Origin of the sequence: Vibrio sp. S9_S30 (assembly GCF_014694455.1) — a bacterium.
Taxonomy (GTDB): Bacteria; Pseudomonadota; Gammaproteobacteria; order Enterobacterales; family Vibrionaceae; genus Vibrio.
Map to the genome: position 1 here is coordinate 173015 of NZ_JAAUWT010000004.1, position 57671 is coordinate 230685.

The 57671-nt window shown below is 44.2% G+C and carries 47 protein-coding genes (2 of these 47 running past the window's edge); 19 read left to right on the forward strand and 28 right to left on the reverse strand.

All coding sequences use genetic code 11. The features are described from left to right. The 5 genes from HC752_RS06390 to HC752_RS06410 all read left to right on the forward strand — a co-directional run. A protein-coding gene (locus HC752_RS06390) for an extracellular solute-binding protein (RefSeq protein WP_190334303.1) crosses the window boundary here: on the forward strand, positions 1-752 show its final stretch. Its footprint begins 1075 nt before the window's first position; the window shows 752 of its 1827 coding nt (coding positions 1076-1827); its start codon lies beyond the left edge, outside the window; the stop codon is at positions 750-752. 14 nt (positions 753-766) lie between these two features. Beyond that, positions 767-1633, forward strand: coding sequence for an ABC transporter ATP-binding protein (locus tag HC752_RS06395; protein ID WP_190334304.1), 867 nt, complete (start codon positions 767-769; stop codon positions 1631-1633). Positions 1634-1641: 8 nt separating this feature from the next. Then, positions 1642-2499 (forward strand): ABC transporter ATP-binding protein, encoded by an 858-nt coding sequence (locus tag HC752_RS06400; RefSeq protein WP_190334453.1) that lies wholly within the window; start codon positions 1642-1644, stop codon positions 2497-2499. Between the two features lie 556 nt (positions 2500-3055). After that, a complete protein-coding gene (locus HC752_RS06405; protein ID WP_190334305.1) occupies positions 3056-3913 on the forward strand; it encodes a hypothetical protein in 858 nt (285 codons plus the stop codon). A gap of 29 nt (positions 3914-3942) precedes the next feature. Continuing rightward, complete coding sequence (locus HC752_RS06410) at positions 3943-8049, forward strand: zinc-dependent metalloprotease (protein ID WP_190334306.1); 4107 nt, start codon at positions 3943-3945, stop codon at positions 8047-8049. A gap of 121 nt (positions 8050-8170) precedes the next feature. On the opposite strand, the gene HC752_RS06415 is transcribed toward HC752_RS06410, so the two are convergent. Further along, positions 8171-8713, reverse strand: coding sequence for a hypothetical protein (locus tag HC752_RS06415; protein ID WP_190334307.1), 543 nt, complete (start codon positions 8711-8713; stop codon positions 8171-8173). Between the two features lie 377 nt (positions 8714-9090). Between HC752_RS06415 and HC752_RS06420 the strand changes: the two genes are divergently transcribed. The 8 genes from HC752_RS06420 (at position 9091) to HC752_RS06455 (ending at position 19251) form a co-directional block, all read left to right on the forward strand. Continuing rightward, a complete protein-coding gene (locus HC752_RS06420) occupies positions 9091-10353 on the forward strand; it encodes a DUF945 family protein (protein ID WP_190334308.1) in 1263 nt (420 codons plus the stop codon). 154 nt (positions 10354-10507) lie between these two features. After that, on the forward strand, positions 10508-11590 hold the full coding sequence (serC, locus tag HC752_RS06425) for a 3-phosphoserine/phosphohydroxythreonine transaminase (protein WP_190334309.1): 1083 nt from the start codon (positions 10508-10510) through the stop codon (positions 11588-11590). A gap of 239 nt (positions 11591-11829) precedes the next feature. Next, the gene (locus HC752_RS06430; RefSeq protein WP_190334310.1) at positions 11830-12609 is read left to right on the forward strand and encodes a response regulator; all 780 of its coding nucleotides are present in this window, start codon (positions 11830-11832) and stop codon (positions 12607-12609) included. Positions 12610-12612: 3 nt separating this feature from the next. Next, positions 12613-15084 (forward strand): PAS-domain containing protein, encoded by a 2472-nt coding sequence (locus HC752_RS06435; RefSeq protein WP_190334311.1) that lies wholly within the window; start codon positions 12613-12615, stop codon positions 15082-15084. Positions 15085-15236: 152 nt separating this feature from the next. Next, entirely contained in the window at positions 15237-16256 is a 1020-nt protein-coding gene (locus HC752_RS06440) for a sugar ABC transporter substrate-binding protein (RefSeq protein WP_190334312.1), read from the forward strand. Between the two features lie 136 nt (positions 16257-16392). Continuing rightward, positions 16393-17466: an ABC transporter permease gene (locus HC752_RS06445; protein ID WP_190334313.1), complete on the forward strand. Its 1074-nt coding sequence runs from the start codon at positions 16393-16395 to the stop codon at positions 17464-17466. Continuing rightward, positions 17463-18233: an ATP-binding cassette domain-containing protein gene (locus HC752_RS06450; RefSeq protein WP_190334314.1), complete on the forward strand. Its 771-nt coding sequence runs from the start codon at positions 17463-17465 to the stop codon at positions 18231-18233. The genes HC752_RS06445 and HC752_RS06450 overlap by 4 nt, the downstream gene beginning before the upstream one ends. A gap of 100 nt (positions 18234-18333) precedes the next feature. Next, entirely contained in the window at positions 18334-19251 is a 918-nt protein-coding gene (locus tag HC752_RS06455) for an ABC transporter substrate-binding protein (protein WP_190334315.1), read from the forward strand. A 307-nt stretch (positions 19252-19558) separates the two neighbouring features. Here HC752_RS06455 and cydC read toward each other — a convergent pair whose 3' ends face one another. From cydC to HC752_RS06475, 4 genes are all read right to left on the reverse strand, one after another. Beyond that, on the reverse strand, positions 19559-21277 hold the full coding sequence (cydC, locus tag HC752_RS06460; protein ID WP_190334316.1) for a heme ABC transporter ATP-binding protein/permease CydC: 1719 nt from the start codon (positions 21275-21277) through the stop codon (positions 19559-19561). Further along, positions 21270-23051: a heme ABC transporter permease/ATP-binding protein CydD gene (gene cydD, locus HC752_RS06465; protein WP_190334317.1), complete on the reverse strand. Its 1782-nt coding sequence runs from the start codon at positions 23049-23051 to the stop codon at positions 21270-21272. Before cydD ends, cydC begins: the two co-directional genes overlap by 8 nt. A gap of 167 nt (positions 23052-23218) precedes the next feature. Continuing rightward, entirely contained in the window at positions 23219-24175 is a 957-nt protein-coding gene (trxB, locus tag HC752_RS06470) for a thioredoxin-disulfide reductase (protein WP_190334318.1), read from the reverse strand. Positions 24176-24405: 230 nt separating this feature from the next. After that, positions 24406-26124 (reverse strand): hypothetical protein, encoded by a 1719-nt coding sequence (locus HC752_RS06475; protein ID WP_190334319.1) that lies wholly within the window; start codon positions 26122-26124, stop codon positions 24406-24408. A 364-nt stretch (positions 26125-26488) separates the two neighbouring features. Here HC752_RS06475 and HC752_RS06480 point away from each other — a divergent pair, with 364 nt between their 5' ends. Beyond that, positions 26489-27145 (forward strand): 2OG-Fe dioxygenase family protein, encoded by a 657-nt coding sequence (locus HC752_RS06480; protein WP_190334320.1) that lies wholly within the window; start codon positions 26489-26491, stop codon positions 27143-27145. 106 nt (positions 27146-27251) lie between these two features. On the opposite strand, the gene HC752_RS06485 is transcribed toward HC752_RS06480, so the two are convergent. Then, positions 27252-28076 (reverse strand): DUF2797 domain-containing protein, encoded by an 825-nt coding sequence (locus HC752_RS06485; RefSeq protein ID WP_190334321.1) that lies wholly within the window; start codon positions 28074-28076, stop codon positions 27252-27254. Between the two features lie 317 nt (positions 28077-28393). Between HC752_RS06485 and HC752_RS06490 the strand changes: the two genes are divergently transcribed. Continuing rightward, positions 28394-29722: a GGDEF domain-containing protein gene (locus HC752_RS06490; RefSeq protein WP_446751425.1), complete on the forward strand. Its 1329-nt coding sequence runs from the start codon at positions 28394-28396 to the stop codon at positions 29720-29722. A gap of 67 nt (positions 29723-29789) precedes the next feature. On the opposite strand, the gene HC752_RS06495 is transcribed toward HC752_RS06490, so the two are convergent. The 3 genes from HC752_RS06495 to HC752_RS06505 form a co-directional block, all read right to left on the reverse strand. Beyond that, on the reverse strand, positions 29790-30587 hold the full coding sequence (locus HC752_RS06495; protein ID WP_190334323.1) for a SanA/YdcF family protein: 798 nt from the start codon (positions 30585-30587) through the stop codon (positions 29790-29792). Between the two features lie 13 nt (positions 30588-30600). Continuing rightward, entirely contained in the window at positions 30601-30924 is a 324-nt protein-coding gene (locus HC752_RS06500) for a DUF3392 domain-containing protein (RefSeq protein ID WP_190334324.1), read from the reverse strand. Between the two features lie 109 nt (positions 30925-31033). Further along, positions 31034-32722, reverse strand: coding sequence for an NAD-dependent malic enzyme (locus HC752_RS06505; protein WP_190334325.1), 1689 nt, complete (start codon positions 32720-32722; stop codon positions 31034-31036). 236 nt (positions 32723-32958) lie between these two features. On the opposite strand from HC752_RS06505, the gene HC752_RS06510 reads away from it, so the two are divergent. Together HC752_RS06510 and HC752_RS06515 are read left to right on the forward strand one after the other, a co-directional pair. Next, a complete protein-coding gene (locus HC752_RS06510; protein WP_190334326.1) occupies positions 32959-35289 on the forward strand; it encodes a helicase-related protein in 2331 nt (776 codons plus the stop codon). Positions 35290-35797: 508 nt separating this feature from the next. After that, a complete protein-coding gene (locus HC752_RS06515; RefSeq protein WP_190334327.1) occupies positions 35798-36184 on the forward strand; it encodes a transporter in 387 nt (128 codons plus the stop codon). Positions 36185-36358: 174 nt separating this feature from the next. Here the strand turns inward: HC752_RS06515 and HC752_RS06520 are convergent, their stop codons facing one another. The 19 genes from HC752_RS06520 to HC752_RS06610 all read right to left on the reverse strand — a co-directional run bounded on the left by HC752_RS06520 (position 36359) and on the right by HC752_RS06610 (position 53694). Further along, the gene (locus tag HC752_RS06520) at positions 36359-37090 is read right to left on the reverse strand and encodes an SDR family oxidoreductase (RefSeq protein ID WP_190334328.1); all 732 of its coding nucleotides are present in this window, start codon (positions 37088-37090) and stop codon (positions 36359-36361) included. Between the two features lie 9 nt (positions 37091-37099). Next, positions 37100-37588: a GNAT family N-acetyltransferase gene (locus tag HC752_RS06525; RefSeq protein ID WP_190334329.1), complete on the reverse strand. Its 489-nt coding sequence runs from the start codon at positions 37586-37588 to the stop codon at positions 37100-37102. Positions 37589-37718: 130 nt separating this feature from the next. Beyond that, the gene (locus HC752_RS06530) at positions 37719-38405 is read right to left on the reverse strand and encodes a 4'-phosphopantetheinyl transferase family protein (RefSeq protein ID WP_190334330.1); all 687 of its coding nucleotides are present in this window, start codon (positions 38403-38405) and stop codon (positions 37719-37721) included. A gap of 23 nt (positions 38406-38428) precedes the next feature. Next, the gene (locus HC752_RS06535) at positions 38429-39166 is read right to left on the reverse strand and encodes an SDR family NAD(P)-dependent oxidoreductase (protein ID WP_190334331.1); all 738 of its coding nucleotides are present in this window, start codon (positions 39164-39166) and stop codon (positions 38429-38431) included. Between the two features lie 110 nt (positions 39167-39276). Further along, a complete protein-coding gene (locus HC752_RS06540) occupies positions 39277-39735 on the reverse strand; it encodes a hypothetical protein (RefSeq protein ID WP_190334332.1) in 459 nt (152 codons plus the stop codon). Then, the gene (locus HC752_RS06545) at positions 39728-40534 is read right to left on the reverse strand and encodes an alpha/beta fold hydrolase (RefSeq protein WP_190334333.1); all 807 of its coding nucleotides are present in this window, start codon (positions 40532-40534) and stop codon (positions 39728-39730) included. Before HC752_RS06545 ends, HC752_RS06540 begins: the two co-directional genes overlap by 8 nt. After that, the gene (locus HC752_RS06550) at positions 40531-41505 is read right to left on the reverse strand and encodes a polyketide synthase dehydratase domain-containing protein (RefSeq protein WP_190334334.1); all 975 of its coding nucleotides are present in this window, start codon (positions 41503-41505) and stop codon (positions 40531-40533) included. The genes HC752_RS06545 and HC752_RS06550 overlap by 4 nt, the downstream gene beginning before the upstream one ends. Then, the gene (locus HC752_RS06555; protein ID WP_190334335.1) at positions 41505-42395 is read right to left on the reverse strand and encodes a hypothetical protein; all 891 of its coding nucleotides are present in this window, start codon (positions 42393-42395) and stop codon (positions 41505-41507) included. Before HC752_RS06555 ends, HC752_RS06550 begins: the two co-directional genes overlap by 1 nt. After that, positions 42392-43684, reverse strand: coding sequence for a beta-ketoacyl-[acyl-carrier-protein] synthase family protein (locus HC752_RS06560; protein ID WP_190334336.1), 1293 nt, complete (start codon positions 43682-43684; stop codon positions 42392-42394). The genes HC752_RS06555 and HC752_RS06560 overlap by 4 nt, the downstream gene beginning before the upstream one ends. Next, positions 43681-44916: a beta-ketoacyl-[acyl-carrier-protein] synthase family protein gene (locus HC752_RS06565; protein WP_190334337.1), complete on the reverse strand. Its 1236-nt coding sequence runs from the start codon at positions 44914-44916 to the stop codon at positions 43681-43683. Before HC752_RS06565 ends, HC752_RS06560 begins: the two co-directional genes overlap by 4 nt. Before the next feature lie 185 nt (positions 44917-45101). After that, complete coding sequence (locus HC752_RS06570) at positions 45102-46373, reverse strand: beta-ketoacyl-[acyl-carrier-protein] synthase family protein (RefSeq protein WP_190334338.1); 1272 nt, start codon at positions 46371-46373, stop codon at positions 45102-45104. Position 46374: 1 nt separating this feature from the next. Further along, positions 46375-46746 carry an acyl carrier protein gene (locus HC752_RS06575; RefSeq protein WP_190334339.1) on the reverse strand — a complete coding sequence of 124 codons (372 nt, stop codon included), beginning with the start codon at positions 46744-46746 and terminating at the stop codon, positions 46375-46377. A 1088-nt stretch (positions 46747-47834) separates the two neighbouring features. Further along, positions 47835-48941, reverse strand: coding sequence for a phosphoribosylaminoimidazolesuccinocarboxamide synthase (locus HC752_RS06580; protein WP_190334340.1), 1107 nt, complete (start codon positions 48939-48941; stop codon positions 47835-47837). A gap of 518 nt (positions 48942-49459) precedes the next feature. Continuing rightward, on the reverse strand, positions 49460-49894 hold the full coding sequence (locus HC752_RS06585; RefSeq protein WP_190334341.1) for a hypothetical protein: 435 nt from the start codon (positions 49892-49894) through the stop codon (positions 49460-49462). A gap of 344 nt (positions 49895-50238) precedes the next feature. Further along, complete coding sequence (locus tag HC752_RS06590) at positions 50239-50382, reverse strand: hypothetical protein (protein ID WP_190334469.1); 144 nt, start codon at positions 50380-50382, stop codon at positions 50239-50241. A gap of 250 nt (positions 50383-50632) precedes the next feature. Continuing rightward, positions 50633-51667 (reverse strand): J domain-containing protein, encoded by a 1035-nt coding sequence (locus tag HC752_RS06595; protein WP_190334342.1) that lies wholly within the window; start codon positions 51665-51667, stop codon positions 50633-50635. Beyond that, a complete protein-coding gene (locus HC752_RS06600; protein WP_190334343.1) occupies positions 51664-51858 on the reverse strand; it encodes a hypothetical protein in 195 nt (64 codons plus the stop codon). The genes HC752_RS06595 and HC752_RS06600 overlap by 4 nt, the downstream gene beginning before the upstream one ends. Positions 51859-52204: 346 nt before the next feature. Continuing rightward, positions 52205-52888, reverse strand: a complete 684-nt coding sequence (locus HC752_RS06605) for a DUF2786 domain-containing protein (protein ID WP_190334344.1) — start codon at positions 52886-52888, stop codon at positions 52205-52207. A gap of 125 nt (positions 52889-53013) precedes the next feature. Further along, complete coding sequence (locus HC752_RS06610) at positions 53014-53694, reverse strand: DUF3334 family protein (protein ID WP_190334345.1); 681 nt, start codon at positions 53692-53694, stop codon at positions 53014-53016. 220 nt (positions 53695-53914) lie between these two features. On the opposite strand from HC752_RS06610, the gene ydiJ reads away from it, so the two are divergent. Both ydiJ and HC752_RS25250 read left to right on the forward strand, forming a co-directional pair. Beyond that, on the forward strand, positions 53915-56953 hold the full coding sequence (ydiJ, locus tag HC752_RS06615; RefSeq protein WP_190334346.1) for a D-2-hydroxyglutarate dehydrogenase YdiJ: 3039 nt from the start codon (positions 53915-53917) through the stop codon (positions 56951-56953). Between the two features lie 241 nt (positions 56954-57194). Continuing rightward, positions 57195-57671, forward strand: the 5' portion of a protein-coding gene (locus HC752_RS25250; RefSeq protein ID WP_190334347.1) for a GNAT family N-acetyltransferase. 54 nt of this gene lie beyond the right edge of the window; the window shows 477 of its 531 coding nt (coding positions 1-477); its start codon is at positions 57195-57197; its stop codon lies beyond the right edge, outside the window.

Sequence of the window (57671 nt, forward strand, 5' to 3'; positions counted from 1 at the left end):
GCAAACCTCATGCGATGGGCTTTGGTCACGGAAAGTACGATATGCCAAATCCCATGCCGCCTAAATTTGACCCTGAGTTAGCAGGTGAATTCTTTGCTAAAGCAGGATTCGACAAAATAGGGGCTGACGGCATTCGCGTTAATGCACAAGGCGAACGATTGAGTTTTGCCATTACTTACGGCTTCAACTCTTGGACTCCTCGAATCGCTTTTCTTAAAGAGCAAGGCAAAAAAGCCGGTATTGACTTTACGTTAAATTTGGTTGACGGATCATCCGCATTTAAGTTCATTTTAGAGAAAAAGCATGAACTAGCGTTTATCAATATGGGAGGGGGAGAGGTTCCAGCTTACTGGGAATACTTCCATTCCGCTAATGCAAATAAACCTCAAACGAACAATCATACAAACTTTAGTTCGCCCGAGCTAGATACGCTGATCATGCAGTACAGAAAAGAGTTCGATGTTGTTAAGAAGCAGGAGCTCTCTCATCAAATTCAGCAAAAGATTACCGACGCTCACGTAATCGTACCGGGATACATGGTTCCTTATACTCGTGAGGCGTACTGGCGTTACCTGAAATACCCAGAGCAAGCGATGAATCGTTTTACCGATAGCATATTCCCAATCGATCGTGTGGTAGGTCTTCACACTTTCTGGATTGATGAAGAAGAAAAGAAAGCGACAAAGAAAGCCGCAAAAAGCGGAAAATCATTCGAGCCAGTAACGGTCATGGATACGCGCTACAAGCTTTAGTCAGGAGAAGTGGTATGTCCGCGGAAACAATATTAAGTGTCAGAGACCTAGAAACGGAATTTACGACCGACGATGGTGTTGTCAAGATTTTGCATGGGGTCAATTTTGATGTAAAAGCGGGTAGAACACTCGGTATCGTTGGTGAATCTGGGTGTGGCAAGAGTGTCACATCCATGTCCATCATGGGGCTTCTTCCGAAGCCTTATGGTCGAGTTACTAAAGGTAAGATATTGTACCGCGGAACTGATCTTGTGACGCTTCCCGCTGAAGAAATGCACAAAATGCGTGGGGATAATATTTCGATTATTTTCCAAGACCCAATGACCGCGCTAAACCCAGTTCATACGATTGGTAGGCAGTTGAATGAAGTTCTGGAGTTGCATCGTCCAGAACTTTCTAGAGCAGAAAGGAATGCTTACTCGCTTGAAATGCTTGAAAAAGTACGCATTCCCATGCCTGAAAAGAGGTTAAATGAATACCCACATAACCTGTCTGGTGGAATGAGGCAGCGTGTCATGATTGCAATGGCACTCGCTTGTAAACCCGACATTCTGATTTGCGATGAGCCAACTACAGCACTCGATGTAACGGTGCAAGCTTCGATACTTGAACTTATGCGCGAACTTCAAGAAGAAACGGGAATGGCGATGATATTCATTACCCATGACCTCGGTGTTGTTGCTGAAATATGCGATGACGTAGCCGTCATGTATGGTGGAAAAGTTGTCGAATATGCCGACGTGTTCGATCTATTCGACAATCCTCAGCACCCTTACACTGAAAGATTGATGGGTTTAATGCCAAGCTTAGATGATGAACCAAAGCAACCGATTGAAATAAAACCCATTGATATCAATGCGTTTCCTGAGTTTAGAGGCTGATGGCTGTGATGGATGAAGTACTAAGAATTGTAGATCTAAAGCAGCACTTTGTGTCTGGAAAAGGCATTTTGAAGAAGGGCTATACCGTTAAAGCGGTAGATGGTGTCTCGTTTTCTGTTGCTCGTGGTGAAACTTTGGGGCTAGTGGGAGAATCTGGTTGTGGGAAAAGTACGCTTGGTCGAACGATATTAAAGCTGTTTGAACCTACGGAAGGAAAAATCTTCTTTGAAGGGGAAGATATTACTAAGCTCAGTTCACGACAAATGCGTCCTTTGCGTAAAGACATGCAAATAGTCTTTCAAGATCCGATGGAATCTCTTAATCAGCGACATACTATCGGTATGATTTTGGAAGAACCTTATATTATTCATGGTGTGGGAACAAGCGAGGAACGTAAAAACTGGGTATTGGAATTACTTGAAAAAGTAGGATTGCCAGCGAACTCAATAGAACGTTATCCTCATGAATTCTCAGGCGGACAGCGACAGCGTATTGGTATTGCTAGAGCGATTGCGCTAAAGCCAAAGCTCCTCATTTGTGACGAGTCCGTATCTGCGCTGGATGTGTCTGTGCAAGCTCAGATCTTGAACTTATTGCTCCGATTACAGAAAGAAATGAATCTTGCCATGATTTTTATATCACACGATCTCTCTGTGGTTCGTCATGTATCGGACAGAGTAGCGGTCATGTATTTTGGCAAAATTGTTGAGTTAGGTAATGTAAAAGCGATATATGATAACCCTCAAGCGGACTATACTAAAACGCTTTTATCTGCCATACCAATTACACACCCTAAATATCGTGAGTACAAAAACAAAAAATCGTTTCTAAAGAGTGGAAATGAAAAATTATTAATAGATGGTTAAAAATGTTTACATTTAAAGGATGAAGTGACTCGAATATTAATAAATAGATACACTCTAAAAGATGAACTTTATCCCAATTTAAGAGATAGTAAGCATTAGGTTCAATACCTATCAAATTGAATGTAGTTTGTTCATACGGATAATCATCAAACTATATAGCATATCTATACTAACAAAGTCTTGGCTGGGCTTAACTGAGAATAAATACTCATTTATATTGTAAAAGGAATTACAGGACAGGCAGCATATGAATAAACATCAAATCTAATAATCGAATTATTTAGTTATATTTCATAAATTAAAGCTATGAAGATCTCATAGCTACCACGACCATTTATGATGGATATCTGAATAAAATATCAGTAGTTAATGTTGGTTATATTAATACTAACACCCTTCAATGGGTGTGGGATTTCTATGCCTTTTGATTACTGTTGATATTTTGAAGAGTAGCGGCTGAATTAACTTCAGTAAGCCTTTTTATCCCTTTCATTTATAGGGAAGGTCTCGTGCACTTCAAATTTAGGGAAACTAAACAGGAAAAACGGAAACGTTTATGCAGCACACAAATAAATTTGCGTTGCCAAAGCTTGTTTTAATGACTGGCGTTTTAGCCTCGTGTAATGCGTTGGCGGATGAACAAAAGGAAATGAAACAGGAAGAAGCAGCGAACAGTGCCGTTCAGGAAGAGGTGGTCGAAACGCAATATGGGGGTAGCCTTTCGTTTGCTTATCAAACCAATATTTATCATCCCGATGATTATCGTTCCTCACGAGCATTAAACTGGAGCGCTATATTTTCAGCAACAGAAGGAAAATTAACAGCGTTCATAACAACGGGGGCTTATCGAGCTCTTGAGGATAGAACAGGAGACTTCTTTACTGACACCGCAATGGGTCTGTCTTATTCAAGTCTTGGGAAGTTTTGGGAAACGGGCAACGTGGGTATTAGTGGTCAGTTGACCGTACCGACCTCCGAAACCTCTCGTAAACAGAGTCTGAATACCGCATTCAGATTGGCGCTGCCGATCAGTTTTAAGATCTCTGAAGTGGGCTTGTCATTCAGTCCTCGTATTCGGAAGAACTTTCACTCATATAAGACGGCTGGTGGCAGTTCTTTGAGTGAGTGGATCTACTCTATATCTGCTGGCGTCAATTACTCAGTAAATAAGTTCAATTTTGGAGCTTCTTTACTTGGGGGGAACAGTATTAGCTACCAAGGTACAAGACGTAGCAGCTTTACCTACGGCGGTAGCTTATACGGGAGCTATAAAGCCACAGATTACCTTTCTCTGTCACTAAGCGCATCTTCTAATGGTGTTTATGCGGATGCAGAGCGAGGCACTTTAGGCAATATCGACCTATTTAATAGCGAGAAAGCCATTTATGTTGCGACAGCAACATTCTCTTTTTAGGAAATAAAAACAACAACAGGTAGTTACTTATGAATTTTAAGAAACTGAGTTTGGTCACAGCAGTAGGTGCGGCACTAGTAGGCTGTGGTGCTGATGATCAGGCATATGATTATGTCGATAAAGACATAAACCAGTCAGCATTGTCTAGCTTAACAGGAAGTGCTCCAGTAAAAGTAGGCAGCTGTGCAGATTGTTATGAGATACCACTAGAAGGTATATGGATGTTCCAACAGACGTTTGGCGATGTAACCCGCACATCTGACGTTCATCCGTACATGTATGATTTTCTGAATTCGGAAAAATTAGTAAAACTTAAATTTACTGAAGACGGTCTAGTAGCGGAAAAACTAGAAGGTGACATTACGTTCGAAGGGGAAGTTACACGTTTTCCAGGAAGTCACAATGAACCGAGGCTCTTAACCCTAGAAGGCTCATACGAAGCTTATCAGTGTAAAGAAGATTCTTATGGCGACTGTACGAATAAAGAAGAAAAAGTTTCAGATCCAGCCATTCGTTGGTGGCAGAAAACACACTTTACCCCAGAATACGACAAATTAACTGTTCACGATGATCAAACAATATTTGAAGCTTATTTCGATAATCTGATCAATAAAAATGTAACGCATGTTGATTTTGATCCAAAAAATGGTGTTATAAATATTGAGTTTGAACATAACACAGTTGGTGATGGCTTTTATGGAGAGCCAGAGAAAAATACTGTGTTCTACTCTTTGGTGCGACTTGATACGGTAGCTTCACAAGACTACACTCCAGTGCACTATGATCTTCCTGAGCACGATAAGTTTGGGATGTTCAAAACACCTTACGAAAAGCTTGATCCTAATTACATCCAAAACCAAATTGGGTACGAAGGCTATTTCCTTAATCGATTCAACCCTGAAAAAGAGCAAATTGAATACTATTTAAGTGATGAGTTTTTTGTAAAAGATGAATCAGGGAATCTAGCTTATCAACAGTGGCTTGACGCAACAGTTCGAGGTTTTGAGCTAATCAATAAGAGCCTTGAAGATAAATTCTCTCCTAATGGAAGAATTGTCCCTAAGCTAGTATTAGTTAATGCGAACGATACAACCCCAAGTGGTGTGCATGTCGGTGACCTTCGTAAAAACGTTGTCCACATCGTTCCAGAAGCAAGTGATGGCGGTGGCGGTGGCTTAGGTCCAAGTTATGCAAACCCTCTAACTGGTGAGATACTTAATGCCTATACAATAATGTTTCCAGGTAACCTAATGATGTCGACTAATAGACATTGGGACACTTTGGTGAAACATTATAATAAAGGAACGCTAGAACCAGAAAATACTGATAGTTCAACTGACGATGCGGGTGTTGTGTCGGAAGGTGCTGGCTTTAAGGCTTCTACTCAATCGCTAGAACTAGCCGTTCAAGTTAATGATGGCGCAATATCTAGAGAAAAAGCATTTGATGAAGTTTCAAGTTCTGTTTTCACATACGAATATAGTGATGAAGAGAGTATTGATCTACAGCAGGTTAAAAGTGAAGAAGAGACTAAATTGGAGAAGATGATTGAGAATAACATCTACCCAATTGATCTTTATTCAGTTTCATCAGCGGTCAAAAAATCAAATATCACAGAGTTAGACTTTTTCAATCAAGGTTTCTATTTCGAGCAAACTGAAGATGAAATAAATTCAGGTGTTAAGCCAGTTCTAAAGTCTTGGGCTGATTTGAATGAAGCTCAGCGTAATGCAGTTACAGTCGAGATATCGACTCACTACTACATGAACGTATTAGTTCACGAGATTGGACATAACCTAGGGCTGCGACACAACTTTGCAGGTAGTTATGATGGTCATAACTTTTATACCAGCTCTGAGCTAGCCTCAATGGGGCTCGAAGGTACCAATGCAACTTCTTCTATAATGGACTACAACCCTTCAGCATTAAATACTCAACCAGCGTTTGGTCACTATGATAGAGCTGCATTGAGATTCGCATACCAACGTAAAGTTGAGTCGCATGACATTGTTGATGAAGAGGTACTGTCTGATACTGAAGTGGCTACAGCTCTTCGCACATACAGACAGCCAGATGCAGTAAGTTTTGTTGATCTAACTCACAACGATAGTGAAAAAAGAGAAAACCTTAAACTGCAATCAGGTCTATCTAAATTACTACATTCAACTGAGCTGGCTGATTCTGGTCAGGAATTACGTGACTACGCTTATTGTACGGACGGTAAAGGACGCAGACCTTCAGAAACTGGCTGTTTAATCTTTGACGAAGGCAGTAGCTTGACACAGGTTACGGATTACCATGCAGAGCAATTTGAAGATCGTTTTGATGTTTATTCTGAAAGACAAGAACGCGTTGAATTTAATGAAAACCGACGTTATATCTTTAAGTTTTTGAATCTACATCGTTCTTTTGCAAAGATGAACATGGTCCTAGACGATTATTATCAAGAGTTTAGAAGTAACCCTGTATTACCTTCTAGCGTTTGTCCTGACAACATAGCGAACCTTTCTGTTGTGGAGCAAAAGAAATGTGATGCTGCGCAGGCTGCCTATAAGCAAGCGTACTTTTATCTAGATGTTTTGAGAGCACCAGAGAAGTCTTGTCAAGTTGAGCTTGTTGAATATAAATGGAATGATACTGATTCTAAGTTCGAGCAAAGCTATGCTGGCGATACTTATTATGGTTTGTCTACAATGAACTATCTAGCTGGTGTCATTGGAGGTCAGTCTTACACAGGGCAAATGAAGTTGCCTACAAGTTGTTTTGACACAAACCTAGGTGAAGCACTAGCAAGCGGCGTTCAAAATTGGACAAATCCGTCTACAGGTGTACGTTATCAGATTTCTTATCGTATTAAAGGTGAATCTACTCACGGTGAATTCTTCAATAAAGTACGCTTAAGTCAGCGAGCTAGTTCAGAGCGCGCTTCTTCAATCGGATATGAAGTTGATCACTTAGGTTCTTGGATGGACAAACTGGTTGCACTTGAATATCTAGTTCAACCTTCAGGCCTTCGTGGTGTCGACTTTGCTCTGGTTGATTTACCTGGAGTTCGTGAAGAACTAACTGCCTTAGTTGATCATTGGAATCTAAACACGCCATTACCAACAAACAGCGCTTTGACTAATGAGTTCAGCAATGTGTTGAATCCTTATGAAATTGTTAATGCTTCGGGTAACCCAGTTGCAGCGCGCTGGTCCCCTAGATGGAAAACAAAAGAAATTTGGTCAACACCTAGTCGACTAGCGTGGGTATTGAATTACTTCTATGGAACCAACTTAAATGCTGGAACACCATTCCCTAAAGTGATGAATAGTGTTTTGGCGAAATATGACAGTTCTCGTACAGACTCATATAAGCCTGAAGCATATGCAATGAGAGCTAAGGTTGCGGTATATGATTACAATGGGCACATTCCTAATGGATTTGAAGGCATTGAAATATTAGGTAGAACCTATGCCGTCGATACAAGGGAAGACTCTATCTCGTTGGGTAAAACAATGCTTAACTCAGTCAATGATAGTGATGTGTTTAAGTTTGGACAGTTTACTAGTGCACAGCTCGCTGAGTACGTTGAACGTAAAGGTGGAATTGTTGATGTGGCAGTAGGTACATCTGCTAGAGGTGATGATCTTAGAGCTTCTACTAATGTTCAAACACTCCATAACTTAGGTTTAGGTATTGATAAGTTTGCTAATGCCATGCTTTCAAATTTGAACAATGAAAAGCTATTCCTTACTGTCGGTGAACTAAATGCAACAATTGATGCACTTGTAGTGAGCGGTGATGCGACTGATAATGGCGAATGTATCAATCTGGAAGGTTTTGGTTGTTTGAGAAACAGCCAAGGGCAGTTCCACAGACCAGCTATAAATGCGGGTGTTGCATTCAAGAGTATTTGGATTGCTGATGTAGAGCTAGCAAATGAAACTGTCCAATATCTAACACGCTATACCTCTGAACTTTCTCGCCTTTCCAGCACATATGGTTCACTTTTTGGAACGAGTGATAAAGAGTTACAGGAATACATTGCATCTCCTTTACAACGAGAGTCTATGCGTCTGAAGGCAATTGATAGTGCCGGACTTCGAAATCTAATTATCATTGATGAAAATGATAGAGTTTCTAATTTCTAGTACTTTCGCAGCATAATTAACTATGTGTAACCCCAGCCAATCGGTTGGGGTTTTTTATTACCCCAACAAAAAAGCCAGAGACTCACATCTCTGGCTTTCTATTTTAAAATTAGAGATAAGTTTAGAACTTAAATCTTGCCGTCATCATAAATTGATCGCCATAGAAGTCATTAATTAGAGCTTCTATCCCCATTGAGAATAGCTCGGTTGAATGGAAACGACCGTACACCGAACCTGCCCACTCGTCTTTTTGTTTAATGGATACGTAACCCACTTTACCGCCCACCTCAAATTGTGGACCAAGCCATTGGCGAACACCGAGATTAATTTGCATGCCAGTGTCGATATCTTGGCTATCGTTATCCACTGCGCGGAAAAGCATTTCACCTGTAAGGTCAGCCCAGTTGTTGACTGGAGCATGGAAACCAAAACCTGCCGCTAGGTTAAAGTCACCTTTAAATTGTGAGTCAATGGTGGCAACCATATGGGCATTTGGGTGAACGGATTTACTAAAACCACCACCAAACGTCATTGGGCTAGCGCCAATTCGCGCTTCCGCATAGTCGTAGTTAAAGTTGCTCATAGACGCGACTTCGTCTTTTTCGGCAGAAAATGAAGAAGCCGATACTGCCATCAAACCAATGGCTAACAGTGTCTTACGCATAATTTAGACAAACCTTATGTAGTTGGTACGGGCAATGCTAAATAAGCAAAACCGTTAAGTTTCTTAAGTGACTAGGGAATATGATAATGCATCCAACCTAGGATTCATTAAAAATTTGAAAGAAATTCCATTTTTGTGGAGACTTTTTAACCAATGTGCTGGGAATCACACTTTATTCGCCAAATTCGGTTGTGTTTAGGGCTGTCAGTTTGAAGGCGACTGTGTCGAACAGAATGCCTCTCTCAAAACAGTTCCGTATTGTTCCATATGTGTTCTTGATTGGAAGATATCGCCCTTAATCTTGCACCTTGAGGCAGTTTGAGTATCTAGGCGCAATTGATGTAGACTGCGTTTTTACCTTCATATTAAATACAAGCATGCATTCTCTAAAAAAAATGGGCGCGATCGGCGGTGCTATTCTATTGGCAGCGTGCTGGCCACTTGCGGTAGGTCAGATAGCGCAAAAAATCATCGAAGATGGTGTACGAAATTTAAATAGTCGCTCTGTAAAAGCAGAGATAGCCGAATACGACAGAGGCTACTTTTCTACTACCGCAATTACCCGCTATACAATCATCGATCCGCAGTTAGCCAAAAACCTTGAAGCCGACGGCTTACCGACTTCAATTGACGTTGTACATGACATTAGCCATGGCTTGCTTGAGATTGATGCGCGCTCTTATGTAAAAGACTCGTTACTTGTTCAATTTGAACTGGCAACGCAGACAAAATTGAATGGAGACACTTACTTTGAGTTGGTTGGACAAAAATTCAACTTTACTGATGCCAAAGGCGCAGAGTTGATTGTCGGTCAATACACAGCGCAAGGCGTTGCCTCTGTCACTGGTGAGGTAGAGGCGACCGTTACGGTGCCAGAAGCGGCGGTCAACTTTGTTAATGGCGACCAATTCGTGTTGGACAGCTTTATTGGGCAAGGTACAGGGCGACGTGAAGATGGTTTGTGGGTTGGTCAGCAAGACTTGAGCATTAAAGGTTTGCAGTTGTCATCAGTTTCAGGGGAAAGCGATTTCCAACTTGAAGACTTGCACTATGTACTGAAAGCCAACAAAGATGAGTCAGGTGAAAAATTTGATAGTGCGCAAACGCTCTCCATTAAAAGTGCGACCACCGGCGACAATCAAGCGAGAGATTTGGAGATCAACTTTGCTTTTAATGGCGTTAACAGTAAAGCATTAGACCAACTTATTTCGATTTATCGTACGAGTGGAAATCTCACACAAGAGCGAATAAACGAGAGTATGCCGCTGCTGGATCGACTGATCGAAACTGGCTTCTCAGTTCGGCTCAATAAGTTTGCATTCAATCTAAATGGGGGGGATGTCCAATCGGCGTTGCAGCTTACCGTGCCTTCTGGACAAAAAAATGTTTCTCAAAATGTGACGGTACTGTTGAATGTTGTTGAAGGAAGTCTAGACGCGTTTGTTTCTAACGAGCTCATTCAATCCTATCCATTTGTACGAGAAAACATTGATGAGCTATTAATCATGGAGTTGGCTAACGAAGACAACAAAGGGGTTGAGTTGAAGGCAGAACTTGTCGAAGGTCAGGTAACTTTCTCCAGTGGCAAACAGATACCACTTTTAGCATTATTTATGCCCTTCATGGCGGGTGGTAACTAGAGTTCTTTACTGGAAATCGCGAATTGAAATAAAAAAGAAGTCTTAAGACTTCTTTTTTTGTGTTTTCTCCGATTTTTTCTTTTTCCAGATCTTAAAAGGTGGTATTACTGATGCTAATCTCGATTTGTATTTTAACGCAGGAGCATTCTTCATCATGGAACCGATTTATAATTTCAGTGCTGGTCCAGCGGGCTTACCTAAAGCGGTAATGGAAAAAGCACAAGCTGAATACATCAACTGGAATGGTATTGGCACGTCGGTAATGGAAATTAGCCACCGCAGTAAAGAGTTCATTGCTGTCGCTGATAAAGCAGAACAAGATCTTCGAGATCTGCTGTCTATTCCTGACAACTATAAAGTGTTGTTTTGCCATGGCGGAGCTCGGGCGCAGTTTGCAGCCGTACCCTTGAATCTACTTGGCGATAAAACGACTGCAGACTATGTTGATGCAGGTTATTGGGCGAAAAGTGCAGTAACGGAAGCCAAGAAATATTGCCAGCCACGTGTTATCAACGCCAAAACGGAAATCGATGGAAAAGTTGCGGTTATTCCTCCTTCCGAGTGGGAAATCGATGAAAAGGCTGCTTATGTACACTTTTGTCCAAATGAAACCATTGATGGCATAGAAATTACCGAACTGCCTGTAACAGATAAACCCATTGTGGCTGATCTCTCATCCACTATTTTGTCTCGTAAAATTGATGTCTCTCAATACGGCGTTATTTATGCCGGCGCTCAGAAAAACATTGGTCCAGCGGGTATCTGCATCGTTATCGTTCGCGACGACTTGCTGGACTTAGCATCGGATGCGCTTCCAAGTATTCTTAATTACAACGTACTGGCAGAAAAGGATTCCATGTACAACACACCGCCCACCTACGCGTGGTATTTATCTGGGCTTGTGTTTGAATGGTTGAAAGATCAAGGCGGCGTTGAGGCCATAGAGCAAGTGAACAAAGAAAAAGCCGATCTGTTGTATAACTACATTGATGCGTCTGATTTTTATCGTAATCAGGTTCACCCAAGCAGCCGTTCGCGAATGAATGTTCCTTTTCATCTGGCGAAACCGGAATTAGATAGTCAGTTTTTGGAATTGGCTCAAGAAGCTGGTTTGCACTCGCTAAAAGGGCACAGAGTTGTTGGTGGTATGCGTGCTTCTATTTACAACGCAATGCCGCTTGAAGGTGTGCAAGCTTTGATTGAATTTATGAAGCAGTTCGAAATCGAATACGCATAATAACGAGCAAGTCTAAATTCAAAAACCCAGCCGAGTGCTGGGTTTTTTGCTTTTTAATCTCGTTATTTTGTCTGGGATGCGGAGAATGCTCTCTGAACTAGGTACCTTAAGGTGAAGTGAATCTTTGAAAAGTAGGAGCAACTTGGGCTATTGGTCTACGTTCAGCGCAAGGAAGGTTCACAGGGTATAGACTTTACTCAAGTCACAAATTTTGAGTATTTGTTCGTCAAAGTGACCAAATGAGTGCTATCACAATAAAATTTACCATTTATTGGAGCGAAAGTTTGCAACTCAAGGAAAAGAGCACACGCACGGTTGTTGTCGTGGATGACGATCAAGACATTCGAGAGATACTTGGAGATGCTTTGTCTCAGCATGGGCATAATGTCATCTTGGCTGAGAATGGTGCTCAGCTTATGTCTGCGTTCGAACAAGATAATCCCGACGTCATTTTGCTGGACTTGCGGTTGAAGCAGGAAGATGGCTTGCAGCTAGCCAAAGAGATTCGAGAGCAAAGCGCGGTTCCTATTATGATGCTCACCGGTAAAGGAGATGAAACCGATCGCATCATCGGGTTAGAAATCGCTGCCGATGACTACATGATGAAACCGTTTAACCTTCGGGAACTGATCGCCCGTGTGAATGCGTTACTTCGTCGCTCGGACTTAACGCACATAAAGCCCGTTCAAACAGAACATATTCAATATTGTTTTGGACCTTGGCGTCTGAATATGTCTACACGGCAACTGCTTAATGAATCGGGTGAAGAAGTCAGTTTGACGTATGGAGAATTTGCATTACTCCAGGCGTTAATCAGTTCACCAAACTGCGTTTTGTCACGGGATCAATTGATGGATAAGACCCATGGTTTTGCCTCAGATTCAAGTGACAGAACTGTCGATGTTCTTATTCTTCGATTACGAAGGAAAATAGAAAGTAACCCGAGATTACCCAAATTCATCCAAACTGAACGAGGGGTGGGGTATATGTTTAGTAGCAACGTTGTCAAGATAGGGTAGCCTGTGATTCGATTGCGAAGTATCCGAACAAAGTTATTGCTTTCCGTTGTTGGTACCTTGTTATTAACCCTCTCTCTTGCCAGTGTTTTCGTTTATACCACTCAGCAGAATCAGGCGCTTATTGAGAACATTGCCTCCGAGACCCTCGAAGATATCAATACCGCTCTCAGCCTGTCGGAAAGCGTTGCTCAAGTAGCTGCAATGGCTCCTTATGCCGCTGACTTTGCTCGGCCCTTCCATGTACAAAACGAAAGCCAAAGGCTGCAAGAAAAAATCAAAGATTTAAAATCCGTTGCAGGTCAACTGAACAATGCGAAAGCGAGAGATACCTTGTTGAAGAAGGTGGAAACGCTGGACACGTCAATTCAAGCCTTGCTTGCCAATGTAACGAAAGAATTGTTCACTCGTGAAGACCTTCTTTCACTTCAGTTTGATTTGTATCCTCTGATGGCTCACAGTCAAGGTAAGGTATTCATTAACGCCTTTACCCGCAATCCCATGGCAGTGCCTCATGTTCTCATTGAGGAAATGGAGCGCTTTGCAAGTGAGCAGGCGCTTTCGAATATTTCAAGTATGTTGTCGGAGCTGAAAGCGCAACAAAAGAACGTGTCAGAGGTTCGCCGCAACAATGCGTATGTTCTTTCTTCTATCCGTGCGCAGTCTGATCAAATGACCGTGTCGGTGCATGAGTTTGTGATTGCTTTGCAACAACATTTAAGGTCTCAGCAAAAACAATCGGAAAGGGCGATAGATCGCGCCACCATGTTCATCTCAATCATCATTTTGCTGTTGTTACTGAGTGGTGTTTATCTCCACCGTTTCAACTCAGTGTTGACTAGGGATCTCAAAACCGTTACCGAAGAAATGTCGAGCTTGGCGCAGGGCAAAACCAACATCGCCGTCGCAAATATTCAGCGTAACGATGAAATAGGGGAGCTGGCTCGTACTTTCGAAGCCTTTCAAACGGAAGCCATTGAAAAAGTCAGAGTGACAGAAGATCTGCGGGTTCAAAAGAATTTACTCGAAGCCATTTTTGATAACATTCAAGATGGATTAAGTGTGTTTGATGACCAAGATAAGCTGGTGGCGTGGAATCAACGTTACCTAACGTTATTTAAATTGCAGCCTAACGAAGTCATGGTGGGTATGCCGTTAGATGAGTTGCAAAACCTTATGGCAAGAACCCCCTTTCGTACGCGAAACTTAATGCAGGAAACGTTAGAGCTACAAGCGTTAAATGAAGAAAGAAAAGGGCGTTCGGCGGTGTTTGAGCGTTATTTTGATGATGGAAGGATCATCGAATTTCGGAGTCAGCCTATGCCAGAGGGCGGCTTTGTAACACTTTACAGTGACCTCTTTGAAAAAAAAGCCATAGAGCAGCAACTCCAACAGGCTCAAAAAATGGAAATGTTAGGGCAACTGACAGGAGGCGTTGCGCACGATTTCAATAACTTGTTGGCTTCGTTAATGGGGAACCTGCAACTGCTCGAAATGGGACCAACTCTCAATGAGAGCCAAGAAAAATACCTCTCCAGAGCGTTATTAGTAACGGAAAAAGGCAGCCAGTTGGTGGAGCGTCTGTTGGCATTTAGCCGCAAGCAACAGCTCTATCCTGAGTGGGTTCTCGTGGACGACTTGGTTGCTGGTGTTCTTGATATATCGGCGTACTGCGTGACACCGAATATCACGGTCAACACCGATCTGACGTTGGGGGAACAGTGTATTTATGTTGACCCGTCTCAGCTAGAAAATGCACTCTTAAACTTAATTTTAAACAGTTCTGCGGCTATGCCTAAAGGTGGGGAGCTCACACTATCCACTTACAAGTCATCCCAGAGTGAGCATATTTTTCTTGAAGTGATTGATACTGGCGAAGGAATGAGCAAGGAAACCATGCAACGTGCACTTGAGCCATTTTTTACAACGAAGCAAACTGGTGAAGGGAGTGGCTTGGGGCTCAGTATGGTTTATGGGTTTGTGACACAAAGTGGCGGAGAGATAGACATCCACTCCGAGCCATCGCAAGGTACGCATGTCAAGTTAATGCTTCCGATTGGTCAGCAACCCAAGTGGGAAGACGGGCAACATAAACGGAGTAGTCACGCGATTTCGGTTAAGCCCAATGCCGCAGTTTTACTGGTGGAAGATGACATCGAGGTGTCGAGCGTTATTCGTGAGCAGCTTGCGTTAATGCAACTCGAAGTCAGTGTTGTCCTTTCGGTAAAAGAGGCATTGGAACATTTGAAGGTAAAGGCATGTGAACTGGTTATCTCCGATGTGAATTTAGGCTCAACTGAAGATGGCGTTCAGTTGCGCCAGATTTTGGCGTCAACCTTTCCTCATTTGCCGGTTATTCTCATGTCTGGGCTTCCGATAGAATCTCTCATCGAACACCACCATTTCAATCCTGAATGGCGGTTTATCGCCAAACCTTTTCAATACGAACGGCTAAAAGCCATGATTAATGTCGTGTAATTTTCTCTTTTTAAATCAAAGGAATGAGAGTTTTATTTCAATTGTTAATGGGTTTTCTGCATTCTGAAATCATTCATTAGTTTTTCCCTGCCATTTTTGTAAAGCCAAGGAAGGATTAGGCCTTGGACATATAACTTGTAAGGGAGTAAACCATGAAGAAGATAGTTACCATCGCGGCATTAACGGCTGCCATGTTCAGTGCACCTCAAGTATTTTCAGCAGAAAAAACCATTGTGGGTTTGATCACTAAAACCAACACCAATCCTTTTTTCGTGAAAATGAAAGAAGGGGCCGAAGCCAAAGCGAATGAACTGGGAATGGAACTGCGTTCTTTCGCTGGGCGATACGATGGCGATAACGACTCACAAATTCAAGCGGTCGAAAACCTTATTTCATCCGGTGCGAAAGGCATTTTAATTGTCGCCAGTGATCCAGTGGCTTTAACACCTTCTATCGAGCGCGCTCGTAAAGCGGGTATCGTGGTTATTGCGTTAGATACACCATTTTCTCCAGCCAATGTGGCCGATGCCACGTTTGCTACCGACAACTTTCTGGCTGGTGAACTGATTGGTAAATGGGCAAAAGCCAAACTGGGTGCAAAAGCGAAAGACGCCAAAATTGCGCTATTGGACTTAAGTACCGCGGGTATTACGGTTGATGTTGCTCGTAACCAAGGGTTTTTGAAAGGATTTGGTGTCGATGTGAAGGACGCAAATAAGATGCGTGATGAAGACGACCCTCGTATTGTCGGCAATGACGTGACCCAAGGTTCTGAAGAAGGGGGGCGCCGTGCGATGGAAAACCTTTTACAAAAAGATCCAAATATCAATGTGGTTTACACCATTAACGAACCCGCTGCGGCAGGCGCATATGAGGCTCTGAAAGCGGTTGGAAAAGAGAAAGATGTCCTTCTTGTTTCTGTTGACGGAGGTTGCCCAGGCGTAGAAAACATTAAAGACAAGGTGATTGGCGCAACGTCGATGCAGTTCCCATTAAAAATGGCGTCTTTGGGCGTAGAGGCGATTGCGGAATACGCTAAATCAGGCGTAAAACCGGGAGCCACTCCAGGCAAAGGCTTCTTTGATACAGGCGTTGAGTTGATTACCGATGAACCGGTTAATGGCGTTGAATCTTCAACATCGGCACAAGGGTTAAGTAAGTGTTGGGGGTAGTGTTTAGAGTTCACTAATGAGAGCGTAATCCCTCATTCACCTCATAGGGCAACATCCTATTACGGTGAATGGGGAACCAACCTGAGAGCGACGTCGAGCTCCATCAGGTCAGATGTATAAAGTTAAGGACAACGCTATGACACACCCTTCGTCATCAGAGCCCAATTTTGAAAAAGCAGCGGAGCAAAACACAGACAAAAGCTTTGCTGAATTTAAGGAACCGACTTCGATTGGCTTAAACGTGCAACGGTTTTTGCACAATCAGCCTACCGCCGCCCCATTTTTAGTCCTTATTTTGGCGGTAGCCATTTTTAGCTTTCTGATTGGTGACCGCTTTTTACACCCGTTCAACATGTCATTGATCTTGCAGCAAGTCACGATTATCGGTGTGCTAGGCATTGCGCAAACACTCATCATTTTAACTGCCGGAATCGATCTGTCGGTGGGTGCCATTATGGTGCTGTGTTCCGTGGTTATGGGTCGTATGGCGATGGATTTTGGTTTACCCCCTATTGTGGCGTTTGGTATTGGCATGTTGGTGGGCACACTGGCTGGGATGATTAATGGTTTACTGGTTTCTCGATTTAAGCTGCCGCCGTTTATCGCAACACTGGGTACATGGAACATCTTTTTTGCACTGAACTTGTGGTACTCCAATAGCCAAACCATTCGTTCTCAAGCCATTGCCAAAAATGCCCCTTTACTGCAATGGATGGGTGAAACGGTAGAAGTATTTGGTGCAAGGTTAACGTATGGTTCTATGCTCATGATCGTGTTGTTCGCGGTGATTTGGTACGCACTGAACTGGACGGCTTGGGGACGGCATGTATACGCTACAGGTGACGACCCAGATGCGGCAAGATTAGCGGGTATTCGAACTCAAAAGATATTGATGTCGGTTTATGTGGTTGCTGGGTTCATTTGTGCCATTGGGGCCTGGGTGTTAGTTGGCCGTATTGGGTCGATAAGCCCCCAAGCTGGATACACGGCTAACTTAGATTCCATTACAGCGGTTGTCATCGGTGGAACCAGTTTGTTTGGAGGGCGAGGCTCCATATTCGGCACTTTAATTGGTGCGCTCATCGTGGGTGTGTTTCGAAATGGGTTAGCTCTGCTGGGGGTGGATGTGCTGTGGCAAGAGTTTACGGTTGGGTTATTAATTATTGTCGCGGTTGGTGTGGATCACTGGATCAGGAAGGTATCGGTATGAGCGATGTCGTATTGCAAGCAAGAGGGCTAGTGAAACGCTACGGTCGGGTCACCGCCTTAGATGGTGCGGATTTCGACCTTTATAAAGGTGAAATTCTGGCGGTAATTGGCGACAACGGTGCAGGGAAATCCAGTTTAATTAAAGCACTCTCGGGAGCGCTGGTTCCGGATGCGGGGGAAATAAAATTAGATGGGCAAGCGGTTTCGTTTAAAAGCCCTATGAATGCAAGAGATATGGGCATAGAAACGGTGTACCAAAACTTGGCGGTGGCTCCCGCTTTGAATATCTCCGATAACCTATTTTTAGGGCGAGAAATCCGACGCTCCGGAATACTGGGTTCCGTTTTTCGTATGCTGGATAAGAAAGCCATGAACGAAAGGGCAAAACAGCAATTGGCGGATTTGGGTTTGATGACCATTCAAAACATAACACAAACGGTAGAGACGCTCTCGGGCGGTCAAAGGCAGGGGGTGGCTGTCGCAAGATCAGCGCTGTTTGGCAGTAAAGTCGTGATTATGGATGAACCTACCGCTGCTTTAGGTGTAAAAGAATCGAGAAAAGTGTTGAATTTGATTCGTCAGGTAAGAGATCGGGGGCTCCCTGTGGTATTGATTAGCCACAATATGCCACACGTCTTTGAGGTCGCTGACCGAATTCATGTTCATCGATTGGGTAAGCGTGCCGATATCATCACACCGAAAACTCACTCTATGTCTGACGCGGTTGCTATTATGACAGGAGCAGTAGAACCGGGCACTGCCGCCTGATTCTCATAAAATCTATCCTCCATTTTATGGTCTCTATTGCTGTGGCAACCGCAATAGTAGGCTTACTCAAAGGGGAAATTTGGATATCAAGGTGTCATATATGCGTAAATTAGTGCTTTGGTGGATGGTGAGTTTTGCTCTGGTTTCCAGAGTTTTCGCCAATTCTGACTATTCTATTGGGGTTTCAGTGGCTGATCTCACGAACCCTTATTTTGTCAAAATGATTGAAAGCATTAAGTCGGAAGTGGCGGAATTGCCGAGTAAAAGCATCGACGTCATTGTTCGCTCTAGCGCCTACGATTTAGATCGACAAATCCAGCAGATGGAGTCCTTTATCGAACAGAAAGTGGATTTAATCTTGCTTGTTGCGTCCGATGAATTGGCGATTGCTCCCGCAGTGAGTCGGGCACAGCGTGCTGGTATTCGTGTAATCGCCGTGGATGTCCGAGCATCGGGTGCAGACGTGACCATTACAACAGACAATATTCAAGCTGGTGAGATGGCTTGTTTGAATCTGGTGAACAAGCTAAACCAAAAGGGCAAAGTTCTGATCATAAATGGTCCGCCTGTTTCTGCCAGTTTAGATCGCGTAGCCGGTTGTAAATCGGTACTGAATGATTATCCCGATATTGAATTGTTGGGGGCGGATCTCAACGGTACGGGAAGCTACGATGGTGGTTTAGAAGCCATGGCCTATGCACTTCATGCCTATGAAAAAATAGATGGCGTTTTTGCCATTAATGATCCGACCGCTTTAGGGGCAGAGCAGGCATTGCTTCAATCTGGTGCTCAAGTGTGGATTACGTCAGTCGATGGTGCACCATTAGCGGTAGAAGCACTCAAGGAGAATCGTCATAACTGGCTGGGAACGGCTGCACAGTTTCCCTCGCAAATGAGCCGAAAAGCCGTGCAAATTGGGCTTGATCTTATACGTGGTGGAAAAGTCGAGAAAGAACTTGTCTTAATTCAGCCTGAATTTATTAATGCGTCTAACTATCGTGAATTTTCGGGCTGGTAAGCTATTCAGCCTAGGAATTCATCTCAGCCTAGTAATTCGTCTCAGCTTAGTAATTCGTAACAGAAGGCCTTTCTCATCATTGGTGCTGCTGACGGCGTTGAATTCACCTGCAATAGGTTCGTGAGTGACGCGTAAGCCTGCCTTGTGATCAACATAAACTTCTGACGAGATAAGATGTAACGTGTAGGTTAAGGAACGCTTTCCATTCTTTGTCATACAACAAAGCCAGAGTTTCGAACTCTGGCTTCATATTATCCCACTGTCGCTGATTTGTTTTAATTTACAAAAGTATAAATATACAAAGGCATTACAGCGTCTGGCAAAGTTGATAGTAGCGTTCTTTCTTTGCCATTAACTCAGTGTGATTGCCTGACTCGATGAATTCGCCTTGTTCCATTAAGCAAATTTTATCCATGTTTTCCAAACCGACTAAACGGTGTGTAATGAAAATCATGGTTTTTCCGCTGAAGTGCTTTTCAAATAGAGCAACCATTTGTTGTTCGGTTTGTTTGTCGAGACCTTCAGTTGGCTCATCCATCAGAACAATAGGGGAATGACGTAAAATCGCACGGGCGATCCCTATTCGTCTTTTTTCGCCACCTGAGAGTTGTCTTCCGCCTTCACCAAGCCAAGCATCCAATCCTTTATCTTCATTCAGTTTGGACAGCCCGACTTGTACTAATACATCAATAAGCTGTGCATCTTCAGCATCGGGTAGAGCGATGGTCAGGTTGTCTCGTAAGGTACCATTTAGAATATCGACACGTTGGCTAATAACCGATGTGGATTGTCTGAGTGCACTTTCATTCCATCGAGTGAGATCTTTCCCTCCAATGAGTACTGAACCGGATTGCGGATCCCAAATGCGTGTTACCAATTGCAGCAAGGTGGACTTTCCTGAGCCTGTTTGACCAACAATCGCTACCTTCTGACCTTGTTCAATGGACAAGTTAATGTTTTTCACGACTGGCGCTGAAGGGTCATAGCCAAAGGTGACGTCAGACAGTTCCACCGAGAAGTGGTCCGGTTGCGCGGTGCTTTGTTCTGTAAATGTAACTTCTGGATCAGCATGAATAATTTCATTAAGGCGTCTAGCCGATGTCACGGTTTGCCCCAAATATTGGAACGCACCAGCAATAGGCATCAGTACTTCGAAACTGGCCATGGTCGCGAAAGCAATCATTGCGATATAGGGATCGGGTGCTCGCCCACCGACGCCGTCTGCTGCTAACCAAATCATGAGCACCAACGTCAAACCACTGGCAAGCATCAGTAGGCTACTTGCCAGCCCGGTAATTCGAGCATGATTTGCTTGGTTTACCATTAAATCGGCTTGCTTTTCCGCGATGTTGCGTCGGTAGCGCTCTTCAACCCCAAACAGCACCAGTTCAGCATGACCTTGAATCCAATCGAGCGTAGCGACCCGAAGTTCTGATTTATTTAATGTCAGTTGCTGGCCGTTTAGCTTACCCAACTTATAAAAAATGATGGGCCAAATGAACACGAGAGAGAGTAAGATACCACCCAAGGTTAGCCCCAATACAGGGTCGAACCAGCAAAGAAAAATCGTCAGTGAAATGATGCCGAGTGTGCTGACCACGAGTGGGCTAATAAGCCTCAAGTAAACGTGGTCCATGGCATCGATATCCGCGACCAATCTATTGAGTAGGTCAGCATCGCGAATGTTGGCAACGTTGCCTGGGATCAGCGGCGTTAACTTTTCAAAAAAGAAAATGCGCAAATCGGTAAGGAGCTTGAACGTTGCATTGTGGCTAACAACGCGTTCACCCCAGCGACCAGCCGTCCGGCTCATGGCAAAACCACGCACAAAAGCCCCAGGTAACATATAGTTAAATGTTTCACGAGCAATGGATAAACCGGCTACGGCAGACGCCGCAATGAACCAGCCAGACAGTGTAAGCAACCCGATAGACGCAAACAGTGTGGCAAAGGCAAGCAACATTCCCAGCGATAGCCCAAACCAATGCTTCTTATAGAGTTTCAGATAAGGCAGTAAATCACGCATCTAGATTCCCCTTATCGTTGTGTGATTCCATACTCGACTTCAGCATTTCTGCAAACAAGCCATTTTGTTGAATTAATGCGTCAAAACTCCCTTGTTCGGCGATTCTTCCATCAGCCATAACTAAAATATTATCGACGTTTTTTAAAGGAGAAAGTTGATGTGTAATCATCAGCGTTGTTTTGGTTTGAATCTGACTTGTTAAGCCTTCCAGTACCAATTTTTCACTTCTGGCGTCCAAACTGGCGGTGGGTTCGTCGAGAATCCAAAATTCGCCATTTTGTAGCATGGCTCTTGCGAGTGCGAGTCGTTGTGCCTGACCAACAGAAAGACCACCCGAACGATCACTGATCATGTAATCCAAACCATGTTTAGAAACGAATTCATTGGCATAGCTGTCTTTTAAAACTTGATTTAGATTTTCTTCAGATGTTTCACGACCAAACGTAATGTTTTCCAATATAGATCCGTTCAGTAGCAGAGGGTTCTGACCCACCCAACTTATATTTTTACGCCAGCTGATTAAGTCGACTTCTTTCAAATCAATGCCGTTGATTTCTATGCGCCCCTCATAAGGCAAGAAACCTAAAATGGCATTAATAAGACTGGTCTTTCCAGCACCGCTTGGACCTACAATCGCCGTTGTTTGGTTTGCGTTTAATTCGAATGAGACAGAACCAAGTAATTGACTGCCCTCTGGGCTGAATACGGTGACGTTTTTCACTTTCAAAGATATCGGCTCAGATTTGGCAATGACCGACGTACCTGAGGTAACACTATCCACTTCCGTTTCAAGGAATTCAACTAAACTTTCTGCTGCGCCAATGGCTTGAGCTTTGGCATGATAGAAGGTACCTAGATCACGCAAAGGTTGATAAAACTCTGGAGCAAGAATCAATATGAACAAACCAGAGAACAGCGTAATGGCAGCACCATAGTAACCAAAGTTCAATTCACCAATAAACGCAAAGCCGAAGTAAACAGCAGTGATTGCGATTGAGATGGAGGTAAAAAACTCTAGAACGGCTGAAGAAAGAAATGCGACACGTAAGACATCCATGGTGCGTGAGCGCAATACTTCAGAAGCACCACGCATAACATCGGTTTCAGACTGTGCTCTGTCAAACAGGCGAATAGTCGTCATGGCTTGCAGTCGGTCGTAAAAGTGCCCAGATAAGCGCTGGAGAGCTTTAAAGTTCTTGCGGTTAGCGTCGGAGGCTTTCATGCCGACCAACGCCATAAATAAAGGCACTAAGGGAGCGGTAACTAAAAAGATCAACCCCGCTGCCCAGTTTGTTGGGAAAACCACCACCAAAATAACGAAAGGAACCAAAATAGACAGCGACACCTGAGGCAAATAACGAGCAAAAAAATCTTGAAGGTTTTCTACCTGTTCAAGCAATAGTGTTGCCCAGCTACCAGCTGGTTTGCCTTTTACATACGCCGGTCCCAACTCGCGAAGGCGATTGAGTATAAGTTGCCTTACGTAAATGCGGACCTGTTCACCACAGCGATACCCTGCCAATTCTCGACCCCAACTGCAGGCGGCTCTGCCAACAACCGCACCCACTAAGCCAGCAAAATGAGGAAGCAAATCGTATTTGTCTGCGTTTTCGATGATGAGTTGATGAAGTATGGTCGCTAATAGGGCAGCTTGGGCTAGAAGGAAAAGGCTAGATATGACGCCCAGTCCGATGGTAATCATTAACCAGCGTTTGGCGAGTTTGCTTTGTTGCTTGAGCCATTTATTTAAGGCGCGCTGCTTATGTTTGTCCATGTAAGAGGCTTTAAATTCAGAATTGATTTTTGAAAGGGTGATTATATACCTAAGTGCCCCGAAGATGCAGTGGTAAGCTACGTAAGAGTTGAAAATAAAAATGAAAAATCCGGCTATGAAGCCGGATTATCAATCAATCGAAGTGAGCCGATCGGTTAGTCAGAGAATCAATCAGTGAGACCATCCAAGAATTTTTCTGCGTCTAACGCTGCCATACAACCTGTACCAGCAGAAGTGATGGCTTGACGATAGTTATGATCCATTACATCACCCGCTGCAAAAATACCTGGAATGCTGGTTTGGGTTGCGTTTCCTTCAAGACCAGATTTAACCACAATATAGCCGTCTTTCATGTCGAGTTGACCTTCAAACATCGCCGTGTTTGGTTGGTGACCAATCGCGACGAAAACGCCCATTACGTCTACGTTTTCAGTTGCGTTTGATTGTGTATCTTTGATGCGAACACCCGTTACGCCCATATCGTCACCCAGAACTTCGTCTAACGTACGATCCGTGTGAAGGACGATGTTTCCATTTTCCACTTTTTCCATCAGGCGCTTAACCAGGATTTTCTCGGCACGGAACGTGTCACGGCGATGCACTAAGTGTACTTCAGAAGCAATATTCGATAAGTAAAGCGCTTCTTCTACCGCAGTGTTACCACCTCCGATAACCGCGACTTTCTGATTGCGATAGAAAAAACCGTCACAAGTCGCACAGGCCGACACACCGCGACCCTTAAACGCTTCTTCTGAGTCTAAGCCTAAATATTTTGCAGAGGCGCCAGTAGAAATAATAAGCGAATCACATGTGTATTCGGCAGAATCGCCTTTCAAGCGGAAAGGGCGCTCGCTAAAATCGACTTCATTGATATGGTCGAACAAAATTTCAGTTTCAAAACGTTCAGCATGTTCTTTCATTCGTTCCATTAAAGCTGGACCGGTTAACCCTTCTGCGTCGCCTGGCCAATTTTCTACTTCTGTCGTGGTGGTTAGTTGTCCGCCTTGCTGTATACCAGTAACAAGAACAGGGTTAAGGTTTGCTCGGGCAGCGTATACGGCAGCGGTATAACCCGCAGGACCAGAACCAAGAATTAAAAGACTACAGTGCTTTACGTCGCTCATTTGGACTCCGAAATTTGAATAATTATTTGGATTAGATTGTAAAAAATAGTGGGGACGAAAGAAAGGTATTGCAATGCAGTTAAAGCAATTAAATGGTTATAGATTAGAACGTAGTGCTTATTTTTACTTGGTCGGGGATCTTGTTTGTATCGAGCAAAAAAGAAACCACCTAAATTTGGTGGCTTCTTGTACAGTTAACGAGACATCTTGCTGTAAGAATCGTCTTTTGATTAGTAGCGAATATTGTTCATATCGAAAGCCAAGCCTTTGTCTGTGACATCAAACGTCATGCTCGCTTCAACACCGTCTTGAATGAATGGTTCTAATTCCGCAGGGACAGCTTCATCACTGCGTTTCATCATTTCAACAAAGGGGTTAAACAATTTGCTGTAGTTGATGTAAGTGTTGTACAAGCCATTGGATTCAAGCGCTTGACCGAATAAATTCGTTATTGCTTTCGTTGCCGATTCGCCAGTATAGAATGATAAGTGGTTGCCTTTCGAGGCGACGTAGACTGTACCAATGTCTGCGAATTGCTGGGTAAGTTGAGGTGGAACTTCCACAGGCGTTCCGTCTTCTGGGATTTGGATCTGTGAGAGAGACGGGTCCATCATTTGAGCCGCTTGGAACAGTGCGATAGGGCTATCTGCTGAAATCGAGACCGACGCATCCAGCATATTCAACTCTTCGCCGTATTCACCTTCGCCAAAACCGTAGTCAAACAGGTTTAAGCTGACCCCTTTCAGACCATTGACAAAGCCAGCGGCCATGCCAATCATCGCAGGGTTTGCTTGACGAAGACCCGCTTGCATTTCTGCAAGAGGCGCACAGGTGTATTGAATGGCTAGGCTGTCTTGCCATATCGTATTCAGCGCTGGAGCCAATTTATTCACATCGATACCCAACCCTAACGACAGCGCACTGTTTTGCATGCTACTCAGTGCTGGAATAAAGCCGCGAATGGATTTAAGTGCCTCTAGAACCACAGAGTTGTTGCTCTCAACCAACATGTCTAGGTCCATCGTTGAATTTTCATTGAGGGTTGCACCGAATACCGTTCTTGGCCAGTTTGCAGCAATGCCAGCAATCTCGGTTTTACATTGCTCCGATTGAATAGCTGCGAATGGGTTCTCGGAAGAAGGATCTTCTGTTTTGATTAACGCATTGATTTTTGCAACGTGTTTTGCGAGTAAGTTGCCATCAGTGGTGGTGAAACCCGTCGCGAACTGTTGGTGGTCGAGGTAACCAACAGAGTCCTTACCGAGCTCTGGGTGTGTCGCGAGCATCTTGTTAATGATGTCAGCTTGCGCCACTGACTGAGCAGGTGCTTCGACACCTAAAGCCAGCTTGAGAGGGCTTGTCTCACCGAAGTCTGGTGAATCCAGTGTAATGGTTGCAATGCCTTGATGAACGGCGACAATAAACTCAAGCTTTATTTCATTGTTTTCTTCAACCATGCTGTATGAACGATAAGCGATATCGCCAACTTTTTTAGCAACATGTTTGAAATCGCTGTCTTTTTCTATTTTGTCGAACGTTGCCCAAAATGCTTGTTCATTCGTTACGTCAAATTTGAAGACAGGAGCCAACCCAACAAGGTATACGTAGCTTTTTATTGTATCAGGTGCGCCAAATGCTGCTTTGTATGCTTCGCCAGTTTGGATGGCTTCAAAGTAAGTATCGCCAAGCGTGATAAAGAAAGTTTCACGATTTGTCATTTGCTGACGATCGGTCTCTGAGAGTTCTAGAAGCTCATCCATAGAAGGGACACTGCTCATAGAACCTAAAAATTTATCCAGTTCCAGTGGTGTTAATTGTGCGGAAACAAATGCCGAATCTGATGGGATTTGATCCAAAACAGATACGGATTGAGATGCCTGTTGCTGGGTGTATAGATATCCACCCGCTCCCACTGCAGCAATACCCGCAGCGATGACTAACTTATTCACTAGCCTACTCCTTTATAAATATGATGACCGAGAATAGAACTTATTGATCTAAATAACAATCTGTTGTGTGAATAAAGTGAAGAGGGATCAAATAGATAGGGCTTGAATTGAAGGGGTTAAATAATGCTATTTAAATCATGGTATTACCAATGTACGCAGTAGAGCATGTTGTTATTAATAAGATACCAAGCCGAATAGTAGTTTATGTATCTTGTTATGAGTCTTTTATTGGTTATACATTCTTTGTTTGTTATTTATTCGATATATATGACAAGATAAAATTGATTTTACAGAATAAGTGGTCGACTCTTAATGTAAATGATTTGTGAATTATGTGTAGCTAAATGCTTCTAGGAGCGCCACTATGTTTTCGCATGAAAGTACATTGCAAATAACCCAACTGAGCCATAACGCTATCGCCCAGTTATCCCCTTCGTTTAATTCTCTACCACATACACAACACGCTGACGGTCAGTATCGACTAAGACGGTATTCTGTAGTTGAATTCCAGCGAAGTAGCTTGAAGGAAGTGAACCGGCACAGCTTTGTGCAGCCAGAAAATATTAATCATTTTCAGGGAGATGTCGTTCGTCAGTTTGAGGGCATCGAAGCGGATATCTTAACCGGAGATGCCCTGCATGAAATGTGTCAGCTTTTTGTCGAAGCAAACGCATTGCCTTACGGGCAAGAAATCGAAATTCATCAAATACGAATTGCGACAGTCTTTGATGAAACGCCAGTCGCGCCAGAAGGTGTTCATCAAGACGGGTTCGATCATATTGCGATTGTCGGTATCGACAGGCACAACATTGTTGGCGGTGAGATCATGCTTTATCAAGGAGATCACGAAGCCCCTTTTTTCAGAAAGGTTTTGGAAAATGGGGAAATCGCGATTCTTGATGACCACAAATTATGGCATAACGCGCAACCGATCCGCTCTGTCATTCGTGATAACGAAGGTCACATGGATGTCTTTGTTTTAACGGCAACCGATGGCTGCCATGCTGTTCAAGATGAATGATCAAGGGACAGACTTCTTCACTGGAACAGCGTGGTATCCGATCTGAGTGTAACGCCTTCAGTTCGCCAAATAAGCTGGAGTATAGTACGCCAGCTTATCTGCTTGGCTAGGCTTCAAATGTCACTTCGTATGAGGTGAATTTCCGAACGTTTATTACGCCAGTATCCATGATAAGGTATTGACCTTTAATGCCTTTAAGTACTCCGCTTACTTCAGGGTTTTTGTCAAAATTATGGGAGACGATCTTGGTTGGGTGCTCAAGTACGGGGTAATGAATTTCAGTTAGGGTATCGACCAGAGGGATAACCGAATCTTCACCATATTTTCCTTTTACCTGCGCTATGACCTCATTCGCATGAGGCATCAACTCTTTTGCAAGCGCTTCTAATAGGAGCGGCTCTGCGTCACCTTTTAGTAGCGTACGCCAATTCGTTTTGTCAGCGACGTGCTTGGCAAGTTCGACTTCGATAAGACCGGAGATATGACGATTTTTTACTTTGTAGATTGGCAACCCTTGAGTGGCACCTTGATCAATCCACCGAGTTGGGATCTGCGTGTGACGCGTAATGCCGACTTTCAAACTTGAGGTGTTTGATAGGTAGACATAATGCTCGACCATGCAATTTTCCTCACCCCACTGTGGTTCTCGACAGGTTCCTTGCTCGTAATGACAGGTTTCGGGTTTCATTATGCACATATCGCAGCTCGCTAGTTTCCGCATGCAAACAAAGCAATGACCCTGTGAATAGCTTTTTTTGGTTTTCTTACCACAGGAACGGCAGAAAATATTACCAGTGTGAGTGAGTTTAATCGGTTTTCCAATCAGCGCGTTTAACCCAATACGGTCTTCACTGACAGACAGAGAATACTCGACACTTTCAGATAGCTGCGAATTCAGCTTCTTCAGAGTGCCTTTGATGGTGATTGACATGACATTACTCTTATTTTTTCACATCTTAAATAGGTGTGTTTGTTTTGTTTCTCGATTTTAGCAAAGTTATTAATTATCCCAGAGAGGAATTGTTGATATAAATAAATTGAGCTAATAATGTAATTTTTCTGTTTTATTGCCGACTTGTACAGGTGTACATCTTTATTTACTAATTAACGGTCCTATTTTCATAGAAAAACTGTGCTTATATTCATGATTATGGTATTTTGCACATATACATTATTGTGTGATATTAGTCCCATTTTTTAAAATTATAGACATGTCAAATGAGGTCTAACATGAGAGGAAAACATCAATTGAGCTTTATGAGAAAAGTTTTTTTGGTGTTGTTATTTGGTACATTGTTGGTGATAACGCTTTATTACCAATTTGGAGATACGCAGCGTTTAGTCATCTCGCCTGAACACTTTACTTTTTTGTCTACTGACGATAGGCAATCTGGTGGTTCGTCGGAGTCTAAGTTGCAGGTGGAAGGACATCAAGCGCATCTTCAATGTCAATTAAATCAGAGTGAATATGCGTGGCCATATTGCTCGGTCTCTATCCAGCTTTCTAATGATATAACGAAGGGAATCGATTTATCTAACTATCATACGGTTAGGCTGAATATCGACTACCATACTAACGACCCAAAAGCCCGATTAAGAGTGTATTTAAGAAACTATAACTCAGCCTATTCGAGGGAGGACAACGAGTATTCCATTAAATATAACGGTTTAGAGTTCGCGCCTAGGCCAGACCTAGGTACGCTTGCCATTTCGATGAAAAACTTTCAAGTGATGACTTGGTGGTTAGCTGATTTTGATATCGATATTGAACACGCAGCGCCAGAATTTAGCAATGTGGTTTTATTTGAGATTGCTACAGGCTCACGTGCCGAGCTTGGTAGCCATGACATATTAATTAACAGCATAGAATTCGAAGGGCATTTTGTTAATGGAGAAAAGCTGATGCTTACCTTAGTACTGATTTGGACAGTACTTGGTGTAGCACTCTTTTGGTTTGATCACAGAAGAAGTATGACCGCCATTAGTCAGGCGAATGCACGACATCTTCATTTGAAGGCGGTCAATGACCGATTACGTCAACAAAATATGCGCTTTGCGGAAATGGCACAAGTCGATGCGCTGACGGGAGCAAGGAATCGTCACTCCGTCAGAAATTGGTTGGATAACGCGACCAAGCAGACGGAAGCGGGCTTAGACAAGTTGTCGATGATTTACTTAGACATCGATCATTTCAAAAAAATCAATGATACCCTTGGCCATCAGACGGGTGACGATATATTGAAAGAGTTCGTTCTTGTGGTTAGTGCTGTCATCCGTCCTAGCGATCATTTAGTGAGATGGGGGGGAGAAGAATTCATTGTATTTTGTCGAGATACCAATTTGGAACATGCACATGAAATTGCCGAACGCATCTTATGTAATGTGAGAGAGCATAAGTGGCTTCATCATGAACCCTTAACGTGCAGTGCAGGCGTTGCAGAGATGGAAAATGAAAGAATGACAGAAACGATGGCGAGAGCAGACGAAGCTTTATATCAGGCTAAACACCTAGGTCGAGACAGAGTGGAAGTGCACTTTCGCCGTTGTGACTTAGCAGCAAAAGAGCAGGCTCGTTAGCGTAGATCCAGGTTGGAAGTGTCAGTGTTCAGAAAAGGGCTCATCGAGCCCTTTTTTTGTAACAATCTTAATGATGACTGGATGATTTATCGACGCCTTCAGTTTCTCGGCTTTCTTCTGTCTCTTGCGCCCGATCTGTTTCCCCTTCAGTATGTTCCTTTAACTGCGAGGGGGGGAAAGGTGGACCTTCGATGTTTCCTATTGGCACTTTGGGCCCTAGAAATTTGGGTTGCTTATCAATGATATATAAGTCAATTAAGGCGTTGGCTCTGGCAAGCACTTCTCTTATACGAACAAACCATCCTCCCGATCCTTTAGGACCTGGTACCGCCAAGCATACGGCATTGATTCCATGATAGTTGGCAATATATAACGCTCGCTCACAATGGAATGCCTGTGTCACAATGATAAAATCATCAGCATCAAAAATGGCTTTAGCCCTTACTACCGAGTCGAGCGTTCTAAAGCCCGCGTAGTCGAGATAGATAGCATCTTCCGGAATCCCAGCTTTTAACAAATCCCGTTTCATGGTCCACGGTTCGTTGTAAGAGCGGTGCGCGTTATCACCGCTCAATAAATAAGAGGATACCTTTTTATCCCGAAACAATTGAATAGCGGTGTTGATTCGGTGAGTGTAAAAGTCGTTAAGCGTTCTGCCTAGGTATTTGCTGGTGCCAAGAACCAGTGCGACATCGTGATCGGGAAGCGCTTCAGGTTCGAAATACACTTGTGACTTGGTTTGCCAACTTATCCAACGATCAACGAAAAGGAGCGTGCCAAGCAAAGTGAGGGCAGAAAGAAGAATGACCAGCGCAGCTCTGCGAAGCCATAAGATAAGTGAAGACGGTAGAGAGAGTTTCAGCATGCCAATTCCAACATCAAACCTGCCGATTTCGCTGTGCCCAGATACCCACAAGAGTAAACCATAACAGTAAGCCTATCACTAACCAATCGTGATCAAGTTGCAGCAGCCATTGCGAAAGAATAGGAGACATTTTCACAATAAAAAAGCCAAAGCCAAATGCGTTGATAGCAATAAAAGCAAAAGTTCGGATGATAAAGTGATGACCGGAAAGAACGCGACGCATAATCCGATTAATATCTGAACCAAACACCACCAATCCACAGGCAATAACGGCTGTGGAAATTTCGGATAAGTAGGGAACCAGTTTCGTTCCTAGCGTGGTAAGTATCTCTAACATAACCACTAATCTTACGGTTTCGTGCTAAAAAGAAAAGCCCATAAAGGGCTTTTCTGAATGAAACGTGCATTTGTTCCGATAATTTGATTGGAAACTGCTCAAACCTACTTCAGAATGCGGTGCGTTTGTATTTCCGGTATACCGGTTGCCAGAAATGCTGGTTGATGGCTTTTTCCAGCGCATCGTCCGTAATCTCGAGTGCAACCCCTTGTTCGATGGCTTTTTTACCAACAGCGAATGCAATCTTTTTGGAAACCATATGGATTTCTTCCAACGGAGGAAGTAGGGCTCCCGTGCCTTGTTGTGCTAACGGTGAGCATTCCGCCAGCGCTCGGCTCGACTCCATTAGCATTTCATCGGTGACTCGAGAAGCAGAAACAGCGAGCACACCCAAGCCAATGCCTGGGAAAATGTAGCTGTTGTTACACTGGGCGATCTCAAACGTCTTCCCGTTATGAATTACAGGATCAAATGGACTTCCGGTTGCAACCAGCGCTGCGCCATCCGTCCAGCGAATGATGTCGTTTGGTGTGGCTTCAACACGGCTTGTAGGGTTAGAAAGCGGGAACACAATAGGGCGTTCACAACCCGCATGCATGGCTTGAATGACTTCTTTGCTGAACAAGCCCGGCGCACCAGAAACGCCGATCAATACCGTTGGCTTCGCATTTTTTACGACTTCAAGCAGTGAGAATCCAGCATCATCAGACTCCCAATCTTTCGTATTCGCATCTTTCTGAACCAAACGCTTCTGGAAGTCCAGTAAGTTTTGCATGCCTTCTTGGAGTAAGCCCCAACGATCGACCATGTAAACTTGCGATCTCGCTTGTTCATCGGACAGCCCCTCTGAAACCATTTGAGCAATAATGGCTTCGGCGATACCGCAACCTGCGGAACCGGCACCTAAGAAGGTAATGCGTTGCTCAGAGAGTTTGCTCCCTGCGGCATGGCAAGCTGCAATCAAAGAACCCACTGTAACGGCAGCAGTGCCTTGAATATCATCATTAAAGCAACACACGCGATCTTTGTAACGATCAAGGAGCGGCATCGCATTCTTTTGTGCAAAATCTTCGAACTGAATCAATACATTTGGCCAGCGGCGCTGGACGGCTTGCATAAATTCCTCAACAAAAGCGTTGTATTCAGCGCCAGTAATTCGAGGATGACGCCAACCCATATACATTGGGTCAGCAAGGCGTTGAGGATTGTTCGTTCCCACATCTAATACGATAGGTAAGGTATACGCTGGGCTGATACCGCCACACGCCGTGTAGAGTGCTAGCTTACCGATAGGAATCCCCATGCCGCCGATCCCCTGATCACCAAGACCAAGAATTCGTTCACCATCCGTCACTACAATCACTTTTACATTGTGATTGGTTGCATTGTTAATTAAATCATCAATTCGGTCACGGTTCGGGTAGGAGATAAAAATACCTCGACCACGGCGGTAAATATTCGAAAAATTCTCACAAGCGGCCCCAACAGTTGGTGTGTAAATGATGGGCATCATCTCGCTAATGTGGTTCTGAACTAAGCGATAGAAAAGGGTTTCGTTTGTGTCTTGGATATTGCGCAGGTAGATGTGCTTATCCATATCGCTTTCAAAGTTTTTATACTGTTGATAAGCGCGATCAACTTGTTCTTGAATCGTCTCGGTCGATTCAGGCAACAAACCTTCAAGGTTAAAAGAAATGCGTTCTTCTGCGGAAAAAGCACTGCCTTTGTTTAAAAGTGGCGTACTTAGTAGAGCTGGGCCCGCGTATTGGATGTATAAAGGGCGTTTATCGTTATTCATTAATGACTCGGTAAGACATGTGTCGGGTATAGATTGAAATGATAGCGGGTTGGTTACATTCTTGTAAACTGAACTTCTCTCATTCGCTAATTAATTAGTGATAGTTTGACGTTTGTATGTTTCAAACGGCTATTTGACGCTCACAATAGTGCAAAATGCTTTCTCCATGCCTATCGACTCAGTTTAGGGGTATACTTTGCGCCACATTTCCCAAATTATCTAAACAAATCTTTTCCATGCTTCCAATAGACGCGATAAAACCTGAATTTGATTCTCTGATAAGTCAACATCATTTAGTTGTTGAAGCAGAAACAGGATCGGGAAAATCGACTAGGCTGCCGTTATGGGCCGCACAATACGGTAGAGTATTGGTTGTCGAACCAAGGCGAATAGCCTGTACCTCGTTGGCGGAGTATCTGGCCAAAGAAGACAGGACAAAACTTGGCGACAAGATTGGCTATGCCATCAAACTACACAGTTTTTATTCCGACAATACTCAGGTGGTGTTTGTGACCCCGGGCGTGGCACTGCGTTGGTATTCGGAAAATAAGCTGAGTAATTTTGATACGGTGATGGTCGATGAATTCCATGAAAGGCGCTGGGATACGGATCTTCTCGTTTCTATTTTACGCCGTGAAGATCAGCACCGTTTGATCGTTACCTCTGCGACGCTAGAGTCGCAAAGATTGGTGGATTACATTGGTGGAAAGCGACTTTACGCGGAAGGCCGAGTGTATTCCGTTAGCGTAGGCTATCGAGCAACAGATACGAGGCACCTGCCCGACATAAGAGGGCTTGAGCAAAAAGTGCGCACAGAGGTTGAGCATTGTTTGCATGAAACGGAAGGTGACATTCTTGTCTTTTTACCGGGAAGAAAAGAAATCACCCAATGCCAACAATCTTTGTCCAGTTTAGACAATGTGCTGGTTACGCCTCTCCATGCTTCTGTGTCTGATGCGCAACGTGAGCTCGCCTTACAGCAGCAGCGCCAGCAAAAAGTGGTGCTGGCAACCAACGTCGCTGAAACGTCATTAACCATTCCCAACATTTCTGTGGTGATAGACAGTGGGTTGGAAAGACGAACCATGCAAAGAAATGGTCGAACAGTTTTAAGTTTAAAGCACATTTCAAAGGCAAGTGCGAAGCAGCGAGCTGGGCGAGCTGGGCGTGTTCAAGATGGGGTTTGTGTGCGGTTGTTCGGGGAGCACGCGCCACTTGATGCCGTTACCCCACCTGAATTGCATCGTGAAGCTCTCACAGAGGCCATGCTCGCCAGTGCCAGTTGTGGCTATCCCTTAGCTTCATTAACCTTTCTTGATCCTCTGCCAGAAAAGTCAGTAGCACAGGCCATTGAGCGGCTGACTCAGATGGGGGCAATCGATGAGCAAGGTGCAATCACGCCGCATGGTGAGATTCTCTATCCGCTACCTATTGATGCGTTGTACGCCGATTTGCTGACCCGTCTACCCACCAAACCACTGCGAGAAGCCATGGTGGATTTGAGCGCGGCTTTATGCACGCCAGCGCGACTCTTCAAACTTCCAGAAAGTGAAGATAAGCTGGAAAAACTTAACCAATGGGAACCTAAAGGTTGTGATGCACTTACATTGATTAAACTCATTCGTGGTGAGCCATGCGATGTGCTTAGTGTTGATGCTCAGGTTCTGGGTGAAGCACAAGCACTCGCAAGGCAAATGCGGGATGCGTTATCGTTACCGGATTTAGATGTCGCTTCGCGGTTTGATTCAAACGCGCTCGTTAACGAAATCGCTCAGCTTCATCCCGAGCTTGTTTTCGTTCGCAGAGAGAAGCGTAGGCAAGCCCTAGGTAATGGGTACAGTGAGTTAACGGTTGGGAGAGATTCTCGATTTCCTGATAAGGCAGACGCGGCAGTGGTATTAGACCAGCACAGCTTACCGGGAAGAGGCGTCAAACAAACATTAAACCTCGCGACCATGATGATGCCAATGGCGATGAATCAAATAGAAGCGCTGGGCATTGGGGAATGGATAGATGGCGAATCGCTAGAAAAGGCAGGGGAGTGGCTGACTCGTTCTCAATATGTTTATGCTGGTCGCGTGATCGCCGAGCGCTTGAACGAACCACAAGGTGTGAAATCGGTTGTGAACGCGCTATTGCAAGACAAAGCATGGAAGGGGTTTGCTGAAACACTGAAAGCCGATATTGCTGCTTGGAATCTTTACCAAGCTCTGCAAAAAGTCCATACAGAAGGTAGGGTCGAAAATGCAGAGTGCTGGCTGGAACAGCAATTGCACGACCTTGGCGTAGAAACCTTAGCGGATTTGGATGTACTTGAACCGGAAGATATTCAATTTGAAGGCATTCCGTACTGGGAAAGGGCAGAATTTGATGAAAAATTCCCAACCTTGCTCAATATCGGCGATTTACAACTGACGGTAGAGTACTTCCCAAGTAAAAAGCTTGTTCATGTTGTATACCTTCGAGGCTTACGAAAAGGCGACCCGAAGCGTTGGGAGTTACCCCGCTGGAGTGGATGGCGAGTGCAATACCGTAAAGCCAGCCGTATTGTTGATATTAAGAATTAAGAGCGTTTTCTCGATATAGAGAGAAGTGATTTGAAGCAGGGCATAGGCCCTATATATGAAGGATTGTGTTGGCTGAAATACTCAGGTGGCGATGGGTCTTAAATTCCTTGGTATGGCAATAAATCCCTGTTTAAGTAAGGGCATCGTTAAGTAAAAGCATCGGATGTCGAGAGCAAGGATCCCAAGTCTTAAGCGTCTGATTCATTTCAACTATGTTCACAGTGTGTAAATAACCCTAGTTTTTTATAGCCTTTTTTTGTGAATTAAGGACATAACAGATGATTGTTTTATATCATATTGCTATATGGCAAATTGTGGTTATATAGTGAGTTCATATGCAAGCTCATCGTTCGATTGATGGTATTGCAAATACGGCGTTAGGGTTCGCTTGACCTTGCCAAAGCCTTTTCGTTATACAAGCCCAAAGGCAATAAGCAACAAAGAAAAGGCGCTGTGTTTTAAGAAATAATCTTCGGATTTTTCGCTATTCTCAATGTCGGGGGGCATTATGGATGAAACAAAAACGGCAGACATTGTTTTTGATTACACGACTTTTTTAGGTGTAGTTTGCCGCAGAAAATGGACCTTTTTGGAGGCGATTCAATCTTTCGCACCGATCTTTGGTGTGGTTTGGAAAGATAATTTGAGTCAAATGCAAACTCCGCAGGATAGAATCTGGGATCAGGCTTTATCTGCGTTATCCGCTCAAAACAGTGATGAAACCAATCTAGTTAGGTTAGTCAAACTGGCAAGAGCAGAAGGAATCGAGAAAATCACCCTCATCATGCCTTATGAATTAGAGCAGGATCAGAAGACCAATATAGGCAAGAAGAGCCACTCAGTGATCACGGATCTGAATGAAGATGAATTTCTGATCGTGCTGGAGCAGGATTGATTTGTAGGTATTGGACTGTTGACCAACAGGCATTGGAAAGAAAAACCCCTGAATTCAATTCAGGGGTTTTTTATTAGGGGCTATAAATTACAATATTAGCGACATATGGTGTTGAAGTGTACGCACTGACTATCCATGTCGAGATCTCTCTTGGGAGATATTCTCAATAGAGGTCTATCGACCGCCCGCAATGTCGGTAAATGAACCAGTGACATAAGAAGCTTCATCAGACAGCAACCAGGCTATCGCATTGGCGACTTCTTCTGGCGTACCACCTCTTTGTAAAGGTAAAGAAGAGGCAAGACGATCAACACGACCAGGCTCACCACCATCCGCGTGGATGTCTGTGTGGATGAGCCCAGGTCTTACCGCATTCACGCGAATGTTCTGAGCGGCAACTTCTAAAGACAAGCCTTTAGTTAATGAATCGACCGCGCCCTTTGAGGCAGCATAATCCACGTATTCAAAAGGGGCGCCCAGCCTTGATGCAGCCGAAGAGACATTAACAATCGCGCCTCCTCCAACCATGCGTTTTACTGCCTCTCGGCAACATAAGAAGCAGCTGGTGGCGTTAGCAGCCATCACTTTGTTAAAGCGTTCAAGATCGATGTCAACCAAACGGGATTGGGTAAACAGAATGCCAGCGTTGTTCACTAAGTGAGTGAGCGTGCCGAGCGCTTTTTCTGCGGTATCAAACAAACGAATAACATCGGCTTCAACAGACACATCGGCGGCGCACGCAATGGCTTCGCCCCCCGCTTTTTCAATCCATTCTACGGTTTTGATAGCCTCATCTTGGCGAGTTCGATAATTGACACACACCCGATAGCCTTTGGAAGCCAATAGGATAGAGGTGGCTCTTCCGATACCCCGGCTTCCACCAGTCACGATTACAACCTTGTTCATACCTGTTCCTTAGAGTGTATTGGGCGACCAAGAGGATGGTTGAAGCAAACTCTTTGTCATAAATTGGCTGTTGGGATCCGGTTGATAGTCAGCGAAGGGTCCGCAGTAAACAAATCCATTCTTTTCATACAGGGTGCGGGCGGGTTTAAAAAAATCCATGGAGCCTGTTTCCAAACTGATCTTTTCGTATTTGCGATCTTCTGCCACCGTAAGCACATGTTGCAACAAGCGTGAAGCCACACCACGGTTGCGAGCCACCCTTGCGGTACGCATGGATTTTAATTCCGCATGCGACGAATCAAGTTGTTTTAAGGCTGCACAGCCAAGAAGTTCGCCGTTGTCCCACGCCGACCAAAACGTAATCTCGGGCTTTTTTAGTGCAACCAGATCTAATGCATGGACACTTTCCGGAGGAGACGTTGCGTACATATCATCTAAGTGTTCATTGAGAAGCGCGATGATTTCTTTGCTGTCTAATTTATCGATTTTGATTTCCATATCTTCATGTTTCTTCTTTCTAATTAGTAATGAACATTATCAAATATGCTTTTAGATGAGCAAGAAAAATGAGCTCCACCCAATAAATGGAGAGCTCATTAGAAATAGAACGTTTTACCTGAGCGTTTTTTCAGCTCAACGATGGCGGAAGAAAACTCATGATTCTGACGTCATTGAAGGGCGAATTGCTCGACAACGCCAAACTTGCATGTCGAATCGGTGACCGAATTAAATAACTCCACCAATGTTGAGTCTGCTTAGCATAAATAATGAGTGAGTCGTTGCTGATATCGCTTGTTTTTAAACCTTCAGGGTTAAGGCATAAGTGACGACAGCCATGAATCAGCCCTTCGCCCGTGGCTTTTAACAGCGACTCTTTCAGTGCCCACACATGGTAAAACTGCGTGGCATTCTCAACCTGTTCACTGTCATGTAAGACACTCTTTGCTCTTCGTTTCCATTTGGACGCATGATTATGAACGGCAATATCGAGCCCAATTTCGGCGATAGATGTGACGGCGACCACCATGACGCCTTGGCTGTGCGACGCATTAAATTGCAGTGAGTCCTTATCCAAATAGGGCTTTCCGAAGGTTTTCTTCAAGATAACATGTTGGTTGGGCTCCCTATCGATGTACAGGCTTAACACATGGCGTTGAAACAATTTGCTGGCAGCGAATTGCCATCGGCTGACGTCTGGCTTCAACTGAAATTGCGTGTGTTCAGACTTGGACAGATCATCGAGTTTTGAGAGCGTCCATTTCTTGCAGGGTATCCACAACCAAACATCGACCGAGTTTGGTTGTGGTATCGGCATAGGGTGAATGCTTAACGGCATGGCTATGCGGTTTTGGTGGTCTGAGTAAACCCGCCATCTAAGACGATATTGTGACCGTTTTTTAGCGGCTGATACTGCGCAAGGCTCAGTGCCAATTCAGCCACTTCATTAGGGTGGGCGAATCGCTTTAGAGGAATACGGTCAAACGCGCCCGGTTGTTTATACCAAGGTGCCTTTTTTATCATCTCAGTGGCGACCGGACCTGGGGAGATAGCGTAAGCGGTCAACGCTTCTAGCTCGGCTGGGGGTGTCGCGGCGAGTTGTTTCGTCCATTCAATCATCATCGCTTTTGCAACAGCATAAGCACCTTGACCTGCTCTCGGTCTCACACCGGAAATACTGGCCATATTGATAACGCAAGGCGCATCCGATTTTTTCAGTAAGGGTAAACATCGAGTAAACAGATCTTGGGCAGAATAGAAATTGGTTTGAAGCACCGATTGCCAGTCTTCCATTGATGTTTGTGGGATGAGGTTATCTCGAAGTATTCCAGCGTTATTCACCAACACATCGAGCTTATCTACTGATTCCAGTGCCTTGCGTGTTTGTGCTTCATCGTTGATGTCAAAAATAATCGGAAGCACGACAGCACCGCTGACTCGCAGCGAGGCAATTCGAGCTTCTATTTCCGGTGTCAGTGTTCTGACATTTAGGTATACCGCGTAATCCCGTTGGGAAAACTGCTGCGCGATGGCCATTCCGATCCCCTGACCCGCGCCTGTAATTAATACCGTTTTCATTTTATGCCTTTAATCCAAATGGTGACTTCAATAAATGGCTACTTACAACGAAAAGCCATTGACAATGAATCGCTATTTACAGCGCACTGCTATTTACAACGCACTGCTATTTACAGCGCATGGCGGTTTGCCATGTTCCATTGTACTGACTGCGCGGTAAGGTATTCGCAGCCTTTCAGTTCAAGTAATTGAAGGTAGGTGTTTTTGTCCATGGCCTTTTCGCTACTGATGAAATTGATCCGAGCCTTTTTCCCAGCCAGTTCCATTGCGGCAATTTGACAGAGCGTTTGGGCCCCTGTTTGAATGATGGTGTCATCGCTCTGTTGCCAATGCACCCAAACTTGACAGCCGCGCTTTCGCATTAATGGTCGGTATAGCTGGTGGAAAATTTGGAATAACTCATCCAAGGCATTGGCGTTGCTTTTGCCTTGATGGCTTAAAACAATCGGCTGGTTTGACTCAGCCAGTGTTTTGCTGATTTCGTCAGATAGCGTTTGCTCGTTCGAGAGAGGAAATCTCTGCAATTGATGTTCAGCGTTGGTGACGTACAAATTAAATGGATTATGCATATTGGGGCTCCAGAAAGGCACGAATGGTTTGGTTTACCAAGGCGTGTGCTTCGATGTTCGCGGCATGGGTGTCGAGCGGCAGACAAGCCCATTCGAACGTCGGGTTCGAATCGATAAGCGCTTTTTGCAGTTTGGGTGGGCAAATAACATCGCCTTCTGTGCCGACCAACAATGCAGGCATGGTTAATGGCAGTGTGTTGGCACTCGTGCGATCGCCGATCGCGTTTAAGAAGGAGATAACGGAATGTCGATTGTGGTTATATTCGACATACCGTTGGACAATTTGCGTTTGGAAGTCCTCTAATTGCTCCAAGTAATCGTCGCTAAAGAACCAAGAGTATGTGCCTTGGAATATGGTGGCGAGTGGCACATCGGTTTCCAGCATGTGCTTTACGTTCGCCATCATTTTTTTGCCTTTTAGCGAGATGTCGATTGCCGAGTTCACCATCACAAGCTGACGAATAAGGTGTGGATTTCGTTTCGCCAGCTCCAATGACAGTATGCCGCCAAATGAATACCCAACTAAGGTGATGTTAGGCAGGGTCAATTCTTGAAGTAAACCTGCGATGGCGTCGCACAGTTGATCGTACGAGAATTCAGAAAAAACGCGTGATTCGCCACATCCAGGGTAATCGATGAACACTTGCCTGTGCGCTGTCTTAAAGAAAGGAAAACGGCTTTGCTTTATCCAAGAGGGCTCTCCATGAAAAATACCGTTCATGAAAACCAGTGTGTTCGGTGCATTCTGGTTGCCTTTTACTGTGTAGTTAAGCTCAAACTCAGGGGTGGTGTACTTCACAAGATGACCTCTTCCTGCCGATAGTGTTCGAAATCTTCAAGGAGGTTACGCGCTTCAAAGTGTTTATGAGGCGCGCGGCGCAGCGTTACGTTAGAGAGCCATGCCACTTGTTCGCCATTGTCTTTCGCTACGCAAAAGCGCGATTGTTGGTCTTTGTCGTCCACCTTATTCACAAAGCCACGTACTGTGTAGTCTGTGTCGGCAACAAAAGGCGTAGGGAAATAAGCCCCTTCCATTCGAACAGGGAGTTTGGCGTGGAATTGAGGTTTGGTCGTGCTTTCAATTTGGATGCAGTTCAAAACGGAAAGCTGTAAAACGGAATCGAAAGCCAAAGGCGATAACCAGAAACGCAGCCCCGGTTGGATGGATTGCCAATGTTCTAACTGTGCCAAATTGAATTTTCCGGCGATGCCCTCCAGTTCATCATCCAAATAGATGTCACCGGTAATCGTTTGAAACAGTGGTCCATGAGTTGGGTGGAACGTTTGGTAGTAAAGAGATTGAGGCAATTGCAGTGGGTTTAGCGCTTTCGGTTTATTGGTGTGATGGGTGCTTGCGTGCTGGCTTTGAACATCAATGGTAGCCGTTGCGACGACGCAATCCTTACGAATCACTTTTCCGTTTTTGTTGGTCAAGTCCATCGTTAAACGGAGGTCAAATTGCCCCGTCGCGTTTTTGGTGCATTCAACGGAGAGAGATTGCGTTTTGCCAAACGGAATCGCAATGCCTCGAAGCTGTTCTACTTTTTCTATGTAGAGCGGGAAAGGGGTGTCGACATCGGCACAGTGTGCCGCCGTTTGAACAAGCAGCTCCGTTGTATAGGCAAATGGAAATAAGCAAAGACCACCAAACACATGGTGTTTGAGCGCCACCATTTTATTCGGGTCGATGGTGATGTTGAGTTGTACTCGATCGTCCGTTTTTTGGATTGAGTCGGCCCAATGAATGAAAAAAGGCGTTGAAGTCGTCATCAGTTGCGTTTCTCCTGTAGTTGGTAATTCTTGAATTCCGCGATCAGGCTCATGTCTGAGCTATTCCACACCGTGACGTTTACGTAACCCTCATTTTTTCCTCGGGAGACTTGTGTGATGAGGTGCGACTCTTTTACGGGACCATAAAATCGTAACGATTCGATATCCGCCGGCCATGCAGGGCGGTGTGTTAGGTAGGAATAAAAAACCAGATATTGCACGCCGGAAATGGCACCATGAGCGGGTGTGGCAAACGAGATTTCCGCACTGCTGCCAAGATAGTAATTAAGGCTGTCTTTCAGATCGGAGTGTCCATCTAAACAATGCTCTGTTGGGGACCATTGATAGTCAAAATTTGTTGTGCCAAATAGTGACCCCATGATGGCTGCAGATTTCCTGCGGAAATTGTGTAACACCGACAGTTTAATGGGTGTAACATCGCTCGGTTTTTTATGCGTAGGGGCGTCATCTCGCTTGAATTCGAGCATCGCGGTAAGCGCAAGAACGTTCATTCGAATAACGCTTCCGCTTTTAGACAGTTTGTCGCACCCTATCGATAGGGCGTAATCGTTGTTTTGCTTACGCCATTCGATGTACAGTTTGTTATCAATATCAGGCTGAACCTGAATAAAGCGCCTAGACTGAATGTGGCACAGTGAGAAGCTCTGAATATCGAGTTTCCCGTTCTCGAATTCTTCCACAAAGGGGCTTTGTTGAAGAAGTGCAACCGCGTATTCCATCAGAAAGACGGTCGGAATAACGACGTTACCGTTGATCTTGTGGGAATATAAGTAGCGATGTTCCGTTAAATTGATGCTCAGAACGCTGCGCAGTGTTTGGTTCTCAAATTCTTGTGAATCAAGGCTATGTTGTATAAGGCTAGAGGTCATTCTTCATCTCCAAACTTAGAAAATATGACGGTCGCATTTTGACCACCGAAGCCAAAGTTATTGGACATCGCGTGGCGAACGTGTAGCGTTCTTTTGCCTTCCCCAACGTAATCCAAATCGAGCTCGGGATCGGGTGTTTGGTAGTTACGAGTCCCATGTATCACGCCATCACGCATCGCGTTTATGCATGCGATAGCCTCCAATGCCCCTGCTGCCATAATTCCATGACCAATCATGGACTTAGTAGAAGAGATGGGAACGCGGTAAGCCTGTTCTCCAAACACTTTTTTAATCGCATTGGTTTCTGTTTTGTCATTCATTTTGGTTGACGTGCCGTGAGCGTTGATGTAGTCAATCTGTTCAGGTTTTAACCCCGCGGTATTCAATGCACCGGCTAATGTTCGGCACGCGGCTCTTCCTTCTGGATCCGGATCTGTTGCTCGATAGCCATCCGTGTAAGAACCGTATCCCGTCACTTCGGCTAAAATGGTCGCCCCGCGTTTCTGTGCCGATTCCAATTCCTCCAAGATAAGGACTCCGCAGCCACTGCCCATCACAAAGCCGCTTCGATTTGCATCGAAAGGTCGGCATGCGGTATCGATATCTGGATTGGTTGTGAGTGCCCCAATACGGGTAAATCCGATCATGGCATTAAGGTCGAAATCGTATGCCCCACCGACGATGGCGGAGGTCATTCGACCACGGCGAATTTTCTCAAACGCTTCGCCAATGGCGTTATTACCTGACGCGCAGGCGGTGCCGATACTCAAGCTCGGACCAGTAAGATCGTAATAACGTGAGGTGAAATGATTAATGCTATCTGCATCATCTACTTGTGTTCGAGTAGCAAGGGTAGGGCATTTCCTAAGCTCGTTTAGCCAAGCCTTGAGGTTCACTTCACCATCAGTGATGGCTTTTGCAAAAGTGGGCAAGTAGGTATCAACATCCATTGTTGGGCTATAGGGGCGATCAGCAATCATGCAGGCGGTGTCTTGGTAGACAGGATCGGAGAAATCGATGCCCGATTGATTGACGGCTTCTTCAATGGCAAGGAAGAACTTTTTGATGGATGGGTCTGCCGTGGACATGGCGGCCAATTTGCGGTTGGCAAGAATGTGTTCTTCCATTGAAGGCATCGTGGCAGCAATCGAGACAATGTCGCCTTTAATGGGCAGGTGGTTAATGTGGCTTATGCCATTCTTACCCGCTAATAGAGATTGCCATAATGTTTCCGACCCTGCGCCAAAGGCACTAACGGCTCCCATGCCAGTTACGACCACGCGTTTCATGATTCTGACTCCTTGTTTATCAATAAGCTGACTTCATTGCCGAGATAGTCAATGTGATGACAAATGATCCGTTTGAGCGATGGGTTGTTGTTTAAGCTCTGGACGTAATTCAGTTGTTTATTCAGTGGTTTGCGCTCGATATTTAAAACAGGCGCAAGGTATTGATGCTTTAATTGCAAGCAGGCATAAAATAACGAGCAACCGCCCGCTGCACCGTACGCAAATCCGGTGTAGTCGTTTGAACACACAACGGGAATGTTGCCACCAAAAACGTTGAATGCGGCTTGCGCTTCACATTCGTCTAACTCTGGAATGCCGGACAGAGCTAACTGGATGGCATCGATGTGCGACGGGTGGGTATCGGCTTTGTGTAACAGCTTCTGAAAGTGCGCTTCAATGGCAGAGATGGTGCTCTGTTTTGATTGCTTAAATAACTTAGGCAAGTAATTGTTTTGATAAGCAACCACTTCGCCATAATGGTCTTGACCGCGCTGATTTGCTAACGCTTTGCTTTCAATGACAAAGCTCACTCCCGCTTCAGCGGGCACAACGCCTTCATCTTCCAATGTTTTAGCAACGGGGTGTTTTTGTTCAAGCCTAAACGTATGATCCAAAGAAGCTTCAGACTCTGCCGCGCCCGCGAGAATATGGGTAGCCCGCCCATCTTGAATGGCTTCCATGGCTTCCCCCACGGCCATGACGGCGCCAGCCGGACCATTGACAATGCTGTAGCTCATTCCACGTAGCCCATATTGAATGGACACTTGCCCCCCAGCGGTATTCGGTAGACGGGGTAAGATCCACAGAGGTGGGAATTGACGATAATGTTCCAAACCTAACGATTCGTAGTTAATGGAAAGGTCATCGTTAAGACTGGCAAGATAAGGTGACGTGCAGTTTTGAAAACCTTGGCAGAAAAAAGATCCGTAGATAACGCCACTGGTTTCCTCATATTGCGCAAGTTGATTTGAATCCAACTGAGCATCGCGAAAAGCCAACGTTGCGCTGGAAACGCCAAGCTTAACTTGTAGCGTCATCATGCGAATGGATTTTTTATCTTTGATAAAATCGCGTGGATTAAAATCGGGTGCAGCACCAAGTGGATAGGGATAGGTGTCGTTAAATCGAATCCCCGTTTCAGCTTGCTGATGCCCGGCTAAATGTTCATCAAGGGTGATTCCGAGCGGAGTAAACCCGCCCAGTCCGGTAATCACCGCAACAGGTGTTGGCATGGATATTTCCTTATTTTTCCTGAGGTTGAATAATTCTGAGGTTAAATTGTTCCGAGGTTGAATCGTTCTTAGGTTGCATTGTTCTTAGGTTGCATTGTTTCAAGGTCGAATTGTTTCAAGGCCAAATTGTTTCAAGGTTGAATTGTTCCAAGGTTGAATTGTTCCAAGGTCGAATAGCTCCGAGGCTAAAATTGAACCGTAGTAACGTGTTCAGTCTTTGTCTCGGGAATTGAATTACGTTCAAATATTAAAGTGGTGTTGGAGCCCCCTATACCACTTGAATTGTTCATGCAGTAACGAAGCTGATGGGGTATCGGGGATTTCCCAACCAAATTGATATCGCATGAGGGATCGAGATGATCGAGGTTTGGATTGGCGTGCAACGTTTGAGTGAGTAGGCTTTGGACACAGATGATGGATTCAATGGCACCGCTTGCAGCCAATGTATGTCCTAGCATGGCTTTACTGCTGTTCACTAATGGGCAGCGATCTTGAAAAACATCGTTAATGGCTTTCGATTCTTCTTTGTCATTGGAGAGCGTTGAAGTGCCATGTGCATTAATGTAATCAATTTGATGTGGCTGTAAATTCGCATCGGCTAACGCACCGCGCATCGCTTTCGCTTTACCTCTAGGGCAGGGATCCGTCATCCTAAAAGCATCCATGGAAGAGGAAAAACCTGCGACGCTGGCCAGTATTTTCGCCCCCCTTTGAATCGCGTGCTCCCGACTTTCGAGCACCAATGCTCCAGCTCCTTCTCCAAGTACAAACCCGTTTCTGAGTTTGTCGAATGGTCTCATAGCGCGAACAGCATCATCGCTTTTGGAGTGCATGTTGAGCTGGCTAAAACCAGAGAGAAAAGAGGGAGAAAGCCGGCTGTCAGCCCCTCCTGCGACCATAACGGTTGCTTCACCGGAACGGATCATGTTGTAAGCCTGCCCGATAGCGAGGCTAGCACTCGTGCACGCGTTGACGATGGTGTTGCCATACCCGGTGATCCCCGTCGCGACCGAGGATTGAGCCAGTACAATGTTTGGGTAGGTATCAAGAAACCACTTGGGATTGCGAGAGGCGAGAGGCGTGGGTTGATGCTCATCGCACAGTGATACACCTGTTCCGACAATCATGCCTGAAGAAAGTGCAGGTAGGGATTGAGGAGAATCGAATCCTGCGTCTTCCAGTGCACTCAGTACTGAATGGCAAAACATGGTGCTTATTCTGCCCATGTTCCTTAAATTCTTTTTGCTTATGTTCCAACTTCCGTAGAAATCGGAAAAATGGAATGAGTCTTTGCAAGAAGCCAACAGATGAACGCCATGACCAGACAACCAGTCTTGGCGGCTGATTGGTTTAATTCCAGACTGATTATCCAAGACTTGATTCCATACCTCTGAAACGGTATTGCCCAATGAGGTATATAAACCCATTCCAGTTATGACGACATCTGAAGGTTTCATATTATGCTGCCTGTTTGTGAGAAACGAATTTTACGAGACTATCAACTCTGAAAAATACATCGGCTGATTGGTTGTTTATAAATTCACTTATAACGGAATCGGAATAATGAGGATAATCACTTCTAAGTCTTGAAATTATCTCGTCAGAAACCTTACCTTCCGAATTTAAAAAGTTACCCTCTTGCAAGAATGCCGGAAATATATCTCCAGCTGAAATTTTAAGTTGGTACTTTTGCTCTATTGAATAAATGATGTCGACAAAATCGATAGACTCCGCAGCAAGGTCATCAACGAGATTTGCCTGTTCTGTTACTTCTTCAGGTTCAACACCTAATACTTCTACAAGAATTTCACTTACTTCATTAAATAACATTCTATTTCCTTTTTACTGTGTATCTGAACATCTTTTAAAACTCTAGCATGAATAAAAAAGTCTTGTAAAACAATTATTTATCAAGTAAATCATTAGGGTGAGATTACCCCTTCCTTTTATTAATGATAAAAAGAATTAGTAGTGCGTCGCATTTTAATAATAAATTTAAATATTGTTTATATCATTAATATCTTTTCTCTTTGGATGTTTGTTTATTGATTTTTCTATTATTTCAAATCATTGAAATTGACTAAATAGTTAATTAAGGATATCTATTGAAGTTAAATATAAAATTAATTATGAAAAGGTGGTTTGATTTCCGAATATCCAGGATTCAGTAACTTTTACTTTTATAAATCATGGGCGATAAATTGAAAATGAAATGCAATAAATGGCACTAATATTGATTAATAATCTATTCTAAATGCCAATATTGTTCACTTTATTTTCTATTTAACTCGTTACCCTATACAGGCTCGATGCTTTTTGAAGTACAGAAAAAACGTACTTCAGAAGGGGTTAAATGCAGTGGATTACGAGCCCCGAAGCCGTCTCGAGTATTGCTCAGATGTACTGCGTTAGTAATATAATGCTCAAGGCTGTAAATATACGTAAAATCGTATAATTGACATGAACTCAATATTTTTCCCATGAATAAAAAGGGAGTATGTTTCGCTCCAATCTGGTTTTTATCCGCTTTTCGTCTTAAAACAGCCCGTAATGTGGATGTCTTCCTTGGTGCTAATGGTAACTAAGCATAGTGTGTAATGATGACCTAGAAGCTCATCCTTGCACACGATTTGGGTATAAGCGCCATTGACACACCAGTCCTATTTCGCAACGGTGGAGTCACCCTTTGCTCAGACAAACACACTTCTGTTTCTAGTGGGGCTGGCTGGACGTCGTGAATTTAGCTGCAAAGATGCAATAAGTCGATATGGTAAGGAGAGGTTAGTTCCGTTTACAGTGCGTTTGGGTTCAAATGAAGGATCGATATCACACTTTTTTAAGCTGCTTAGTGAGTAACAACCAACAAAAAAGCCAGCTCTATGTTGAGCTGGCTGTATGGGGACATTGAGTAGAGATAATCAATCTACGATGAGGTTGTACTGGTTACGAAGAACGTGGATGATTTCCTGTTTTGGGTTGTCGCTTAGGACGATTGCTTTGCCAGTAATCTTTTCTGCGATGTCGAGGTAAGTTTTGGAGATATCCATCAGAGCAGATTCTGGCAGTACGTTGTTCTTTGCGAGAGCGAAGCGTTCGTCCATGCGCTCTTTGTTCAGTAGAATGTCGGGTTCTGGGAAGTAGTTTAATAAGAACTGTCTGAACCCTTCTTTCGAATTCTCAACAATCCGACCTTTATTGTATTCCGCTTCATCCCAAATGCGCGAAGAATCGGGTGTACCCACTTCGTCCATGTAGATCAGCTTTTCATTGCCAGAAGCATCAGTGACGTAACCAAACTCAAACTTCGTATCAACAAAAATTTGGTTAATCTCTGCAAGCGCTTTGCTGATCACCTCGAACCCTTCTTTCAGTAGGTTTTCGTAATGGGCGATATCATCGGCTTTTGAAAAATTGAAAGCTTCGTAGTTATCTTCAATGTTCTTTCGAGTGACGTTGACGTCGTCGGCTTCAGGAACGCCAGGAATACCCTTCAAAATACCTTTTGTCGATGGCGTCATTAGCAGTTCTGGTAGGGCTTTATCCTTTTCGAGATGCTCTGGAAGCTCTATGCCACAGAACTCACGTTCGCCGTTTGCATAGGCACGCCACATTGACCCTGTAATGTATTTACGACAAATAGCCTCGATCATCACAGGTTTTGCTTTTTGCACGATCCAAACAAATGGATGAGGAATATCAAGAATGTGACTGTCTGCCAAGCCATTATCTTTGAACAATTTAAACCAGTGATTTGAGATGGCGTTTAGTGCTGCGCCTTTTCCAGGAACCCCTTTTAAACCGCCTTCTCCGTGCCAAATGCAGTCAAAGGCTGAGATTCTGTCGCTGATAACCATAATTGCCAAAGGTGCATCTGGTGAAACGTCATACCCTTTTTCTTTGATCAGTCTTTGGCTGTCTTCTTCAGTTAGCCAGTAAACAGAACGAACTTTACCGCTATGGACGGGTTTGTTCGTACGAATTGGGAGATCATCATTAACGGCAAGTACTTGATCAGCTAAGCTCATTGCGACATTCCTATCTAATTTCAAACGTCAAAGAGGGCACAAAGAGTCAGTTTGGTTTGCTCTAAATGGTTTTGAAAGCTCGAATCAATGACAGCGACGGCGGTGTCGATGTTGTTGAACGAGATGAGACCAAACTAACCTCAGAGCGGCAATGCCCACTCCGAAAAGTGCAGATGTTGCGCATGATACCAGAACTTTTTTACTCTTCCAGACAAAAAGCAAACGTTTGCCAATGAAAGGTGTTGGATGGTTATTTTGGCAGCGTAGATTCAACCAGTCAGGCTTCGTAGCTGACGAGTTCGGCGGACTTTTAAAAAAGCTAAGCCCCAAATGGGGCTCGCAGTGGAATGTGCGCAGTATGGATATTTGATTAGAAGTGGTCACGTACAAATGAAGTGGTCGCGTACAGAAAGGGGAAACCTACTTACCTATCAGAATGGGCATACGCCACTTGGTCTTTGTTGAGTTTCGTCTTTTCTTAAATCCAGTTTACTCATGAACATAGTCTACTCATAAATCTAGTGTACTAGCGAATCTTCAATAGAAAAAAGCTCCGATGCGTCGTGCACAAAGAACAAGGTGCAATTTAATTGAGCTGCTCGTTGTAATAGATGTTTTTGATCGATTGCGGAGATACTTTTACTGGCAATGACAGCGCTGGCATTGCCAGATTGAAGTGCTTTTAAGACGACTTCTTTTTCGGTCATCTTCCTTGATGGCATCATTTGCAGCAGGTGCTGAGCATTAATCTGATAGCGCTTTAATGTCGATGCTTGTGGTTTAGGGCATTCATTCGTTAACAGTACCCATTTTGAACCTCGCGAGAGCTTGGCTAGTTCAGCACATCGATCAACGTTAGATCCAGAATGAGCCGGACTTCTGTCAAACGACGTAGCGTTAAAACGGTTAAGTGAAGTGTGTTGATTTCGTTTGGCACGTTGTAAGTCATACATGGGTACTGTTTCCTTATACATACTGTATGAATTAACAGTAATGTCATTTTGGTTAATTAGCAAGCATGTTTTTGCATTTTTTTTGATTTATTTTTTAAGGTTTTTTATAAACAATTGATTTTAAAGTAAAATAAAAAATCAAAACCACTGTCTAAATAAACAGGTCAAGTATTGGTTTTAGGATGGGTTGGACGATAAGTCGAGGTCTAATCTGAAAATCACGCACGGAACTGGGTATGTTGGAATGGCGGTAGGGAAAAATGAAAAAAGCGCCATAAAAAGGCGCTTTCTATATCGTTTTGCTTGGAGTCATTCTTCGCGTCGGTCTCTTAACTGCTGTTCAGCTAGATTAAATTGACGAACATCAAGCCTCGCCAAGTCATTGCATTTTTCGCATGAATGATGATACTTGCCGTCGATGTAATTGTGGCGAGTAAGATAGCTTGGCTTTTTGCACCAATCGCAAATTCCTTCAATTTCGAACACATTTCCCCCTCTTCAAAACTGCTTGGTCGTTACTCTTCTAGGTGTGTCGACACAGCTGTGAATATTCATCTATTCGATAACATTCCAATGAGTTCATCAGAATTCTCAAAATACCTAGGCGATATCGCGAGAAGAGACTCAATTTTGGTCTAACACACGCATCTATGGAGCGTTGTGTTCAGTGAGTAAAGACCTTGGGTAAATATAGGCAGAGAATTATGACATATCGACGATTTAAATGTTAAATGAAAGTTATATTTTATTAACATTTTGTTGCAAAATGAGCTTTAGTGCGGTGTTTAATCGTCGCATCTCTTCATCACTGCCATTCGTGTCGGGATGATATACACGACAGAGCTTTTTGTAACGGTTTTTGATCACATCTTTTTTAGGCAAACGTTTGGGGTTAAATCCAAATACCGCGCAAGCGATATGATACTTCTGATTTTTAGCGGCAGACTGGAGTTCTTCCAGCATTCCATTTTGTTTTAGTATTTGTTGATGCGCTTGATCAAGCTTTCTTCTCAGTATTTTGGATTGCAGTGATTGGTTCGAAACCTTGCTTTCTAATGCCGCATTTTTATGGTTTCTTCGATTCTTTCCGATAAGTATCATAGCAACGAGCAATAAGATGAATAGGGCTAAGCCTGCCAAGGCGTACATGATTTCTATCTGGTATTTGGTTAGATACCAATCCAAGTCTTTTTCAATGGGAGTGGGGGATGAGCCTTGCGCATTTCGGGGTTCAGAAGAGAGCTTGTCTAACTGATCAAGTTGATTAAGTTGCGCTGCTTTCCTATGATTGAATTGAGTTTCCAGTACACGGTTATAGGCACTCTCTGCTTGGCTGCTGTTATTTTCTAATGCCACCCTGTACCACACTTCCGCGGTTTCTAAATCCGCAATGTTTTTCGAATCACGGTATGAGCGTTCGTAGATGGCACCAAGCTTTAACTGAGCTCGTGCGAGGCCTTGAACCGCAGACTTGGTATACCAATAGACTGCCTTATCTCGGTTTTCCTCAATGGCTAAACCAGAGTCGTACGCATTGGCGAGTTTGAGCTGAGCCAAAGGGTATCCGTTTTCGGCGGAGCTTCTAAGCCACACAATGGCGGATTGAGGGTCTTTAGGCACCCCATTTCCTTGAAAGAATGCTTGAGCTAAAGAGTACTGAGCAACGGGGTCTTGTTTGTTTGCTTTTGACTCCAATTCCTCAATAGAGGCAGCATTGGCTTTCGGGAGCACGAATGAAAATAAGACAGCAATAATAATTGAGATATGTTTCATATAGTCCATTCGATAGAGATAAAAACAGCCCCAGAGGGGCTGATTTTATACCCAAGTCGCCTCAATATGCCAGTTTCAGTGAGCCCTGCTTGGTTTTCAGGCGAGGCATTGATTTGAAGATCTTGTCGAACTAAATCAAAAATCAATAACAAAGCATGATAGATAAGCAGACACACCCATTGGGAGCCCATATTCTGTTCCATTTCCTTGTCAAAGCACTTGGAAAGGGCTCACCCTTATGCTGCGTTACTTCTCTTCAAAGAGAGAGTCTTGAACTGAAACAGCCGATGAGGCTCTGAACTCCGTATACTGAGGTCACTTGGGTATAGCATTAAGCGCAATTCACCATAAGTGCAATTCACCATCAAGTTTAGTTGAACTTCTCGCACTATGCTGAATTACATCAGCAGTATTTGAATTTCGACACGTCTATTGCAAGTGCGTCCTTCAGTTGTCGCATTATCGAAAATCGGATCGTGCTTGCTTTGCGCTTTTTTGAGCACAAAAAAACGCCCAATTGGGCGTTTTGGGGAAAGCTTACTTGAGGAGTTTTGCTGTCCGAGCCCCTTCGACGGGGCGATTGACGGACACGCGCCGGCCTTTTTTCAGCCCCACTTCATAGTCAGCAGTGATGTTCTTCATCGCTTCCCTTAACTGTTGCTTAAAGGTTTCACGGTCAATGTTTTGGAATTCTTTGTCGATGTAGTTATTGATCTTATTGTTGGAATCATCATCCGGTGCAATTTCGGGCAACTTCTCTAGCGCCCCTTCAATCCAACCTGAAAGGAAAGAAGACACTCGTCGTTGAACTTCGATACTACTGGTACCAGAACCGGCAAAGCCATTTCGAAATTGACCAGTTTGTTCATTCATTTCTCGATAAATAATATCGAAAGCGAATGCAGCAAAGATGGCTCTGTCTGCTTCGCCTATAAACTCTAATTTTTTGAGACCTTTGTGGTTGAGTAAAACGGCTTCGACGCCAAATTTGGTGTTTATACCTCTAATGATCCTTAGCAGAGTAGAAGAAACACTCGCGGGAAGCAGGTGGCTGGACTGTGTTTTTCCCATCTTGATAAATTCGATATCGTCTTTATCAAGCCCGTATTTGAGCATTAAACTGTGCGCCATTTTAATCGCATTAGCGGCTTCGTTTACGTTAGCTGAGTTACCTAGCTCCAAACATTTGGCAATTTTCTTTAGGGCTTTCTTTTTGTCCATGTCCACAGCAAGTCAATTTGAAAAGTCGACCATTTTACCGTGTTAGAAAGGAGAGGGGAAGGGATGAAGGCAAAAACGCCACGAGTGAATTACTGTGGCGTTTGGAGGTTATGAGTGGATGTGGCTTAGATGCCTAATTCATCAAGCAAATCGTTGGCAATGTCATCTGCTGGTGGGATATCTTCTAATTTTGCTGATGATTTTGCTCGCTCTTGTTCAAGAATGTCGTCAACACTGGTTTCATCTTCCGCTTCAAACTCTTCAAGCTGGATAAACTCAGTCTTGTCCATCGCCAGCTCTAAATAGAAAATGTTATTTTTCTCTGTAGAGAAAGAGACACGACGCGCTTGAGGTCTATCTAAATTCGTATCAACGGAAAGCATGACCTGTTTGTTAATGGCCAGCATTTTAGGTTGGTTTTGCGTAATGTTGGTTTGTAGCTCTTTACGAATCTTATTTGTAAAGTCACCAACAAGTTGATTCATCAGTTCACCCAGAACATCACCAACTTCATCAGACGTATGCAAGATAGCGAGTTCTTCTTCTGGCATACCCATGTTGCGCATGTAATTTTGGTAAAGCTCTAGTGCAGACTGAGCCGTAAAGTTGATCACTACCAGCCCTGAAAACCCACCATCGAACAGTACAAAACACCCAAAATCAGGTTTTAAGCTCGTCTTATTGATCTTTTGTACCATAGCTGAGTATGAGATTTTGGAATCCGTAGCGGACTGGAGCACACCACAAACCGATTGGCACAGCTTTAAAAGAATATCTTCTGTTGTAACTATTTTGCTTTTTTTCATATGGATTTCGCTTAACAACGATAGGAGAAAATGTTTGCTTGTATTGAAGTGTGGACGAAAAATTCAAAAAAGTAAGCAAACGATTCAATTTCATGCGTACTTTCTGTTTTTATCAAGCTCTGAAATGTTGTAAAGTGACGAAAATCAAAAAATAAATCGCAATGTCTAAACCATTTTTATCCCGGTTGAACGGATCAGCCATTAGGGAGCAGGAAGCATAATGTTACCAAGATTACAACACCAGTCGGATGTTGAACCTGTCGTTAAACAATACCTCGAAGAACTTCAAAGTGCAGGTTTTACTGGCGATATTGAGTCTATGTACTCTAGTCGCTTGGCGGTTGCTACCGATAACAGCGTATACCAGCAGCTGCCTCAAGCCGTTATTCACCCCAAAACAACAGAAGATGTTCAACTGATTGGACGAATAGGTCATCAGTCTGAATATCAACAAGTAACGTTCTCGCCGAGAGGCGCTGGAACGGGGACGAATGGGCAATCTTTAACAAAAGGTATTGTTGTCGATCTTTCTCGTCATATGAATAACGTGTTGGAAATTAACGAGAAAGAAGGGTGGGTCCGAGTCCAAACCGGAATAGTAAAAGATAAGCTGAATGAGGTTGTTCGCCCATACGGTTACTTCTTTTCTCCTGAACTTTCTACCAGTAACCGCGCGACGCTCGGGGGGATGATCAACACCGATGCCTCTGGGCAAGGTTCGCTTGTTTATGGCAAAACCTCGGATCACGTCCTATCACTTCAGGCTGTTTTTTCAGACGGTTCAATCATTGAGAGTGATCTTAGTGATGTTAAACCTGAAGAAGGCACCTTGGCTCATCAAGCGCTGTCCGTTACGGAGCAAGTCTGCCGAGGGAAACGCGCCGAAATCGTCGATAAATTCCCGCCACTCAACCGATTCTTAACGGGCTATGATTTAAAAAATGCCTTCAATGAAGAAGAGGATGCGTTTGATTTTACCCGCGTGTTATGTGGAGCAGAAGGTTCGCTTGCCTTTATTACAGAAGCCAAACTGAACCTCACTTTGATTCCCAAAGCCAGAACGCTGGTCAACGTGAAATACAACACATTTGATTCTGCGCTGAGAAACGCCCCTTTTATGGTTGAAGCTAATGCGTTATCCGTTGAAACCATCGACTCTCGTGTATTGAATTTAGCGAAGCAGGATATTGTTTGGCACACCGTGAGCGAGTTACTTACGGACGTTCCTGGCAAAGAAATGCTTGGAATTAATATTGTCGAATTTGCTGGACAAGACGGTGAACTGGTCGATCAACAAGTCTCTAGCCTGACAAGTAAACTTGACCAAATGCTGGCGAGCGAAGAGGGCGGCGTTATCGGGTATCAAGTGTGCAGTGATCTTGCGAGTATCGGCCGTATTTACGGAATGCGTAAAAAAGCGGTCGGTCTGCTTGGTGCGACCAAAGGGAAAGCTAAACCGGTCGCATTTGCAGAAGATACCTGCGTACCACCTGAACATTTAGCGGATTTCATTCAGGAATTTCGTGAGCTCTTGGATGCTAAAAAGTTAAACTACGGAATGTTCGGTCATGTGGACGCTGGTGTTCTTCATGTTCGTCCTGCCTTGGATCTCTGCGATCCAGAGCAAGAAGCGTTAATGCACCAAATTTCCGACGATGTGGTTAAGCTTGTCTCCAAATACGGCGGACTGATGTGGGGAGAACATGGTAAAGGGTATCGTTCCGAGTACGGTCCTGAGTTTTTTGGTGAATCGCTGTTTTTAGAGCTTCGCCGAGTCAAAGCGGCGTTTGATCCATTCAACAAAATGAATCCGGGTAAGATTTGCACCCCGCTAGGCAGCGATGCCGAATTGGTCAAGGTGACCGATGCCAAACGCGGAATGTATGACCGACAAATCCCTGTGGAAGTGCGTGACAGCTTTAAGCAGGCAATGGAGTGCAATGGCAACGGATTGTGCTTCAACTACGATACCAGCTCTCCAATGTGTCCTTCGATGAAAGTGACCGCTGATCGTCGCCACTCTCCTAAAGGCCGTGCGGGTATGGTTCGCGAATGGTTAAGGCAGTTGACTGAACACGGGATTGATATTCTGGATTTAGAGCAACAAACCTTGAAAGGCAGTGCCACCGTTAAAACGCTTTTGAACCGAGTGAGAAACACGATTAATAAACGTCATGAGTATGACTTTTCACACGAAGTTTACGAAGCAATGAATGGGTGTTTGGCCTGTAAGGCGTGTGCTAGCCAATGTCCGATAAAGGTGGATGTCCCCAGCTTTCGCTCTCGTTTTCTGAATATCTACTACTCTCGCTATCAGCGTCCGGCTAAAGATTATTTAGTCGCTAACATTGAAACCATGCTGCCGCTGATGGCAAAAATGCCAAAAACAGTGAATTTCGTACTGAATCAAAAATGGGTTCAGTCCTTGACGGTGAAAACCGTCGGATACGTTGATGCACCACTCATGAGTGTGCCGACACTCATTCAGCGGTTAACGCCTTACGAAAGCACGAAATTTGATCTTAAGTTTCTGAACGGATTGTCAGCCGTCGAGAAGAAAGATTATGTACTCATTGTGCAGGATCCTTTCACCAGTTTCTACGATGCAGAAGTGGTTGAAGACTTTATTCTGCTTGCTAGAAAGTTGGGTAAAAAGCCAGTTTTATTGCCATTTAAACCCAATGGTAAGGCACAACATATAAAAGGCTTTCTTGCTCAATTTGCCGCTTCAGCTAAGAATACCGCGGATTTTCTTTCCCTTGTCGCGGATACTGGCATTCCAATGGTGGGGGTTGATCCGGCGTTGGTGCTTTGTTACCGCGATGAATATCAAGAAGTGCTGAATGAAAAGAGAGGCGACTTTGATGTGCTGACGGTTCACGAATGGCTATTGCCAAGATTGAATGAACTGAACCTCTCTCATAGCAATGAAGATAAGCCTTGGTACTTGTTTGCGCACTGTACCGAGAAAACCAAAATGCCGAATGCCGAAAAGGAGTGGGGGGCGATATTCTCTCATTTCGGTGCCAAACTGAATACGGTTCCAGTAGGGTGCTGTGGAATGGCGGGTACATTTGGGCATGAGGTGGATAAGCTGAATATGTCCAAAGACATTTATGGTCTGAGTTGGGAACCTAAATTGGATGCGCTTGATAAGAGCCGCTGCCTTGTTACTGGCTACTCCTGTCGGAGCCAAGTAAAGCGATTTGCTAACGAGAAACTGCAACACCCGTTACAAGCTCTACTGACTTTAGTTTAGCGATGACTCCCCCAGATTCGCCGCCTTGTATTCTGGTTCATTCTAAGGAAAAGAGCGCTGTGGGATCGTCATTAATTTAAAAAAAGCGAAGCTCAGGCTTCGCTTTTTTGATTCAGGTTTCTTATCTTTTTTGCTACCGATCTCAATAATCTAAATAAATAATCACTACAAAATTTGTGGTTTCACTGCATGGAGTTCACTATTTGCGTTCATTTTTCTTATCTGGACAAAGGTCATTGCAGTGCAAGATAATTTGTTTACGTTTCCGGTACTCAGCTACTTAGATTGTGAAGATTTACTGCGTTTTGAACGTGCGAATCGACGGTGGTTTGAAACGTACATCGATGACAGACCGGAAGGCTTTTATTGCATGAAAGGCGTCAATCTGCACATTCGCGAGTGTTTGAAGGATTACCAAAGCATGACGATGCTACCTATCTTGATCAAGAATGGTCGGGGTGAAATCCTCGGTCGTGCCAATCTACATGGTATCGACTTAAAGAAAGGTGAGGCGTGGGTGGGGTATCGCATTGCTGAGCGGTCAAGTGGACAAGGGCTAGCAACATTGGCGACACAGCAATTGATTCACTACGCAAAAACTTACCGAGGTTTGACCACCCTTCGGGCGTATGCGGCAACCCAAAATGTCGCTTCTCAAAGGGTGCTTCTAAATAACCAGTTTCAGCATATTGGTACGGTTAACGATTTTACGTGCATC

Bases quoted from the DNA above. Each gene is read 5' to 3' on its own strand.
- HC752_RS06590 (WP_190334469.1), bottom strand. From the start codon at position 50,382: ATGTGTTCGAAATTGAAGGAATTTGCGATTGGTGCAAAAAGCCAAGCT.
- HC752_RS06495 (WP_190334323.1), bottom strand. From the start codon at position 30,587: ATGCTGAAACTCTCTCTACCGTCTTCACTTATCTTATGGCTTCGCAGA.
- ydiJ (WP_190334346.1), top strand. From the start codon at position 53,915: ATGTTACCAAGATTACAACACCAGTCGGATGTTGAACCTGTCGTTAAA.
- HC752_RS06510 (WP_190334326.1), top strand. From the start codon at position 32,959: ATGCTTCCAATAGACGCGATAAAACCTGAATTTGATTCTCTGATAAGT.
- HC752_RS06535 (WP_190334331.1), bottom strand. From the start codon at position 39,166: ATGAAAACGGTATTAATTACAGGCGCGGGTCAGGGGATCGGAATGGCC.
- HC752_RS06515 (WP_190334327.1), top strand. From the start codon at position 35,798: ATGGATGAAACAAAAACGGCAGACATTGTTTTTGATTACACGACTTTT.
- HC752_RS06575 (WP_190334339.1), bottom strand. From the start codon at position 46,746: ATGTTATTTAATGAAGTAAGTGAAATTCTTGTAGAAGTATTAGGTGTT.
- HC752_RS06530 (WP_190334330.1), bottom strand. From the start codon at position 38,405: ATGCCGATACCACAACCAAACTCGGTCGATGTTTGGTTGTGGATACCC.
- HC752_RS06485 (WP_190334321.1), bottom strand. From the start codon at position 28,076: ATGTCAATCACCATCAAAGGCACTCTGAAGAAGCTGAATTCGCAGCTA.
- HC752_RS06580 (WP_190334340.1), bottom strand. From the start codon at position 48,941: ATGAGCTTAGCTGATCAAGTACTTGCCGTTAATGATGATCTCCCAATT.
- serC (WP_190334309.1), top strand. From the start codon at position 10,508: ATGGAACCGATTTATAATTTCAGTGCTGGTCCAGCGGGCTTACCTAAA.
- HC752_RS06420 (WP_190334308.1), top strand. From the start codon at position 9,091: ATGCATTCTCTAAAAAAAATGGGCGCGATCGGCGGTGCTATTCTATTG.
- trxB (WP_190334318.1), bottom strand. From the start codon at position 24,175: ATGAGCGACGTAAAGCACTGTAGTCTTTTAATTCTTGGTTCTGGTCCT.
- HC752_RS06595 (WP_190334342.1), bottom strand. From the start codon at position 51,667: ATGAAACATATCTCAATTATTATTGCTGTCTTATTTTCATTCGTGCTC.
- HC752_RS06430 (WP_190334310.1), top strand. From the start codon at position 11,830: ATGAGTGCTATCACAATAAAATTTACCATTTATTGGAGCGAAAGTTTG.
- HC752_RS06555 (WP_190334335.1), bottom strand. From the start codon at position 42,395: ATGACCTCTAGCCTTATACAACATAGCCTTGATTCACAAGAATTTGAG.
- HC752_RS06445 (WP_190334313.1), top strand. From the start codon at position 16,393: ATGACACACCCTTCGTCATCAGAGCCCAATTTTGAAAAAGCAGCGGAG.
- HC752_RS06605 (WP_190334344.1), bottom strand. From the start codon at position 52,888: ATGGACAAAAAGAAAGCCCTAAAGAAAATTGCCAAATGTTTGGAGCTA.
- HC752_RS06395 (WP_190334304.1), top strand. From the start codon at position 767: ATGTCCGCGGAAACAATATTAAGTGTCAGAGACCTAGAAACGGAATTT.
- HC752_RS06600 (WP_190334343.1), bottom strand. From the start codon at position 51,858: ATGGGCTCCCAATGGGTGTGTCTGCTTATCTATCATGCTTTGTTATTG.
- HC752_RS06565 (WP_190334337.1), bottom strand. From the start codon at position 44,916: ATGCCAACACCTGTTGCGGTGATTACCGGACTGGGCGGGTTTACTCCG.
- HC752_RS06540 (WP_190334332.1), bottom strand. From the start codon at position 39,735: ATGCATAATCCATTTAATTTGTACGTCACCAACGCTGAACATCAATTG.
- HC752_RS06525 (WP_190334329.1), bottom strand. From the start codon at position 37,588: ATGGAAATCAAAATCGATAAATTAGACAGCAAAGAAATCATCGCGCTT.
- HC752_RS06480 (WP_190334320.1), top strand. From the start codon at position 26,489: ATGTTTTCGCATGAAAGTACATTGCAAATAACCCAACTGAGCCATAAC.
- HC752_RS06405 (WP_190334305.1), top strand. From the start codon at position 3,056: ATGCAGCACACAAATAAATTTGCGTTGCCAAAGCTTGTTTTAATGACT.
- cydC (WP_190334316.1), bottom strand. From the start codon at position 21,277: ATGCGTGATTTACTGCCTTATCTGAAACTCTATAAGAAGCATTGGTTT.
- HC752_RS06400 (WP_190334453.1), top strand. From the start codon at position 1,642: ATGGATGAAGTACTAAGAATTGTAGATCTAAAGCAGCACTTTGTGTCT.
- HC752_RS06450 (WP_190334314.1), top strand. From the start codon at position 17,463: ATGAGCGATGTCGTATTGCAAGCAAGAGGGCTAGTGAAACGCTACGGT.
- HC752_RS06550 (WP_190334334.1), bottom strand. From the start codon at position 41,505: ATGACGACTTCAACGCCTTTTTTCATTCATTGGGCCGACTCAATCCAA.
- HC752_RS06505 (WP_190334325.1), bottom strand. From the start codon at position 32,722: ATGAATAACGATAAACGCCCTTTATACATCCAATACGCGGGCCCAGCT.
- HC752_RS06410 (WP_190334306.1), top strand. From the start codon at position 3,943: ATGAATTTTAAGAAACTGAGTTTGGTCACAGCAGTAGGTGCGGCACTA.
- HC752_RS06520 (WP_190334328.1), bottom strand. From the start codon at position 37,090: ATGAACAAGGTTGTAATCGTGACTGGTGGAAGCCGGGGTATCGGAAGA.
- HC752_RS06415 (WP_190334307.1), bottom strand. From the start codon at position 8,713: ATGCGTAAGACACTGTTAGCCATTGGTTTGATGGCAGTATCGGCTTCT.
- cydD (WP_190334317.1), bottom strand. From the start codon at position 23,051: ATGGACAAACATAAGCAGCGCGCCTTAAATAAATGGCTCAAGCAACAA.
- HC752_RS06440 (WP_190334312.1), top strand. From the start codon at position 15,237: ATGAAGAAGATAGTTACCATCGCGGCATTAACGGCTGCCATGTTCAGT.
- HC752_RS06570 (WP_190334338.1), bottom strand. From the start codon at position 46,373: ATGAAACCTTCAGATGTCGTCATAACTGGAATGGGTTTATATACCTCA.
- HC752_RS06610 (WP_190334345.1), bottom strand. From the start codon at position 53,694: ATGAAAAAAAGCAAAATAGTTACAACAGAAGATATTCTTTTAAAGCTG.
- HC752_RS06500 (WP_190334324.1), bottom strand. From the start codon at position 30,924: ATGTTAGAGATACTTACCACGCTAGGAACGAAACTGGTTCCCTACTTA.
- HC752_RS06455 (WP_190334315.1), top strand. From the start codon at position 18,334: ATGCGTAAATTAGTGCTTTGGTGGATGGTGAGTTTTGCTCTGGTTTCC.
- HC752_RS06560 (WP_190334336.1), bottom strand. From the start codon at position 43,684: ATGAAACGCGTGGTCGTAACTGGCATGGGAGCCGTTAGTGCCTTTGGC.
- HC752_RS06585 (WP_190334341.1), bottom strand. From the start codon at position 49,894: ATGTATGACTTACAACGTGCCAAACGAAATCAACACACTTCACTTAAC.